The 57,671-nt window shown below is 49.7% G+C and carries 46 protein-coding genes and 2 pseudogenes (2 of these 48 cut by a window edge); 35 read left to right on the top strand and 13 right to left on the bottom strand.

Annotated features, from left to right (window positions below):
• The 6 genes from C6Y40_RS18940 to C6Y40_RS18965 form a co-directional block, all read left to right on the top strand.
• A protein-coding gene (locus C6Y40_RS18940; RefSeq protein ID WP_240622016.1) for a protein tyrosine phosphatase family protein crosses the window boundary here: on the top strand, positions 1-100 show its 3' end. It extends 386 nt beyond the left edge of the window; only the last 100 of its 486 coding nucleotides appear in the window; its start codon lies beyond the left edge, outside the window; the stop codon is at positions 98-100.
• A 24-nt stretch (positions 101-124) separates the two neighbouring features.
• The gene (locus C6Y40_RS18945) at positions 125-934 is read left to right on the top strand and encodes a glucose 1-dehydrogenase (RefSeq protein ID WP_105935970.1); all 810 of its coding nucleotides are present in this window, start codon (positions 125-127) and stop codon (positions 932-934) included.
• A gap of 212 nt (positions 935-1,146) precedes the next feature.
• Positions 1,147-1,398, top strand: coding sequence for a hypothetical protein (locus C6Y40_RS18950; RefSeq protein ID WP_105935971.1), 252 nt, complete (start codon positions 1,147-1,149; stop codon positions 1,396-1,398).
• A gap of 268 nt (positions 1,399-1,666) precedes the next feature.
• Positions 1,667-3,346 (top strand): methyl-accepting chemotaxis protein, encoded by a 1,680-nt coding sequence (locus C6Y40_RS18955; RefSeq protein ID WP_170308537.1) that lies wholly within the window; start codon positions 1,667-1,669, stop codon positions 3,344-3,346.
• Between the two features lie 136 nt (positions 3,347-3,482).
• Positions 3,483-5,372 carry a M1 family metallopeptidase gene (locus C6Y40_RS18960; protein ID WP_105935973.1) on the top strand — a complete coding sequence of 630 codons (1,890 nt, stop codon included), beginning with the start codon at positions 3,483-3,485 and terminating at the stop codon, positions 5,370-5,372.
• A gap of 124 nt (positions 5,373-5,496) precedes the next feature.
• The gene (locus C6Y40_RS18965) at positions 5,497-6,399 is read left to right on the top strand and encodes an alpha/beta hydrolase (RefSeq protein ID WP_105935974.1); all 903 of its coding nucleotides are present in this window, start codon (positions 5,497-5,499) and stop codon (positions 6,397-6,399) included.
• Between the two features lie 64 nt (positions 6,400-6,463).
• Here C6Y40_RS18965 and C6Y40_RS18970 read toward each other — a convergent pair whose 3' ends face one another.
• Positions 6,464-8,740 carry a CHRD domain-containing protein gene (locus C6Y40_RS18970; RefSeq protein ID WP_240622017.1) on the bottom strand — a complete coding sequence of 759 codons (2,277 nt, stop codon included), beginning with the start codon at positions 8,738-8,740 and terminating at the stop codon, positions 6,464-6,466.
• Positions 8,741-9,154: 414 nt separating this feature from the next.
• On the opposite strand from C6Y40_RS18970, the gene C6Y40_RS18975 reads away from it, so the two are divergent.
• Entirely contained in the window at positions 9,155-11,725 is a 2,571-nt protein-coding gene (locus tag C6Y40_RS18975; RefSeq protein ID WP_105935976.1) for a M1 family metallopeptidase, read from the top strand.
• A 97-nt stretch (positions 11,726-11,822) separates the two neighbouring features.
• Here C6Y40_RS18975 and C6Y40_RS18980 read toward each other — a convergent pair whose 3' ends face one another.
• Complete coding sequence (locus C6Y40_RS18980; RefSeq protein ID WP_105935977.1) at positions 11,823-12,065, bottom strand: DUF2798 domain-containing protein; 243 nt, start codon at positions 12,063-12,065, stop codon at positions 11,823-11,825.
• Between the two features lie 108 nt (positions 12,066-12,173).
• On the opposite strand from C6Y40_RS18980, the gene C6Y40_RS18985 reads away from it, so the two are divergent.
• The gene (locus C6Y40_RS18985; RefSeq protein ID WP_105935978.1) at positions 12,174-13,064 is read left to right on the top strand and encodes a LysR family transcriptional regulator; all 891 of its coding nucleotides are present in this window, start codon (positions 12,174-12,176) and stop codon (positions 13,062-13,064) included.
• 15 nt (positions 13,065-13,079) lie between these two features.
• On the opposite strand, the gene nhaA is transcribed toward C6Y40_RS18985, so the two are convergent.
• On the bottom strand, positions 13,080-14,321 hold the full coding sequence (gene nhaA / locus C6Y40_RS18990; RefSeq protein ID WP_240622018.1) for a Na+/H+ antiporter NhaA: 1,242 nt from the start codon (positions 14,319-14,321) through the stop codon (positions 13,080-13,082).
• 131 nt (positions 14,322-14,452) lie between these two features.
• Between nhaA and C6Y40_RS18995 the strand changes: the two genes are divergently transcribed.
• Positions 14,453-16,705: a sensor domain-containing protein gene (locus C6Y40_RS18995; RefSeq protein ID WP_105935979.1), complete on the top strand. Its 2,253-nt coding sequence runs from the start codon at positions 14,453-14,455 to the stop codon at positions 16,703-16,705.
• Between the two features lie 52 nt (positions 16,706-16,757).
• On the opposite strand, the gene C6Y40_RS19000 is transcribed toward C6Y40_RS18995, so the two are convergent.
• On the bottom strand, positions 16,758-19,085 hold the full coding sequence (locus C6Y40_RS19000; RefSeq protein WP_105935980.1) for an acyl-CoA dehydrogenase: 2,328 nt from the start codon (positions 19,083-19,085) through the stop codon (positions 16,758-16,760).
• Positions 19,086-19,344: 259 nt separating this feature from the next.
• Complete coding sequence (locus C6Y40_RS19005; protein ID WP_105935981.1) at positions 19,345-20,271, bottom strand: LysR family transcriptional regulator; 927 nt, start codon at positions 20,269-20,271, stop codon at positions 19,345-19,347.
• 227 nt (positions 20,272-20,498) lie between these two features.
• On the opposite strand from C6Y40_RS19005, the gene C6Y40_RS19010 reads away from it, so the two are divergent.
• From C6Y40_RS19010 to C6Y40_RS19125, 25 genes and pseudogenes are all read left to right on the top strand, one after another.
• Positions 20,499-22,178: a DUF1302 domain-containing protein gene (locus C6Y40_RS19010; RefSeq protein ID WP_105935982.1), complete on the top strand. Its 1,680-nt coding sequence runs from the start codon at positions 20,499-20,501 to the stop codon at positions 22,176-22,178.
• Positions 22,179-22,201: 23 nt separating this feature from the next.
• Entirely contained in the window at positions 22,202-23,548 is a 1,347-nt protein-coding gene (locus tag C6Y40_RS19015; protein WP_105935983.1) for a DUF1329 domain-containing protein, read from the top strand.
• 67 nt (positions 23,549-23,615) lie between these two features.
• Positions 23,616-24,746: a YCF48-related protein gene (locus C6Y40_RS19020; RefSeq protein WP_105935984.1), complete on the top strand. Its 1,131-nt coding sequence runs from the start codon at positions 23,616-23,618 to the stop codon at positions 24,744-24,746.
• A 578-nt stretch (positions 24,747-25,324) separates the two neighbouring features.
• A pseudogene (locus C6Y40_RS25660) lies at positions 25,325-25,942 on the top strand (MMPL family transporter); the annotation flags it as partial.
• Between the two features lie 546 nt (positions 25,943-26,488).
• Positions 26,489-27,139, top strand: a pseudogene (locus C6Y40_RS25665) (MMPL family transporter); the annotation flags it as partial.
• Positions 27,140-27,271: 132 nt separating this feature from the next.
• Positions 27,272-28,981, top strand: coding sequence for a sigma-54-dependent Fis family transcriptional regulator (locus C6Y40_RS19030; RefSeq protein WP_105936027.1), 1,710 nt, complete (start codon positions 27,272-27,274; stop codon positions 28,979-28,981).
• 568 nt (positions 28,982-29,549) lie between these two features.
• Positions 29,550-30,479, top strand: a complete 930-nt coding sequence (locus C6Y40_RS19035) for a catechol 2,3-dioxygenase (protein ID WP_105935986.1) — start codon at positions 29,550-29,552, stop codon at positions 30,477-30,479.
• A gap of 23 nt (positions 30,480-30,502) precedes the next feature.
• Positions 30,503-30,784: a phenol hydroxylase subunit gene (locus C6Y40_RS19040; protein ID WP_105935987.1), complete on the top strand. Its 282-nt coding sequence runs from the start codon at positions 30,503-30,505 to the stop codon at positions 30,782-30,784.
• A 25-nt stretch (positions 30,785-30,809) separates the two neighbouring features.
• Entirely contained in the window at positions 30,810-31,808 is a 999-nt protein-coding gene (locus C6Y40_RS19045; RefSeq protein ID WP_105935988.1) for a ferritin family protein, read from the top strand.
• An 8-nt stretch (positions 31,809-31,816) separates the two neighbouring features.
• Positions 31,817-32,086, top strand: coding sequence for an MmoB/DmpM family protein (locus C6Y40_RS19050; protein WP_105935989.1), 270 nt, complete (start codon positions 31,817-31,819; stop codon positions 32,084-32,086).
• 9 nt (positions 32,087-32,095) lie between these two features.
• Positions 32,096-33,610, top strand: coding sequence for a YHS domain-containing protein (locus C6Y40_RS19055; protein ID WP_105935990.1), 1,515 nt, complete (start codon positions 32,096-32,098; stop codon positions 33,608-33,610).
• A gap of 74 nt (positions 33,611-33,684) precedes the next feature.
• A complete protein-coding gene (locus C6Y40_RS19060; RefSeq protein WP_105935991.1) occupies positions 33,685-34,047 on the top strand; it encodes a phenol hydroxylase subunit P4 in 363 nt (120 codons plus the stop codon).
• Positions 34,048-34,049: 2 nt separating this feature from the next.
• Entirely contained in the window at positions 34,050-35,111 is a 1,062-nt protein-coding gene (locus C6Y40_RS19065) for an NADH:ubiquinone reductase (Na(+)-transporting) subunit F (RefSeq protein ID WP_105935992.1), read from the top strand.
• A gap of 338 nt (positions 35,112-35,449) precedes the next feature.
• Positions 35,450-36,910, top strand: a complete 1,461-nt coding sequence (locus C6Y40_RS19070; RefSeq protein ID WP_105935993.1) for a 2-hydroxymuconic semialdehyde dehydrogenase — start codon at positions 35,450-35,452, stop codon at positions 36,908-36,910.
• Positions 36,911-36,922: 12 nt separating this feature from the next.
• Positions 36,923-37,720, top strand: coding sequence for a 2-oxopent-4-enoate hydratase (gene dmpE, locus C6Y40_RS19075; protein WP_105935994.1), 798 nt, complete (start codon positions 36,923-36,925; stop codon positions 37,718-37,720).
• A complete protein-coding gene (dmpH, locus tag C6Y40_RS19080; protein WP_105935995.1) occupies positions 37,717-38,511 on the top strand; it encodes a 2-oxo-3-hexenedioate decarboxylase in 795 nt (264 codons plus the stop codon). The genes dmpE and dmpH overlap by 4 nt, the downstream gene beginning before the upstream one ends.
• A 26-nt stretch (positions 38,512-38,537) precedes the next feature.
• Entirely contained in the window at positions 38,538-38,771 is a 234-nt protein-coding gene (locus C6Y40_RS19085) for a tautomerase family protein (protein WP_105935996.1), read from the top strand.
• Between the two features lie 2 nt (positions 38,772-38,773).
• On the top strand, positions 38,774-39,688 hold the full coding sequence (locus tag C6Y40_RS19090; RefSeq protein WP_105935997.1) for an acetaldehyde dehydrogenase (acetylating): 915 nt from the start codon (positions 38,774-38,776) through the stop codon (positions 39,686-39,688).
• Positions 39,688-40,719, top strand: a complete 1,032-nt coding sequence (gene dmpG, locus C6Y40_RS19095; protein ID WP_105935998.1) for a 4-hydroxy-2-oxovalerate aldolase — start codon at positions 39,688-39,690, stop codon at positions 40,717-40,719. Before C6Y40_RS19090 ends, dmpG begins: the two co-directional genes overlap by 1 nt.
• An 11-nt stretch (positions 40,720-40,730) precedes the next feature.
• Positions 40,731-41,483 carry an SDR family NAD(P)-dependent oxidoreductase gene (locus C6Y40_RS19100; RefSeq protein WP_105935999.1) on the top strand — a complete coding sequence of 251 codons (753 nt, stop codon included), beginning with the start codon at positions 40,731-40,733 and terminating at the stop codon, positions 41,481-41,483.
• Positions 41,484-41,596: 113 nt separating this feature from the next.
• Positions 41,597-42,016, top strand: a complete 420-nt coding sequence (locus C6Y40_RS19105; RefSeq protein ID WP_105936000.1) for a tautomerase family protein — start codon at positions 41,597-41,599, stop codon at positions 42,014-42,016.
• A 36-nt stretch (positions 42,017-42,052) separates the two neighbouring features.
• The gene (locus C6Y40_RS19110) at positions 42,053-42,406 is read left to right on the top strand and encodes a 2Fe-2S iron-sulfur cluster-binding protein (RefSeq protein ID WP_105936001.1); all 354 of its coding nucleotides are present in this window, start codon (positions 42,053-42,055) and stop codon (positions 42,404-42,406) included.
• A 239-nt stretch (positions 42,407-42,645) separates the two neighbouring features.
• Entirely contained in the window at positions 42,646-43,194 is a 549-nt protein-coding gene (locus C6Y40_RS19115) for a hypothetical protein (RefSeq protein ID WP_240622019.1), read from the top strand.
• 102 nt (positions 43,195-43,296) lie between these two features.
• On the top strand, positions 43,297-43,926 hold the full coding sequence (gene upp, locus C6Y40_RS19120) for a uracil phosphoribosyltransferase (protein WP_105936003.1): 630 nt from the start codon (positions 43,297-43,299) through the stop codon (positions 43,924-43,926).
• Positions 43,927-44,115: 189 nt separating this feature from the next.
• Positions 44,116-45,135, top strand: coding sequence for a LacI family DNA-binding transcriptional regulator (locus C6Y40_RS19125; protein ID WP_105936004.1), 1,020 nt, complete (start codon positions 44,116-44,118; stop codon positions 45,133-45,135).
• Positions 45,136-45,162: 27 nt separating this feature from the next.
• Here C6Y40_RS19125 and C6Y40_RS19130 read toward each other — a convergent pair whose 3' ends face one another.
• From C6Y40_RS19130 to C6Y40_RS19145, 4 genes are all read right to left on the bottom strand, one after another.
• Positions 45,163-46,008, bottom strand: coding sequence for a formate/nitrite transporter family protein (locus C6Y40_RS19130; RefSeq protein ID WP_105936005.1), 846 nt, complete (start codon positions 46,006-46,008; stop codon positions 45,163-45,165).
• Positions 46,009-46,133: 125 nt separating this feature from the next.
• Positions 46,134-47,606 (bottom strand): tryptophan halogenase family protein, encoded by a 1,473-nt coding sequence (locus C6Y40_RS19135; protein WP_105936006.1) that lies wholly within the window; start codon positions 47,604-47,606, stop codon positions 46,134-46,136.
• Complete coding sequence (locus C6Y40_RS19140; protein WP_105936007.1) at positions 47,603-49,093, bottom strand: tryptophan halogenase family protein; 1,491 nt, start codon at positions 49,091-49,093, stop codon at positions 47,603-47,605. Before C6Y40_RS19140 ends, C6Y40_RS19135 begins: the two co-directional genes overlap by 4 nt.
• Positions 49,094-49,212: 119 nt before the next feature.
• The gene (locus tag C6Y40_RS19145; RefSeq protein WP_105936008.1) at positions 49,213-52,140 is read right to left on the bottom strand and encodes a TonB-dependent receptor; all 2,928 of its coding nucleotides are present in this window, start codon (positions 52,138-52,140) and stop codon (positions 49,213-49,215) included.
• Between the two features lie 490 nt (positions 52,141-52,630).
• Between C6Y40_RS19145 and C6Y40_RS19150 the strand changes: the two genes are divergently transcribed.
• Positions 52,631-53,914: an NHL repeat-containing protein gene (locus C6Y40_RS19150; protein WP_105936009.1), complete on the top strand. Its 1,284-nt coding sequence runs from the start codon at positions 52,631-52,633 to the stop codon at positions 53,912-53,914.
• A 51-nt stretch (positions 53,915-53,965) separates the two neighbouring features.
• On the opposite strand, the gene C6Y40_RS25440 is transcribed toward C6Y40_RS19150, so the two are convergent.
• From C6Y40_RS25440 to C6Y40_RS19165, 4 genes are all read right to left on the bottom strand, one after another.
• Positions 53,966-54,094: a hypothetical protein gene (locus C6Y40_RS25440; RefSeq protein ID WP_276309525.1), complete on the bottom strand. Its 129-nt coding sequence runs from the start codon at positions 54,092-54,094 to the stop codon at positions 53,966-53,968.
• 70 nt (positions 54,095-54,164) lie between these two features.
• Entirely contained in the window at positions 54,165-55,757 is a 1,593-nt protein-coding gene (locus C6Y40_RS19155) for a serine hydrolase (RefSeq protein WP_105936010.1), read from the bottom strand.
• A gap of 77 nt (positions 55,758-55,834) precedes the next feature.
• Positions 55,835-56,434: a thymidine kinase gene (locus C6Y40_RS19160; RefSeq protein WP_105936011.1), complete on the bottom strand. Its 600-nt coding sequence runs from the start codon at positions 56,432-56,434 to the stop codon at positions 55,835-55,837.
• 8 nt (positions 56,435-56,442) lie between these two features.
• Positions 56,443-57,671, bottom strand: partial view of a putative bifunctional diguanylate cyclase/phosphodiesterase gene (locus tag C6Y40_RS19165; RefSeq protein ID WP_105936012.1) — the 3' portion only. The gene runs 790 nt beyond the window's last position; the window shows 1,229 of its 2,019 coding nt (coding positions 791-2,019); the start codon falls outside the window, past its right edge; the stop codon is at positions 56,443-56,445.

The raw sequence follows: 57,671 nt of genomic DNA on the forward strand, positions 1-57,671 counted from the left end.
GCGGCAAGATATGCTGGCTATCTGGCAGCCCAATGACACCTGGCAGCACTTTATCGAAAAGGTAAAGCAGCATTACCAGGCGGAGTCGTTTGCGGGTTAATCGTTAATTTTTTAGGAGGCAAGGATGCGTTTAGCTAACAAAATAGCACTGGTGACCGGCGCAGCCAGAGGGATTGGTCAGGCAATCGCTGAAGAGTTTGCCCGACAGGGGGCAACGGTCATTGTTACCGATGTAGACGAACAGGCCGGCCAGCAGGTTGCCAGTGATATTGGTGATTCTGCGCAATTTTTGCCGCTGGATGTGGGCTCTGAGGCTGCGTGGGCGGCGATTTCTGAGCGCGTGCGCGACGATTTCGGCAGGCTCGATATACTGGTGAATAATGCGGGGATTACCGGCTTTATGAGCCATCCCGGCCCGTTTGATCCTGAGCATTTTAACTTAGACAGTTGGCATGCCGTGCACCGGGTTAATCTGGATGGCGTTGCGCTGGGCTGTAAATACGCTATAGGCTTAATGAAGCAAAGTCCGGCAGCCAGTATCGTTAATATTTCCTCCCGCTCCGGCATGGTGGGGATCCCCGCGGCAGCGGCTTACGCATCGAGTAAGGCGGCAGTACGAAATCATACCAAATCAGTGGCTTTGTACTGCGCAGAGAAAGGCTACCCAATTCGGTGTAACTCCATTCATCCCGGTGCGATCCTCACGCCCATCTGGGAGGCAATGCTTGGCAAGGGGGAAGCTCGAGAACAAGCTATTGCGGCCATTGCCGCAGACATTCCTCTGCAACATATGGGAGCGCCACAAGATGTGGCCTTTGCTGCGCTTTATCTTGCCTGCGAAGAGTCAAAATATGTTACCGGCACGGAGCTAACCATAGACGGTGGTATTCTGGCCGGTTCGTCAGCCCGACCACCCACCAGTGACGAAGAATAATCTTAAGCTTTTCGCGGTCATAAACCAAAGGGCCAAAAAATTAGATGTGGATCAAATTTTAATCAGTTGGCCCTGCTATACTTTAGTTTAGATAAAGCAAGTCGCTGTGCTTTGCCGGTTTACGGAGGCTGGCCTGTTTTATTTTTAACCTCATACCCTACATTTATTCTTTCGGTTGTCGTATTGCGAAAGACATAGCAACGGAGTTACCTATGACAGTGCATGCAATAAAATCGAAGTTAGCCTCGAAGGCCGATGAGGCTCTGATGGTAGAAAAAGGGCATCTTTGGCTTCACTGCTTCAGAACCTGTAAAAGTTGTAAGTCTTTATCGAAGAATTTAACTCAGTATGAGTTCGGTGATGGCAGTTCACTGATCCTTGACTCCAGCGCTGATTTTCCTGCGCCGGTGGCTCCTGAGTTAGTGATCCCCAAACTGCGCTATAGCGGCGTGATCAGCCACTAAATCAACCACTAACGCGCTTAGTTTAAATTTATTTTCATAATTTCAAGGCATTACGCAGAGTGTAATGCCTTGTTTGTTTGCCTAACCGAAAGTATCTTCCGATGCAGTTTGCATTTTAGCTTTTCAAATCCATCCTTCCAGCAACATCAATATTGCATAAAATTTACACTATAATTACTTCGAATGGTGAATATAGTTGCTATTGGGCACGGATAGCTCATACTTTAGTTGAGTATATGCCAATAAGTTTATGTATCTGGAGTCGCCCGTGAATCTGTCTATTAAGCAAAAGTTGTTGCTCATTTCCATTGTGCCTGTGCTGATCCTGGGCGGGGTGATGACTTTCTTTTCTATTTTTCAGGTTAATCAGCAGGCTGAAGAACGTTTATCAAGCAGTCGTGAGGTAATGATTAACGATCGCGAAAAAGAAGTAAAAGCGTTGCTCGAAATGGCAGTCAGTCTGGTAAAGCCCATTTACGAAAATGGCGGCAGTATGGAGGAGGCCGCCGCTCTGCTCAGACAGTTTCAGTTTGGTGAGTCGGGGTACATATTCGGCTATACCGATAAAGGTGTGCGGGTATTGAATGGTCAGAGCCCGGACCGGATTGGCGACAGCTTCTGGGATTTGCAGGACAGTAACGGCGTATATCTCGTGCGAGAGCTGGTGGCGGCAGGCAAAAAGAACGGCCTGGCTAAGGGCAATCACTATGTCACTTATCACTTCCCTAAACCTGGCGAGCGCGAACCTCATCCTAAGTTATCTTATTCCGCCTACTTTTCTGACTGGCAATTAATGATTGGCACCGGTTTTTATATTGATGAAGTGGACCGTGAACTGGCGGTAATTGAAGACGCCGTTTATCGCAGTCGTAATCATCTGGTAACGCTACTTATTGTCAGTTGTATTGTGCTCGGCGCAGTCTCCTTTGTGATCGGCTTACTGGTTCGTCGTAGTATTACCCGGCCGCTGGATGAAGTAAATTCGTCAATCAAAAAGCTGGCCCAGGGGAATGGTGACCTCACCCGTAAAGTCGAGGTTGATGATCAGTTTGAAATGGGCACGCTGGCTAATAACGTTAATCAGTTGCTGGCCAATTTGCATCAGATGATGTGCATGATAAGAGACGTCACCAAAGACATCGAGCAGGAAACCACGCATCTGGACGGGCGTGCGTCTGACCTCAATGTTATTGCTGAAGAGCAGCAGAGCAATACCGATCAGATTGCCACAGCGGTTACCGAACTCTCTCATTCCTCGCAAAATGTAACCCAGCATGCCTCGGCTGCGGCAGAGGCGGCGCAGCAGGCTGAACAGCAAAGTGAGCTGGCCGATAAAACGGTAGATGAAACCGTTAGCAGTATGAATCAGCTGGCCGAAGAAATCAGCCGTGCCAGTAACGTAGTGCAGCGCGTTGGGGGGGATGTAGATGGAATCGTTAACTTGCTGCATGTGATTGAAAACATTGCGGCGCAAACCAATCTGCTGGCCCTTAACGCCGCCATAGAGGCGGCTCGTGCCGGCGAGCAGGGACGCGGATTTGCGGTGGTTGCCGATGAAGTGCGTAGCCTGGCCAGCAAGACTCAGGACAGTACCGAGCAAATTCAGGATATGATCCAGCGGCTACAAAGTGGCTCGCAGTCGGCGCTGGAAACCATGCAAAGCAGCCTGGACAAAAGTCAGGAGACTCAGCTAAGAGTAGAGGCTACCCGTGAAGCCCTGCTGGCGATAATTACCGCTACCCAGACGATTAATCAGATGAATGCCGAAATTGCCGCTGCCGCCCATGAGCAAAGTGAAGTGTCGGCCGATATCAGCGTGCGGGTGAACGAAGTGAATGAGCATACCGGGCAACTGGCTAAGGCTTCGTCCGACAATAAGCAGGGCTGTAAAATTCTGAATGATAAAACCGACCGGTTGGAAAAGCTGGTGGGTCAGTTCAGGCTCTGACAGACTTCACTAATTCTGGCTCGGGCAATGACATTCGGCGCTGGCGCCTGTGTTTGGCCAGTTTGCTGATGCAAGCTGGCCGTGATTTCGCTACTATGACGCAGACGCAAATCATCATAATAACAACAGGACGACAATGAAGAATCTCGCATGGTTACTTACCACCATTCCTTTATTCACCGCTTGTTCACCGGCGCCTGAAACCGATAGTTCAGTGCCGGCGGCCGAAGCAACTGCTGCTGATAACAGCGGTATTCAGGCCGGGGTGGATTATCACTCCTTTTCTAATCCTGCTGAAGTCACCGTAACTCACCTGGATTTGGATCTCACTGCTGACTTTGCTGCCAGCGTATTAAGCGGCAGTGCCACACTAACGTATCAGAAACAGACTGCACAGGCCGATACGCTGATTGTGGATACCCGTGATCTTAGCATTCAGAGTGTCACCGCCAACGGGGAAACGCTGGATTATCAGTTACAACCTGCCGATCCGGAACTGGGCGCGGCGCTGGAAATTGACCTGCCGGAGCAGGGCAATAAGGTAACTATCGAATACGCTACCTCGCCACAGGCCTCCGGGGTACAGTGGCTTACGCCGTCACAGACGGCAGGCAAACAGCACCCGTTTTTGTTTACCCAGGCCCAGGCGGTTCATGCCCGTAGCTTTATTCCCTTACAGGACTCGCCACAGGTACGGGTAACTTACAATGCCACCATTCACACGCCTGAGGCGCTGCTGGCCGTAATGAGCGCGGCCAACGATCCCGATACCGAGCGTGACGGCGAGTACGATTTCACCATGCCGCAACCGGTCCCGTCTTATCTGATTGCACTGGCCATTGGTGATTTGCAGTTTAAACCTATGGGCGAGCGTACCGGGGTTTACGCTGAACCGGCATTACTGGACGCTGCGGCAGAAGAATTTGCCGATACCGAAAGCATGCTGGAAGCCACCGAAGAGACCTACGGCCCTTATGGCTGGGACCGCTACGATCTGCTGATCCTGCCGCCCTCATTTCCTTTTGGCGGGATGGAAAATCCTCGTTTGTCGTTTATCACGCCAACCGTGATTGCCGGTGATAAAAGTCTGGTATCCCTGATTGCCCACGAACTGGCGCACAGCTGGTCGGGGAATACTGTTACCAATGCCACCTGGCGCGACCTGTGGTTGAACGAAGGTTTCACCACCTATCTTACCTACCGCATAATGGAAATGATTTATGGTCACGACCGTTACCGCATGGAAGCAGTGCTGGGCTATCAGGATTTGCAGGAAGATATTGCTGCGTTGCCAGCGAATGATCAGATCCTGGCGATTGATTTACGCGGTCGTAATCCGGACGACGTGTTCTCAGATATTCCCTATGAAAAAGGTGCGCTGTTTCTACGCGAACTGGAACAAAAAGTCGGGCGTGAAAACTTCGACCAGTTTCTGTTGAATTACTTTCAGCACTTTGCCTTTAAGAGCATCACTACCGATGAGTTTATCGCTTATCTGAGCGATACACTGTTAGCCGAGTACCCGGATAAACTCGACAGCGAGCGAATTGAACAGTGGATCTTCAAACCGGGCATTCCGGCCGATGCGCCAATGCCAACCTCAGATGCTTTCTCGATTGTTGATCAGGCGCGTCAGGACTGGTTGTCGGGCGAGAAAACCGCCACCAGCATTGATACTGCGAAGTGGACCGTTCACCAGTGGCTGTATTTCTTAAATAACATGCCAGAGAAATTGTCTGATGAGCAACTCGCAGAACTCGATGATGCCTTTGGCCTGACAGCCAGTAGCAACAACGAGATAGCTCACAGCTGGCTGATGATTGCCGTGCACAATGAATACCAGCCAGCCTATGACAGACTGTATGACTATCTGGTCTCTATCGGTCGCAACAAGCTGGTTAAACCCTTGTACCGTGAATTGTCGAAAACCCCGCAGGGTAAAGCTTTTGCTCAGAAAGCCTTTGCCGAGGCTAAGCCGGGCTATCATCCGCTTACCATTAAAGCCAACGAAGGCTTTGTAAATTAACCTTTGTAGCTGCTAGCGCGAGGCCTCCGCTGCCTCGCGCAATTTTGCCTTCAACCGGTCGCCGGCACTTTTTTATTGTTTATTTTATGTTAATTTGTCATACAAAATAACAGGGGAATAAACCGTGAAACTATCTACACTGGTTACCAGCTTGTTGCTGGTAGTGAGTTTTTCTGCGCAATCAGCTATTCGCAAACTGGACCTTGAACTCTACCCACAAGGTATACCTGGCGCTATCGACACCAGCAATCAGGGGAAGCTTTTTGATGAGCGCTTTAATGACCGTTTTATCACCGCAATAAGTAAGCCTTCACTTACTCTTTACCTTCCTGAAAGTAAGGCTGTTGAAAAAACGGTTATTATCTGTCCCGGCGGCGGCTATTTTGGCGTGTCATCCATTAAGGAAGGCCAGGAAGTGGCTGAGCGGTTTGCTGAAAACGGCGTTGCCGCGGCGGTTTTATGGTATCGCATGCCCAATCCTGCCACCATGGAAATTCCTCATGAAGGGCCACTGCAGGATTTGCAACAGGCCTTTTACCGGCTTCAACAGGGTGGCGAACAGTGGCAGCTTAGCCAGAGCAAGTTTGGCGTGATGGGCTTTTCTGCCGGCGGTCATCTGGCAGCAACCGGCGCGACGCATTTTGCGCAACCGGTGATCGACAGTTATGACGCTAAAGTGCTCAGACCTGCTTTTCAAATCCTGATCTATCCGGTGATCAGTATGCAGGCAAACAATACCCATGAGGGCTCACGTAATCTGTTGTTGGGTGAACAGCCCGAAGCGGCATTGGTAACCGCTTATTCCAACGAATTACAGGCTACTGAGCAAACGCCGCCAGCCTACATCGTTCACGCAAACGACGACAGTGTAGTGGTAGTTGATAATGCTCTGGAGTATTACGCAGCCTTGCGGGAGAAAAACGTGGCCGTGCGTATGTTGTTGCTGGAAGAGGGGGGACATGGCTTTGGCATGCGGCATAAGGTGGATTGGTTTACCGGTGTGCTTGATTGGGTTAAAGCCCAATAAAGGCGTTTATAAAAAAGGGGCGCTAGTAGCGCCCCTTTGAGATTATATATGCTGGCAGGTAAGATTACTGAATCTGCCCCCGTAGCTCACCGTTAGGGTAAGCTGGCGTGTGCACATTCACATAATGTCCGCCTGCCGCCAGCACGCTAAAAATAGCAGCATCAAGCATCGCGTTAGCGGGTGCCATCCAGCGATTTACATCATCAGTGTCCTGCTCAAGTCCTAACAGCACCGGGCCATCAATGCCAGCTGCACCGGTATGAATGTGCGCGGCGGTTGCGTCGGCTACGCCACTGGTAACCACCTGCAATTCCAGGCTGAAATCATCGGTATTGACCAGCGCATAACCGCTGCCTGTAGCCGCGGTGGTAACCGCGTGGGTTTCCTGGTCACCGCTTAATCCAAAAGCGACCATCACAAAGTTGTCGGTAAGGATTTGACCACGAAGTTCACCACTTGGGTTAGCAGGTGTATGTACATTTACATAGTGACCGCCGGAAGCCAGCACCTCGAAGATCGCCGGCGTCAGCATGGCGTCATCGGCTGTCATCCACATGCCGGCATCATCAGCAGACTGCTCAAGGGCCACCAGGACGTCGCCATTCATGCCAACCCGACCTGTATGAATATGCGCTGCGGTGGCATCATCCACACCATTGGTGTGAACCACTAAATCAAGGTCATAGGTGAGCGAATTGACCAACGCATAACCGTTACCTGAGGCCATTGTAGTGACCGCCGGGACTTCCTGAGCACCACTTAAGCCGAAGGTCGCAATAACGTACTGAGGCGTAACAATCTGACCACGAATTTCCCCGTCAGGGAAGGCCGGGGTATGAACATTAACGTAATGGCCACCGCCTGCAAGTACGGCGAGAATGTCAGCATTAATGGCGGTATCGGCGGGAGTCATCCACATACCCGGGTCGCTCATGGACTGTTCCAGTGCAACTAACACGTCGCCATTTGTACCAATTCCACCGGTATGGATATGAGCGGCCGTGGCATTGTCAACGCCGGTCGTGTCGATGACCAGTTCAAGATCGTAGGTTGAAGTGTTAACCAATGCATAGCCATTGCCCATAGCACTGGTAGACGCCACTGGCACCTGTTGATCGCCACTCAGGCCGAATGTTGCCAGGGCGAAGTTGCTGGTTAATATCTGGCCTCTTAACTCGCCACTGCCGTTAACCGGAGTATGCACGTTAACGTAGTGTCCACCTGACGCCAACACGTCAAACGTGGCAGCATCAATAGCCAGGTCGTCTGGTGTGACCCATTTACCCATGTCGTCTGCGGATTGCTCAAGCGTTACCAGTACATCCCCGTTCATGCCTACCCGACCGGTGTGAATGTGCGCAGCGGTGGCATTGTCCACACCTTCGGTGATAACGGTTAGCTCCAGGGCGTAAGAAGATGTATCAATCAACGCATAGCCACTGCCATAGGCAGTGGTATCGACTACCGGTACTTCCTGTTCACCACTCAGGTCAAACGTGGCGAGGGCAAAGTTATCGGTCAGTATCTGGCCGCGGATTTCACCATTCGGGAAAGCATCGGAATGGACATTAACGTAGTGACCACCTGATGCCAGAACAGCAAAAATATCCTCGTTGATCATTGTGTCTTCCGGCGTCATCCACATGCTGGTATCTTCCATCGACTGCTCGAGGGCCACCAGCACATCACCGTTATTGCCAACCCGACCGGTGTGGATGTGCGCTGCGGTTGCCTCGACGTCTTCTGTGTAAATTACCAGATCTAAATCGTAGGTAGCCGTTGATACCAGCGCATAACCATACCCATCGGCCAGGGTGGTCACCGCAGGAACTTCCTGCTTACCGTCGAGCATAAAAGTAACCACTGCCATATCGTCGGTCACAATCTGGCCGCGCAGTTCACCGTCTTCAAAAGTGTTGGTATGTACGTTGATGTACCATTCACCTTCCAGTAAATCAGCGATCAACTCACTGCTGACACTGGTTTCATCCAGGGTATAGGTACCGGCCGTTGACCCTTCAGAAAATTCGAAGGCCACTTCCCCGTTACGCCCGATGTCACCATCGTGAATATGAATGGCCTGCACACCTTCCACATTACTCACGTCCACCGAAGCGCGCATTAAGCCAAGCGTTTCGTCAAGCTCAATGGTGGCAGAAGCCATTTGTTCAGACATGTTCGCCGGTACCTGTTGTTTACCGGTTAAGTCAATTTCAATGGTAGTGCTGGCGCTGAAGGTGGGTGGGGGAGGCGGTGTTTCTTCTGTTTTATCGTCATCGTCCATACACGCGGTTAGCAGTGCGGTACAAGCAATGATTGCGAGCCCTCTGTACTTCATCATGTTCTCCGTTGCTACAGATAAATTTACAAACCTTTAACGTTTTGTACACATCAGAGGATCATAGAAAGTAATAAAATTTTATTTTAGATGGATAATGCTTTGTTTATGATGTTGGCGCTAATAAGCTTATAAAAGCTGTACAGGCAGGGCGGATAGCGGGCCTGGGAGGCATTAACAGAGCATCTCAGTACTGCCAAAGTGGCTTCACAGGCAGTGCATTCGGCAGTGCAGGCGGTGTGGTTAAAAATTCCGCAAAACGGTGAACTAACCAGTTATAAGGTTCAGTTTACAGCTCACAACAGTTGGTTACAATTTATCGACTAAATTTTAGTAACAATAAGTGTTACCATTTCCGGGCTATTTCATCACCAAATCATAAAAATACCAATCCCAAACGACAGTGAGGACACGTTCATGAAAAGACTCTTATCCTGGGTCTCCTGTATGTTAATGCTAGTGGCAAATGTTGCCACCGCAGAAGATGTGGACTATCGGCTACCTGGCGCCATCAAGCCAACTTTTCAACAAATTCATTTAAATATTGACCCGGATCAGCCTGACTATTCCGGCGAAACGATTATCGAGCTCAATATTACTGAGCCGGTGACTAAAGTCGGCTTTTATCAAATGGATATTCAGGTTACCAATGCCGAACTTCGCCAGGGCAACCGTATTTATCCGCTGCGTATTACCGAAGACGATTACAACATCAACTGGGGCCACAGTTCTGCGACCGTCCCGGTAGGTACTTATGAGCTGGCAATCAGTTTTGAAGGCAAGGTAAATACCTCTTCAGATGGTATGTACCTGTCGAGCTTCGAAGGCCGTAATTACATCTTCACGCAGTTTGAAGATATGCATGCACGTAAGGCGTTCCCCAGCTTCGACGAACCTGCGTTTAAAATTCCTTATCAAATGACCATTACAACGCCGGAAAAACAGGTTGTAGCGTCCAATACACCGGTTGAGAAGCGCACCGTTGAAGACGGTATGCAAACCGTTACCTTTATGAAAACCAAACCCATGCCAACTTACCTTATCGCTTATACAGTAGGTCCATTCGACAGCGTTGAAATGGAAGGCCTGTCAGTGCCTGGTAAGCTATATGTGCCTAACGGTTACGCCGATAAAACCAAGTTTATTGTGAAGCACACGCCTGAAATTCTCGAATCACTGGAGAACTTCTTTGGTATAGATTACCCGTACCGTAAGCTGGATTTTGTGGCGGTACCTAACTTTACCCACGGCGCCATGGAAAATGCCGGTCTGATCACGTATCGAGACAGTCTGCTACTGCTGGAAGACGAGCCGGGTCTGGCAGAACGATCCGCACCGTTAGAAGTGGTCGCCCACGAACTCGCGCACCAATGGTACGGCAATCTGGTCACCATGGCCTGGTGGGATGACTTATGGCTAAACGAAGCGTTTGCCTCGTGGATGGCCAGCTATGTGATGATGGAGCTTTATCCTGAACTCAATTTCAAAGATCGTATTATTCAGGAAGGCGCGTTTGGTGCTGATGCCAGCCCTACCGTTAAGCCGGTGAAAAAAGTTGTTCGCAGCCAGCCTGACGTCATGGACGGACTGGGCCTTAACTATTCGAAGGGCGAATCCATTCTGCAAATGATTGAGTCACTGATTGGCACGGAAAACTTCCGAAAAGGTGTTCAGGCATACATGAAAAAACACGCCTGGGGCAATACACAGGCCGATGATTTATGGGCAGCACTGGATGAAGTATCAGACTTCAACCTGAGCAAAATGATGAAAGGCTACCTTGAACAGCCGGGCTACCCGCTGCTGGACATCGATGGTGACGGCACCATCGCACAGAAACGTTTCCACCTGGCCGGTGCCGACGTGAAAGAGCAAACCTGGGCGGTACCGCTGAACATCAGTTACAAAAAAAACGGTAAAATCCACCGTGAGATTGTGTTTGTGGATAAGAAGTCTACCCGTTTACCACAGTTGGCAGAAGCGGAATGGGTTTTCCCTAACGATAATGCCACCGGCTATTTCCGCTGGTCTATTCCGGCTGCGCAGATGGATAACCTGCTGGCTGATTTGGATGTGCTGAACAACCGTGAAAAGAAAAACGTACTGTATAACATGCAGGCACTGTTAAACGGTGGTGAAGCAGGCATCGACAGCGTAATGAAAGTACTGAATGCCATGGCTGCAGATGATGATCCGGTGGTTATTCGTGCCTCAGTGGGCACGCTGGCTGGTTTCCTGTATCTGGTTAATGACGACAACGAAGCGCAATTTGCCGAACTGCTCAATGAAAAATACATGCCGCTGCTGGAGAAGCTCACGCTGACACAGTCGGATGATGATGATGAAAGTGTTATCAGACTGCGTACCCAGCTGTATAGCTTACTGGGTCGTCATAGTGACAATGAAGAGCTGATTAAGAAAAGCAAGGCGTTGGCTGAGCAGTACCTGGCCGATACCGGCAGTATGCCAAATGGTATAGCCAGAACCGCTCTGAACGTCACAACCATGGGGCCGGATGCCGACCCTGCCTGGTTTGATCGCATTATGAAGGTCTTTGCCGACAGCAAATTACCGAACGTGAAAAACACGCTGCTTTATTCGATGGGTTATGAAGATCCGGCAATGATCGACAAGCTGCTCGATCTGGCACTGACCGACAATGTAACGCCGGCTAATACGATTTTAATGCTGGCTAGCGTGACACGTAATCTGGATGATCAAACGCCTTATTATGCCTGGTTAACCAAAAATGCCGATGCCGTGGTAGAAAAAATGCCTGATTATCATGTATCACGCATGCCTGAGTTTATAGCGACTACCTGTGATGCTGATAACCTGGCGCTGGCCATTGAATTCTATGGCCCGATTAAAGACCAACACGAAGGTATGGCTCGCAGTTATGACATTATGATGGACGAGTCTAATCAGTGTCTACGCCTTAAAGAAACCTATCAGAGCAAGTTTGATGCGTTTCTGAACGGCCTGTAAACACGCCACCAGTTACTAAAAAGCCTCCGTTCGGAGGCTTTTTTTTGCCTTTAAAAAACACCGCGACTGGCGATGGTTTTTATTAAGGTCAAAGGTTTTATTCTTCCGCGGATAGTTCCTGCATAATTAAACGGCCTACAATGCGTTTGACCATAGGCGCGACAACCATGATGGTAGGGAAGGCGATGGCAAAGGTCATTGGCCATGAAACAAGCCAGCGCAACAATAAGTCATCGACCAGGCCAATATTGATGGTAGTAACCACCAGCGACATGATCCCCGACATAAAGAACGCCATAAACAGGGCAAACACGATAGGTGCAAAGCGAGGATGGAACATAATATGAGAATTCCTGTTAATAGGGGACAAACAAATTAACTACGTTAAAAGTGTAATGCGTTACAATTATGGTATAAATGCTTAATTTATTAATCTTAAATTACATAAATGAAATCATCTTTAGACGATATCGCTCTGTTTGTTCAGGTGGTAAAGCACGGCAATCTGGCCAGTGCTGCACGCCATGCCGGGTTACCTGCGGCTACGGTCACACGCAGACTACAAAAACTTGAGCATGCCCTGGGCGTAAAGTTACTTCACCGGTCTGCACGAAAATGTGTTCTTACACAGGATGGAGACGCCTACTTTGATGCCTATGCGGAACTTGTCGAACGTTTTGAGGCTGCTCGTCAGCAATTTAGTGAGGAGTCACAAAAGCTTGAAGGCAAGTTAAAGGTGTTGGCGCCGGTGAATATTTCCCATGGCATATTGGGGCCGATGTGGATCGCCTTTACCCGTGAGTATCCCAAAATAGAATTGGAATTGCACTTAAGCAATCATCCCATGGACATGATAGAAACCCAGGCGGACCTGGCCATCCGCATCGGCAGACAGGATGATTCATCTTTGTATCAGCGTCGTCTGGGTCAGATTGAAAACGTGCTGGTGGCCAGTGAGGGATACATTGCCCATCACGGGATGCCCCAAACTCCCGCCGACTTATCTGAACATGACTTAATTGGCCTGAGTATGCGCCCAAAGTGGCATTTGCATCATGAAACTAACGGCCAGACCTTTACCTTGTATCCTCGCTGTCGGGCGCAGGTAAACGATCCTCTGATGGTTAAATATTTTGTTCGCGATTCCCAGGGGATTGCCCTGGCGCCGATTACTGAGGTAAAAGAAGAACTGGCCGGTGGTCAACTCATCAGAATACTCCCTGAATGGGGCGGAGAGGTCAGAGATATGTTTTTACTCTGGCCAGGTGGCAAGCTGCTGAGTCAACGGGTAAAATGTTTAAGAGACTATATTTACCAGTATGTACAGCAGCACTTCTAAGTCGGTTCGGTACAGTTATTTAGCCTGATCCGGGCTTTGCTCTACCGTGGGTAATTCCTCTTCGGTGCGGTGCACAGGCTTGCCAACGATGTAAAGCACTATAAATCCCAGCACGGCAGATACCGCCGAACCGGCGAGTATGCCGACCCGCTCATCAAAGATCTGATTGATGCCAGTTTCCTGAAACGCCAGTCCGCCTATAAACAAACTCATGGTAAAGCCAACGCCACACAGCAGTGAGCAACCATAGATATGTTTAAAGTTAAGATCAGACGGCAGTGATGCCAGCCTCAGTTTGACAATCAGCCAGCAAAAGGCAAATACGCCTACTTGTTTACCAATCACCAGACCTAAGAATATCCCCCAGGTCACCGGGTGGAAAATACCTTCAGGCGCGATGTTGCTGAAATTAATGCCGGCGTTAGCGAAGGCAAATATAGGAATAATCGCAAAACTCACTGCAGAATTAAGCTCGTGCTCCAACCGCACCACCGGTGAATTATCCGGGTTGCTTTTCTCCCGCATAGGGATAAAGGCGGCCAGTAACACGCCTGCCAGCGTGGCATGCACACCGGATTTTAACAGCGCCACCCATAACACCATGCCAACGATAATATAACCGGGTAAGTCCACTACGTTACGTTTGTTCATGATCCATAAAATCAGAAAACATACTGCGGCAATCATTAACGCCACTTCCGTAATATTCTCGGTGTAAAACAAAGCGATGATCACGATAGCGCCGATATCATCAATAATCGCGAGAGTCACCAGAAATACCTTGAGGCTGGCAGGCACCCGTTTGCCCAACAAGGCCATGACTCCCAGGGCGAAAGCAATATCGGTAGCTGCGGGAATAGCCCAGCCAGATATCGCCGCAGGATTACCCCAGTTGATACCAACATAAATCAGCGCCGGAATGATCATGCCTCCTATCGCACCGCTGGCAGGTAGAATAATATTTTTCGGATTGGCCAGTTCGCCCTCACACACTTCACGCTTGAGTTCCAGCCCGACATGGAAGAAAAACACGGCCATCAGACCATCGTTAATCCACAGCAACAAAGGTTTATCGATTCTGAAATCACCGGCGGCAATGATTACTGGCATGGAAACCAGCTTGTCGTAATAGATGTTGAGCGGGGTATTGGCTACCACTAACGCCAACGCAGTAGCGATCATCAGCAGAATGCCGGCTGAGGACTCACGCTTAAGAAAATTTTCTACTACTTCGGTAATTTCATTTATCTTTTCCACACATGCTCCTGCCTTGATAAATCAATTAGTTATTACGCTCCTCTGCTAAGGATAGTTTACTCCACCGGCGATGAAAGATTAAACATTAATCAAAGGTCTATAAAGCAAAGGACTGAAAGGGAACTGCTGCTATGCACAATAACAAACTCGTTTCGCGAACACGACAGGTTTACCTGGCGATTGTGTTGCTCGGTGTACTGCTGGCTGTTGGCGTATATGGACTAGCTGCCAGCGTGCAGAGTAAAGCGCGACAATACATGGAAACCGACCTGGCTATTTTTAGCCAGGTTCAGCAAATAGGCATGTTACTGAGTGAACAGGAACGTATATTGTATGAGTATTATGCCACTGAGGAATCCTCTCTGTACGAAGTGGGGTACTTACAAAACTTTAATCAGCTCAATAATATTCTCAATGAAATGGCCGGTGCAGAACGCTTTACCGACACGGTCACCGATGTTTCTGCTCACCTGTTGGCGGCTTCAGAGGTAGCCGGGGCACTGCATGAAAACCTGATGTCATCGCAAACCCAATGGAATTTGTCACGTACTCAGCTAGAGCAAATCAGCCAGCATCGCCGGGCCGTGTTACCCTTGCTTAAGAAAATAGAGATGGCCACCAACCGGTCGGTGAGCAATGGCTATCTGTCTATCATTAAACTGCTGGAAATTACCGTTTGGGTGGTGGCGTTATTTTCGTTAGGTATTGCGGCTATTAGCTTTTATCTGGGCCGCTATGCAGCCCGGTATATCCGCCTTAGTACCGAAAACGAAACGCTGGCACTGTTTCCGAAAAGAAACCCCAACCCGGTGATCAGAATTGATGCGAAAGGCAAACTTTTGTATGCCAACCCGGCTGCGGATGACCTGATAGCACAATTGTATCCGACAAATCAGCTTTCTATGGCCAGTTTTCCAGCCCCCTTGTCTGAAGCGCTGTCACTGGCCAGCAGTGGTGGTGAGCTCTGCGCCCAGACGGTGCTCAAACTTTCAGAGCGCTTTTATGCCATTCAGAGCCATTGGATAGCAGAACATCAAACCTATGATTTGCATGTGCGGGATATTACTCAGCGTCACCGTGCTGAGCAGGCTTTGGAGCATCAGGCGTATCATCATCCGGTCACCGGTATAGGTAATCGCAGTTATCTTGAAAAAACCGCCAATCAGTGGATAGCGCAACAGCAAACCTTTAATGCGGTGATGATTGATGTCACGGACTTTAAGTTACTCAGTGAAAATTTCGGGCTGGCCGATGCGCTGGCGTGCATCTATTCGGTAGGTTACTTTTTACAAAGCAGTGTGCAGCAGTATGCCAGCGTAAACAGCGAGCCGGATGACGTGTGTTTATTTCATGTAGCCGATGCCTGTTTTATGGTACTGGTAAAAACGCAGGGGCCGGCTCACCGCCTGGCCTCTTTACTCAGTATGTTACGCACCAAGCTTGTCAACACTATCGATACCCCTATGGGAGCAATGCGCTTTCATGTGACTTTTGGTGTCAGTGATTATCCGGTGCACAGTGTGGACTACAACACGCTGCTGCTACATACCAATATCGCAGTGGAAATCGCACTGAAAAATAATCAGGGAGTGCACTACTTTAATGCCGATGACGGTGCTTACCATCAGCGCAGGCTCACCATTACCCGCCGCCTTGAGCAGGCGTTAAAGCATAATGAACTGACCCTTTACTATCAACCCAAGCAACAACTGAGCGATGGCAGAGTGCAAAGTTGCGAATGTCTGTTGCGCTGGATTGATAACGGTGAATTTATCTCGCCCGGCGAGTTTATCCCCATAGCTGAACGCAGTGGCTTAATTCTGGTGCTGGGGGAATGGGTTCTCGACAGTGCGTTTAATCAGGCCAGAGCGTGGTATGAAGAGGGGCGTAAGATACAAATTGCGATCAATATTTCTGCCCGCCAGTTTTTACAACCGGGTTTTGCTGAGTCGATAGAGCGTCGTTTGCGTGAATACGCTATTCCTGCTTCGTTAATTGAACTGGAGCTGACCGAAACATCCATAATGGACAATCACCAACTGGCCAGTGCGGTGCTGATGGAGTTGCGAGCACTGGGGGTGAGTCTGTCGATAGATGATTTTGGTACCGGTTACTCGTCGCTCGCTTACCTGAGTGCTTTTCCAGTGGACAAAGTGAAAATTGACCGCTCTTTCGTCAGTCAGATGGTGGATGCTCCCAAACAGCAGGCGATAGTGTTAACTATTTGTCAGCTGGCACATAACCTCGGCCTTAAAGTCATTGCCGAGGGCGTGGAAACCGATGTGCAACGTGAGCTCCTGCATCAGTATGGCTGTGATTTCCTGCAGGGCTATTTATTTGCCCGGCCGGTGCCGGCCAGTGAAGCGGTTACGCTGTTTAACTAAAAACGGCGCCTGCCGGCGCCGTTTGACTTTAATCATTCAATATTTCAATGCCTCAGGCAGCATCGCTCACTTTCACGTTATCCTCTTTAGCCTGGGCAAGGCCAAGGTCAAAGTCGAATTCGTCAACGTTAACGACCTGTTTACGCAACGCGTCTGCTGCCGCGATTTGTTCGGCCTCGGCCTGGGTAATTACCTGCTCAGCCAGCGCTTTCTCGCGTAACTGGAAGATACTGCCTTTGCGCGGCAGGGTTTTAGCCTGCTGCGCTGCTTTCACTTTTGCTGCCACCGGCGCGAGTGCGTCAATGGCATCCATAGCCTGGTTCAGCACGGCAACGGCATCATCTTCATTTTTACCCACATAACACATGGGAGTAATAGCATCGCGCAGTGATTTATCCTGACACAGGTTAAGCGCCAATTGCGTTTTCAGCTTATCCTTAGGTGGATTGTAAGCACTGCCCCACGGGAAAATCAGGCGCTGTATCAACGCACCAACTACGGGGTTGGAGATATGGCGGCAGTAACCTTTGAGCGCAATCTCACAGTTACACAGAGACTGCTGAATAAGGTAATCAACAATCGGTTGCTCTTTAGGGTTCGCACCACGGCTGTAAAAGTGTTTGAGTACCGCTGAAGACAGATACAGTTCACTTAATACATCACCTAACCGGGCTGATAACATCTCACGGCGTTTAAGTTCACCACCTAGCATCAGCATGGCAATATCAGAACAGATCGCAAGGGCTTTACTCATGCGCTGAATTTGCTGGGTGTGGCGTTTGTTGGCATCGTCTTTGGGGGCCGAGGCAAAGCGTGCGCCGGTTAAACCATGGCCAAAAGCTGCGAAAGCATTACCCAGTGCAAACTTGATATGTTTGTACAGTAACGGCTCAAACTGCGCCAGTCCGGTTTTAAAGTCAGGCTCGGCGGCAGCCACCATCTCGTCGAATACATAGGGATGACAGCGAGTCGCACCCTGGCCAAATATCATCAGGTTTCGGGTCAGGATATTGGCCCCTTCGACCGTGATAGAAACCGGCATGGCCATGTATAAAGAAGCCAGGTAGTTATTGGGACCCATCTGAATACCTTTACCACCACTAATGTCCATGGCGATGTTAATACTCTGACGAGCTGCTTCTGTCATATGGTATTTAGCGATAGCGGTCACCACCGCCGGCTTTTGGCCAAGATCAATAGCACCAGCGGTTAAATGACGCACCGCTTCGGCTTGATAAGCATTGGCAGCTAGTTGGGCGAGCCCTTCCTGTACACCTTCAAATTCATACAGTGAACAGCCAAATTGCTGGCGAATGCTGGCATAAATTGCGGTGGTTTGCGCACTGAGCTGGGCGTTACCGGTAGACAGAGCAGGCAGTGAAATACCACGACCCGCCGACAGGCATTCCATCAGCATGCGCCAGCCCTTGCCAGCATAATCTGCGCCGCCAATTATCCAGTCGATAGGAATAAACACATCCTTACCGCGCGTAGTACCGTTCATAAAGGCCTGCTCAAGCGGTAAATGACGGTTGCCCACTTCTACACCCGGATGGCTGGTGGGAATAAGCGCACAGGTAATACCAATGCTTTCCTTTTCACCTAACAGTTTATCCGGATCGTAGAGTTTAAACGCCAGTCCTAAAACGGTGGCTACCGGGGCAAGGGTAATATAGCGCTTATCCCAATTAAGGCGGATCCCGAGGGTTTCTTTACCGTCGTACTCGCCCATAGTGACTACGCCTGTATCTGGAATGCCGCCCGCATCAGAGCCGGCTTCGGGCCCGGTTAATGCAAAGCAGGGAATATCCGTACCGTCGGCCAGGCGCGGCAACCAGTAATCTTTTTGTTGCTGCGTGCCATAGTGGCTTAGCAATTCACCGGGGCCCAGAGAGTTAGGCACCATAACGGTAACGCCGGCACTTACCGAGCGGCTGGCAATTTTCGATACGATGGTTGAATTAGCCAGCGCAGAGAAGGCCTTACCGCCATACTCTTTAGGTATGATCATAGCGAAAAAGCCTTTTTCCCGCATATAGCGCCAGGCGTCCTCAGTGAAGTCTTTGTCTTTGTGGATCACGTCGAAATCATCAATCATGCCCATCAGTTCATTGACTTCGTTATCTAAAAACGACTGCTCTTCGTCGGTTAACTGGGGCAATGCCATGGAGTACAGGCGCTCCCAGTCGGGCTTTCCGGAAAATAAATCGCCTTCTACCCATACCGAGCCGGCTTCCATAGCTTCCCGCTCGGTTTGACTTAACGGTGGTAATACCTTTTTGAAAAGCTTAAATGCAGGGCCGGTGACCCACTGTTGGCGCAATGATTTAACCTGAAACAGGACGAAAATCAGTGCCGCGACAATAATCCAAAAGAGCATAATGTATCCCCTGAGTTTATTTATGAGGCAAATCCCGATTTAAATATTTGAATTAAACGGGCGTTTGAATTTTGCAAATTTAAACACTTGTTTTAATTGTCGTCAATCAACAAATTTGTCGGATCACACAAAAACGCAACGGGGTCAGATTGTCTTAACTACGCCACAACTTACTAATACATAATATAAAATGACTTAAACCGGTGGCTGGCAACAGGAAGGCGTAAGGACTTTTACAGCTCATCCGATGAGCTGAGTGTCATTCTCTGGCGGCAGAGAATGACGTGTGATGGTTCAACTGACTTTTGTATTCGTGAACCACTGCTAAAAAGGCGCTGAGTAGCGGTGAGTGATCGTCTTTGAGGTAAATACAGCTTAAATCTACGGTGGCGTTATCCGGTAAACCGCCAAGGGGAATGTATTTAACCCCGGGCAATTGTAAAACACTGGCCGAACTAGGGATTAAACAAAAGCCAAACCCTCCGGAAACCAACGCGATACCGGTGACGGCATCAATGACCGTTTGGGTGATATCCATGGTCACACCGGCCTCCTGAAAGACCCTTGAAACCAGGTCGACAAAGTTGGGCCGTGCACCTTTGGGGAATACCACAATGGGCTCATTATCCAGCTCTTTAAGGTTGATGAGGGGTTTAGTGGCCAGCGGGTGATCATCGCGCACAGCCACCATCAGCTTATCCTGCAAAATCATGGTGGAATCGATATCCGGCAGGGGCGCAAGCAGGCGATTAAAGCCCACCGAAATGCGTTTTTGCCGCAGCGCTTCGATTTGTTCCGCCTTACTCATTTGATGCAGAACAATATTTACGCCTGGGTAGGCGGTTTTAAAACGCTTGAGAATATCCGGGATAGTGTTGAGGATCCCGGAGCCAAAAATGGCCACATCGAGCCGGCCTAACTGACCTTTTCCTGCCCGCTGGGTTCGCTCCTGCGCCTGCTCAATAAGACTTAAGATATTGCGTGACTCATTGAGGAATAACTGGCCGGCCGAAGTCAGCTCTACGCCTTTGGCAGTGCGCTCAAACAGTTTAACCTGGAGTTCATCCTCGAGCTGTTGGATCTGCCTGCTAAGCGGTGGCTGAGAGATAAATAATCGTTTCGCAGCGCGACCAATATTTCGCTCTTCAGCAACGGCAACAAAGTAACGGATTTGACGAATATCCATGGCAGACATTCCGGGTGAGTAAACTTGATAATACCTTAAAGGTATAAATCAGGGCCGTCAATAGTATTGGAAGGTAATTAACAGCAAATATACATTTCGTTCACAACGCGTGATTTATCAATATCCAACCTATTTGGTGCGACAGAGGTTCGCTGTTACACCAGGCTGTGAGGTGAGGTATGTGGGTCGCGCAACTCAGCATAGTGAAACATTCGAGGAGGAACGCTATGAATGAAGTGTGGGTGAAACAAAACAACAATAAGTTGCCTCGCAACGCACTCGCCGCAGCCGTTGCCCTGGGCCTTTTAGCCTCAGCGCAATCCCAGGCTGCAACCATCGATACGGGCAATCGCGACCTGCGTGTTCGTTGGGATAATACCGTTAAGTACAGTGCCATGTTCCGCGTAGCACCTGCTGAAAACGACGTGGCAAATGGCTCTTTGGGGCCACAGGCTAACACCAACGATGGTGATCTCAACTTCGATAAAGGGTTGGTCTCCAGTCGTCTGGATTTGTTTTCAGAATTCGATCTGCGCTACAAGCGCCGTTACGGTATACGTATCAGTGCTGCCACCTGGTATGACTCGGTTTATCACGAAAGTAATGATAACCCGGGTTATCTGGACGGCGCGCTGGTTAACACGCAATCGGTCCCGGCTGGTGAGTTTGCCGAAGACACTCAGGATTTGCATGGTCAGTATGGCGAAATCCTGGATGCTTTTGTGTACGGTGGATTTAACGTCGGCAAAAAGTCGATTAACCTTAAAGCCGGCCGTTTTGCTCAGCTTTACGGTGAGAGCCTGTTCTTTGGTTCTAACGCAGTGGCCGGTGCCATGACCAGTCTCGACCTGGCACGTGCATTGTCTGTACCGCAGTCTGAATTTAAAGAAGTCGCGCGTCCTACCGGTCAGTTTGCTGCCCAGTTGCAGGTTAACTCTAAGTTGACCCTTGCTGCGTACTATCAGTTTGAATGGCGCAAGTCGCGATTACCTGCAGCGGGCAGCTATTTTTCATTTACCGATTTTGTTGATAAAGGTGGTGAAACGATCATCCTTGACCCTGGCCAGATTGTCCATCGCAGTGAAGACATTGTTGCCGACGACTCAGGTCAGTTTGGTTTCCAGGCCCGTTATAAAATTAACGATTACGAAGTGGGTTTCTACGCCGCCCAGTTCCACGACAAAATGCCGCAGTTTTACCTGCGTCCGGGGATTAACGTGCAGGAGGGCGGTATTGGCGATTACGCCCAGGTGTTCGCCGAAGACATCAAAGTGTATGGCCTGAGTGTGAGTACCCTGGTCGGCGAAACCAACGTGGCGGCGGAAATGTCAGTACGTCAGGATATGTCACTGGTGGCCACCGGTAATACAGTAATTCTGCCGGGTGATACGGTGTCTGATGGCGGTGATAACTCGGCTTTCCCTCGTGGCGATACGTTCCACTTCAACGCCTCCATGATCAGCATTTTAAATGAAAACAGCTTATGGGACGCCGCGACCTTTATCGGTGAGTTTGCTTTCAACCGCCGCTTAGATATCTCGGAAAATGCCGATCAGCTTGATCCCCTGGCGACTAAGGATGCCAGTGCGATTCAGTTCACCTTTACACCGGATTATTTCCAGGTTTTACCTGGCCTTGATATGCAGGTGCCCATTGGATTCGGTTTTGGCATTGAGGGGCGCTCGTCGGTGAACGGTGTGCTGTTCCCATCAGAACACGGTGGCAATGTCAGTGTTGGCCTGAAAGGCGACTACAACCGTATGTGGCGCTTCTCACTCAACTACAACAAGTATCTTGGCGATGCCGGCTCGATAATCCAGTACAACACCCCGGTACCTACACTTTCTTATGAGAACTTCCATGGCGATCGTGACTTCATCTCGTTGTCTGTACAACGCACCTTCTAACGATCGAGGACAGGAGAATAAATATGTTTAACCAAATTCGTAACGCAATCACACTGGCCGTCACTCTGGCCGTGGTACCTGCCACTTTTGCGGCAGGCACTGACGTCAGTAAGCTCGGCACTGAACTTAACCCACTCGGTGGCACCATGGCAGGCAATGCCGATGGTTCCATTCCGGCCTGGACCGGCGGTCTGACGGAAAAAGTAGCTGGCGAACACGCTGGTGACATTCCACTGGAACTGTTCAAAGATGAAAAACCATTGTACCGGGTAGATGCCAGCAATTATCAGCAGTATGCCGATCAACTGACCGACGGTACCGTTGAACTGCTGAAAAAATACCCTGAGACGTTTTATCTTGACGTGTATCCTACCCACCGTACAGCGGCAGCACCGGAGCATGTCTACGATGCCATCAAAGCCAACGTAAAAAATTGTACGCTGACAGAACAAGGCTACAGTCTTGAAGGATGTATCGGTGGTATTCCGTTCCCTATGCCTGAAAATGGTAATGAGGTGATGTGGAACTTCCTGCTGCGTGTTGAAGCACCTTCAATAGAATATACCTTTAAAAACATTGTGGGTAATGCCGATGGTTCGCACACGCTGGCAACCCGCAACGAAATTTCATTCCAGTACCCGCCTTACTACGAAGATGCTGAAGCCGATGACTGGAACGGGGAATACTCCATGTTTCGTTTCAACACCATGGAACCACCTTTTAAAGCCGGTGAGTCACTGGTTATCCGCGATAGCATTGATGCCGACAGTCCGCGTAAAGCGTGGCAGTACCTGTTAGGTCAGCGTCGTGTGCGTCGAGCCCCCACCGTAGCCTATGATACACCGGACTTTGTTGCCTCCGGTGCTAACTACTTCGACGAAGTACAGGGCTTGTTGGGTCACATTGACCGCTACAGCTGGACGCTGAAAGGCAAAAAGGAAATGCTGGTGCCTTACAACAATAATGGCTTTATTGCGTCTGATGCGGATGAGGCTATTGCTGAGTTTCATTTAAACCCTGAACACGTTCGCTGGGAAAAACACCGCGTTTGGGAAGTGGAAGCGCAGATAGGCGAAGGTAAACGTCATGCGGTGCCAACCCGTACCTATTACATCGATGAAGACTCTTGGGTGATCCTACTGATGGACGGCTATGATGCTGAAGGCAACCTGTGGAGAACCACGCAGGTTACACCGTTTGTACTGCCGTCTGTTCCCGCAGTACTGGTCAAAACGGCCACGGTTTTCAACCTGCAGGCAAAAACCATGAGTGTGATTCAGTCTCTCAATGGTGAGCGCTTCTTTGTGGTGGATACTAAGCCAGAGACGTTCTTTACCGGTGATGCTGTAGCGGCTGACGCCGTACGCTAACCACCTTGCTTTAAAGCACAGGCCCGCGTCAGCGGGCCATTCCTGTGATGTAACAGAGATAGTTATCATGAAACGAATGAACGTAGATGGCTTGTTCGGCTTTGCATTGCCCTCAATCTTCTTCACTTTTCTACTGCTGTGCGCACCGCTTCACGCCTCAGCTGAGAACGAAGCCGAATCTACACTTGTGGATGTGCTGGATGCCCCTGCTAAACAAAACAAAACCAGTGTTAATACCTTACAGTTAGGCCTTGCACGGGCTGGTAGTAAGCTGGTTTCTGTGGGTGAGCGCGGGGTTATTCTATTGTCCGAAGATGAGGGGAATAGCTGGACTCAGGCCAAATCTGTGCCGGTGTCGGTAACCCTGACTGCAGTATCCTTCAGCGACCCGTTAAATGGCTGGGCAGCCGGTCATAGCGGCGTGATTTTAGCGACAACCGATGGTGGTAATACCTGGCAGGTACAACTGGATGGTTATCAGGCCGCACAACTTGCCATGGCTGAAGCCGAATCGCTGGTAGCAGCCGGTGATGAACGCGGCGAGCGCGCTAAACGTAATGCAGGGTATCTGATTAAGGAAGGAGCGGATAAGCCTATTCTGGATATCTTCTTTGCTAATCAGTTTGATGGCTGGGCAATCGGTGCTTATGGCCTGGCTTATGCCACCAATGACGGTGGTGATAATTGGTATTCGATAATTGCCCGGCTACCAAACCCTGCCGGCAAACACCTGTACAAGGTGGTTCGCTCCAATGACGAACTGATTATCTTAGGTGAACAGGCGGCGGTATTTACCTCTGCAGATGATGACGACACTTTCACGAAGCTCGACACGCCTTACTACGGCAGCTTTTTTGATGGTCTGCTGCTTGATGACGGCACCCGCCTGTTGTATGGCCTGCGCGGTAACGTATGGCGTCAGAGTAAAGGTAAAGGTCGCTGGAAACGGGTGAAACTGGGGTCCGAAGTCACGCTGACCAGTGGTTTGGTTGGCTCTGACGGTCAGATTATGCTGGCGGACCAAAGCGGACAACTGTTTATCAGTGCCGACTCGGCAAAAAATTTCAGCCTGATGGGCCAGGCACCCTTTGGTGGTATCACCGATATTATTCAATCGCAAAGCGGCTATGCCGTTGCAACCGCGCGCGGTTCGCATCCGGTTAGTGACGACAATCTGGTGAGTAGGGGAGCGCGATAATGACTAAACATACACAGGGCGAAACCCTAATTCGTCATCTCGAAGACTTCGATACCAGTTCCGGACGCGTTCTGGAACGGGCCATTTTTAATTTCAGGCCAATCATTATTTTGTTATGCCTGGTAGTGACCGGGATTTTGGGCTATCAGTCAACGCAACTTACCTTAAGTGCTGCGTTTCAAAAAATGATCCCCAGCAATCATCCGTATATTCTTAACTTTCTGGATAACCGCAAACAACTATCGGATACCAGTAATGCTTTACGGATAGCCGTGCACAATACTGAAGGCAGCATTTTTGATGCCCAGTACCTGGAAACACTGCGCGAATTAAATGACGAATTGTTCCTGATGCCTGGGGTGGAGCGGCCGTTTATGAAGTCGTTGTGGACGCCCTCGGTACGCTGGACCGGCGTAACCGAAGAAGGACTCGATGGTGGGCCGGTTATTCCGGATGACTATGACGGTTCCCAGGCATCCCTGGATCAGGTACGGTTAAATGTCGAGCGTTCTGGTGAGGTGGGGCAACTGGTTTCTGGCAACTATGCTTCCAGTATTATTCTGGTGCCTTTGCGGGAAATGGATCACGAAGGCAACCAACTGGATTACCATGCGTTCTCGGCAAAGCTTGAAGAGCTCAGAGCGAAATATCAGAAAGACGGTATTGAGATACATATCACCGGCTTTGCCAAGGTGGTGGGCGATTTAATCGACGGGCTAAAACAGGTACTGGTGTTTTTTGCGATCACTATTGGTATTGCCACCGTGGTGTTGTTTATTTACACCCGTTGTATTCGCAGTACGTTGCTGGTGGTGAGTTGTTCGCTGATTGCCGTGGTCTGGTTATTGGGTTTATTACCGACTCTTGGCTATGAGCTGGATCCGTATTCGATACTGGTACCTTTTCTGGTGTTCGCCATTGGCATGAGTCATGGCGCGCAAAAGATGAACGGTATTATGCAGGATATCGGTCGCGGAATTCATAAGTTACTGGCGGCTCGTTATACCTTCCGTCGCCTGTTCCTGGCTGGCATTACTGCGCTTATTTCTGATGCCGTTGGTTTTGCCGTACTGATGGTCATTGATATTCCGGTCATCCAGGACCTGGCTGTCACTGCCAGTATCGGTGTCGCCGTACTCATTTTCAGCAACCTGATTTTGCTACCGGTGCTACTGTCTTACACCGGGGTTGCCCAGTCTGCCGCAAAACGCAGCATCCATGCAGAGTTAAGGGATGAAGCGGACGTTTCACACAGCAAGCATCCGCTGTGGGCATTCCTGGATCTGTTTACCCGGAAGAAGTACGCCACTGTAACTGTTATCGGGGCGATAATTCTAGGCGTCGGTGGCAGTATGATCAGCGCCAATGTAAAAATCGGTGATACCGATCAGGGTGCGCCGGAGTTGCGTCCGGACTCTCGCTATAACCTTGATAATGCCTTTATGACTGCAAACTATACTACCAGTTCGGACGTGTATGTGGTGATGGTTAAGACAGAGCAGTACGCCTGTGCCCATTATGATACGCTGATGGCGGTGGATGCTTTGGAGCAGGAATTACGGCAACTTTCGGGAGTGGTGACTACGTCTTCACTTGCCGGTCTGGCCAAGGTGGCTAATGCCGGAATGAACGAAGGTAATCTCAAGTGGTACGGCATTCCCCGTTCTCAGGGCATGCTCAATGCCATTATTACCCGGGCACCACGAGAGATGTTTAATCAGAACTGTGACCTGCTGACCATTTTCGCTTATCTGGAGGATCACAAGTCTGACACTCTCAATGAAGTGGTGCAGACCGTGGAAGCCTTTGCCAAACAATACAATACTGAAAAATTCCAGTTCTTAAATGCTGCAGGTAATTCAGGGATTGAGGCGGCTACCAATATCGTGGTGGAAAAGGCTAATACACAAATGCTGCTGTATGTTTACAGTGCCGTGATCATTCTTGCCTTTATTACCTTCCGCTCCTGGCGCGCGGTGTTGTGTGCCATTCTGCCACTGATGCTGACTTCTATTTTATGTCAGGCTTTAATGGTGTGGTTAAACATCGGCGTGAAAGTGGCAACGTTGCCGGTTATCGCCCTGGGTGTAGGGATTGGTGTGGATTACGCGTTGTATATTCTCACTGTAATGAAGTCCCGTTTGCAGGATGGTAAGTCGCTTTCAGACGCTTACTACGACGCACTATTGTTTACCGGCAAAGTGGTGGTTCTGACCGGTATTACCCTGGGCATTGCCGTAGCGACCTGGGTGTTCTCACCGATTAAATTTCAGGCTGACATGGGGATCCTGCTAGCCTTTATGTTTATCTGGAACATGTTAGGGGCACTGATACTGTTGCCAGCGCTGGCAAGGTTTTTAATGCCAGGAGCAGCCAGGCAGAGAAGTGCTTAAACATAAATTGCGGTAATGGTAAGTATTTTGCTTAATTGAAATTACGTTGTAATTAAAGTGTTAACACTTTTGGAATTAAAGGGGTATGATGGGCCAGAGATGGCCCCATACCCCCTGTTGTTGGACAGTAGTATGATTGCAGATCAACAAATAGCGCAGGAAGAAAAAGAAGTAGTCGATCGTTTCGACCTTCGCTCTAAACTCCGTTTTAACCAGGAAACAGGGAAGATCTGGCTGGGCGAAAGCCGTTTGTTGTTATTTCATGCCAAAGCGCTGATGGAAATGCGCACCAAGTTATTTGATTACCTTGACGCAGAGTCCGCCAAGCGGATGCTCATCCGTATTGGTTTTGTTGCTGGCGAGCAGGATGCCGACCTGGCCCACAAGCTGGCAGATAACAAAAATAACTACGATGTGTTTCGCATTGGGCCTGAGCTGCATGCCTTTGAAGGGCACGTGCGCTCGCACATCACCGAAGCTGAAATCGACTGGGAAACCGGGCGGTTTTTTGGCGAAGTCATCGTTGAGAACTCCTGGGAAGCCGAAGCGCATTTGCAGTCGCTGGGCTTATCTGAAGAAGCTGCCTGCTGGACTATAGTGGGATATGCGTCAGGCTATACCAGCCGCTTTTTCCGCCGTTTTATTGTGTTTAAAGAAATTGAATGCATGTGTAAGGGCGATCATCACTGCAAGATTGTAGGCAAACCCGCAGACTGCTGGGATGATGAGAACTATATTGAATTATTTCGTGACGATCCGCTCAGCCCGTCATTACGGGAAATCGAAAAAGAACTTAGCCAGCTGCGTGGTAAGCGTCAGGTAAAATATGATACCGATGGCCTGGTGGGCGCCTCGCCCGAATTTACCAGTGCCCTGAACTTGCTGAAGCGAGCGGCGGATTCGCCAATTAACGTGCTGTTGCTTGGCGAGACTGGCGTGGGTAAAGAGGTCTTTGCCCGTTGGTTACATGAGCACAGCAGTCGCAGCGAAAAGCCTTTTATTGCCGTCAACTGCGGGGCAATTCCCCATGAATTGATTGAAGCGGAACTCTTTGGGGTGAAAAAAGGGGCCTATACTGGCGCTCAGGAATCCCGCCCAGGGCGCTTTGAGCGCGCCGATGGCGGTACCTTGTTTTTGGATGAGTTAGGTGATTTGCCTTTATCGGCGCAGGTTAAACTCCTGCGGGTATTACAAACCGGTGAAGTAGAACGACTCGGCGATGATGAGGTGCGTAGGGTGAATGTGCGTTTGGTTGCCGCGACCAATGTTGACCTTCAACAAGCCATTAAAGACAGTCAGTTCCGGGCCGATCTGTATTACCGTATTGCCACCTACCCGGTCAACATTCCGCCTTTAAGAGAACGACGGGGAGACATTCTTATCCTTTGCAACGCCATGATAGAGCGCTTTTCTGCCAGCTACCAAAAGCGCCTGACAGGATTGTCAGGCCAGTCAATGCAGGTGCTGACACGCTATGAATGGCCGGGCAATGTGCGCGAGCTGGAAAACGTGATTGAACGCGGTGTACTGCTGGCAACGGATGGCGGCTTAATTGAGTTGGAGCATTTGTTTGTCAGCCCGCCGGATTTAGAGGATACCCAGGAACGTATTAGTGAAGTTGATGAGCAAGGGCTGGTTAAGCCGCTCAGTGCAATACCGGAAATGGATACCCAGTTTTACGATAAGCTGCTTGAGCAAGGCGAGTTTGATTTAGCCAGCCACGAACAGCAACTGTTCGAGGCCGCCGTAAGAAAAGCGAAAGGTAACCTGACTCATGCGGCGCAATATCTTGGCGTTACCCGCCGGCAGTTGGCTTACCGGGTCAACGAAAAACCGCGCTGAAGCCAGATTAAAACAGTCCCAACCCCACCGGGCGGGTTTGATCATTTGATCATTTGATCAGCTCGTTTCGGTGTTCCCTTCCTGATTTAATTAAATGGTTAACTGCCGGCAACGGTTTTTATTCACTCATTTTATTTTTAATCCTAACCACCTGCTTCAGTAGGTAGTGATCATTTAAGATAGGTTTTTGCCTGTATTGCTAGCGGTTAACAAAGGAAATTGTTTATACCGTTTTGTTGGAGTCGCCGACGACATAGTTGGGAATATAGCAACAAACCTCTCCGTGATTCATTTCAGTCTCGCTATCCGTAGCATTCCTCATACTGAGACATGCCAATGGCATTCTGGTTATTCGTCACCCCGCATTACCAACCTTACAAAATTGTAAGGGCACAACATCAAACTAACAAATGCGTTATGCAAACGTTAATTAAAATCGCTAAAAATTTACATGAAATATATAAATATCAATTAAAACAATAAGATAAAATGTTGGCATGATACCTGTATTAAGTTAATGGATTGTTGCGCTCAAGGGCGCTTAGAAGCTCATAGTGGAGAACAGATTATGGCGATGACAGGTGTATTACGTCCAGGACATGTAGCTGTACGGGTATTAGATTTGGATGAAGCGGTTAAGTTTTACAGTGATGTAATGGGACTCGTTGAAACCGGTCGTGATGACATGGGACGGGTTTATTTCAAGTGCTGGGATGAGCAGGACCACAACAGTTATATCATTCGTGAGGCCGAGCAGGCAGGTGTTGATTTCGTAGGCTTCAAAGTACTCGATACTGCCACCCTCGATAAGCTTGAGAAAGATTTGAACGCTTACGGTGTAGAAACCCGCCGTCTTGAAGCCGGTGATTTACTTGAAACCGGTGAGCGGGTCCGCTTCACGCTGCCATCCGGCCACGAATTTGAGCTTTACGCAGAGAAAACCAAAGTGGGCAACGGTATGGGCCTGATTAACCCGGCCCCCTGGTACACCCAGAGTGAGCACGGTATTGCGCCGGTACGCCTGGACCACATGCTGTTGTACGGGCCAGACATCGCTAAAGTGAAGGCCATTTTTGAAGATGTTTTGGGTTTCTTCCTGGTTGAGCGTGTACTGGCTGAAGATAACGAGTCAGAAGCGGCTATCTGGCTGTCCTGCTCGCACAAAGTTCACGATATAGCCTTTGTTGAATATCCGGAGCCTGGCAAGCTGCATCACACTTCATTCCTGATGGAAAGCTGGGAACGTGTGCTGCGTGCTGGTGACATTATGTCGATGAACAAAGTGGCCGTGGACATTGGCCCCACGCGTCACGGCATCACTCGTGGTTGTACCATTTATGCCTGGGATCCTTCCGGTAACCGTTTTGAAACGTTTATGGGCGGTTATCACCCTTACCCTGATTACGAAACCATTACCTGGACCTGGGATAACTTCGCGCAGGGGCTCGATTACCCGCAGCGTAAGCTGCACGAGAGCTTCCTGACGATAGTGAGCTAACGGCAAACCTGGAAGGACAAATCATGAACGACAGTATTGCGGCCCCGAAAGAGCAGTTCGACACCTCGTTACATTACGTGCGTGTGACAGGCAAACGAGACGACGGATTTGTGGAGTTTGAGTTTAGTGTAGGCCAGCCGGAGGTGGCACTGGAAATGGTGCTTAAACAGCAGGACTTTGAAAAGTTTTGTGAAGAACAAAAGGTGACATTCCTCGATGAGGAAGCGGCTCCCTCCGACGATGAAGAAAAGAATGCATTCCAGTGGAGTCTCCACGACGCTACCCACCACTTTCGTGACGAGTAGATAGGCAAGTTTAGAGGAAAGAATTATGCAAATCGATGTACAAACGGTCAATATTGAACAGAAAAATCAGACCTTTAGCCATTTAAAGAAGCGCTTTGGCGATAAGAAAATCCCATCGCGGTATCAGGAAGCCAGCTATGACCTGCAGGCCGAAGAGAATCTGCATTATCGCCCGACCTGGGCGCCAGAGCAGGAGCTTTACGATCCGAATTTAAGCAAAATTCGCATGAACGACTGGTATGACTTAAAAGATCCCCGTCAGTTCTATTACAGCACCTACACGCTGAATCGTGCCAAGCAACAGGAGACCATGGAGTCTAATTTCAAGACGGTTGAGTCGCTGAACCTGATTGAAGGCATGCCGGACCCGGTTCTGGCTGTGGCGCAGGACCTACTCATTCCGTTGCGCCATGCCAATTACGCGGCCAACATGAATAACACCCTGGTTTGCGGCTACGGTTATGGCACGGTGTTTACCCAGCCCTGTGTTTATCACGCGATGGATAATTTAGGCATTGCCCAGTACCTGTCTCGTCTTGGCCTGATGATTGGAGATGTGGAATCCCTCGAAGCAGCAAAGCAGGACTGGATGGACAGCGATGCCTGGCAACCGCTGCGCCGCTCACTGGAAGATCTGATGTGTGTGCGCGATCCGGTGGAAGTATTCATTAAACAAAACTTTGTGCTGGATGGCCTGCTTTATCCGCTGGTGTATCAGCGCATTGTCGACCAGAACCTGGTTGAGCAGGGTGGTTCAGGCATTTCAATCCTTACCCAGTTCATGACTAACTGGTATCTGGAGTCCAAACGGTGGGTGGACTCGGTGATCAAAACTATGGCGTCTGAATCTGCAGAGAACAAAGCGGTTCTGGAAGAGTGGATCGACAGCGCCGCTAATCACTTTACCTCGGTATTGCTGCCAGTGGCAGGGTTAGCGGTTGCAGGTAATCAGGCCGACGAACTGGTTAGTGAAGCTCACGACGAATTATTACAGCGCGCTAAAAAAGCCGGTTTGTTTAAGTAGGAATCAAGATGTCTAAAGTATTTATCATTTTACAGGCCAATGAAGAGACCCGCTCGATTGTGGAAGCCATTGAGCAGGATAACCCGGATGCCGAAGTGGTACACGAGCCAGCTATGGTGAAGGTACAGGCCGAAGGCCACCTGGTGGTGCGTCGCGAAACCATTGAAGAAGAAATTGGCCGTGAGTTCGATATGCAGGAACTCAACATTAACTTAATCACGCTCAGCGGCAACGTCGATGAAGACGAAGACGCTCTGACACTCACCTGGAACAGCTAGGAGACTATCGTGGATATTAAAAAGACCCCGAAGAAACTTAACGTAAAAGAGAAGTATCGCTTAATGACCCGCGATCTGGCCTGGGAGCCAAGCTATCGCGACGAAAAAGAAATCTACCCTTATGTGGATTACGAAGGCATTAAGGTTCACGACTGGTCCAAGTGGGAAGATCCGTTCCGCCTGACCATGGATGCGTACTGGAAGTATCAGGCCGAAAAAGAGCGTAAATATTATGCAATCATCGATGCCCACGCGCAAAACAACGGCCATCTGAATGTGACGGATGCGCGGTACTTAACCGCAATCAAGTTGTTCCTGCAGAGCATTAGTCCGGGTGAATATGCGTCTCACCGTGGTTTTGCCCGGGTTGGACGTGAGTTTGCCGGCGTCGGTCCACAGGTGGCTTGTCAGATGCAGTCGATTGACGAAATCCGCCATGCACAAACCCAGGTTCACGCTATGTCGAACTACAACAAGTTCTACAACGGCTTTAAAGATTTTGCCAATCAGCGTGACCGGATCTGGTACACCTCAGTAGCCCGTTCATTCTTTGACGATGCCATGTCGGCAGGGCCATTTGAGTTCCTGATCGCCATTGGTTTCTCATTCGAGTACGTACTGACCAACCTGCTGTTCGTGCCGTTTATGTCAGGCGCTGCCTACAACGGTGATATGGCCACCTGTACTTTTGGTTTCTCGGCACAGTCAGACGAAGCCCGTCATATGACACTGGGTCTGGAATGTATCAAGTTTATGCTCGAGCAGGATCCGGACAATATTCCAATTGTGCAGAAATGGATCGACAAATGGTTCTGGCGTGGTTGCCGCCTGTTAACCCTGGTTGCGGCCATGATGGATTACATGCTGCCTAAACGCGTGATGTCATGGCGCGAAGCGTGGAATATCTATGGCGTGGAAAATGGTAACGCACTGTTCCGCGATCTGGCTCGCTACGGCATTAAACCACCGATGCACTGGGACGACGTTGAAAAGTCAATCGATCACACTTCGCACCAGATTATGCTGGGCCTGTATCAGTGGAAATTTGGTACGGCGTTCCATTCCTGGACACCGACTGCCAGCGACATTGAGTGGCTGAAAGAAAAATACCCGACTACGTTTGAAAAATACTACCTGCCGCGCTGGGAATACGCCATTGCGCAGAAAGAAAACGGTGGTGAGTACAATAACTTTGGTTTACCCAAGCTGTGTCAGACCTGTCAGTTACCTTGTCTGTTTACTGAGCCGGATGATCCAACGCAACTGGCGCACCGCGAAACAGAATACGAAGGCGAGAAATATCACTTCTGTTCGGATGGCTGTCAGCATGTGTTTGAGCAGGAACCTGAGAAATATGTTCAGGCCTGGTTACCTATGCCGTCTATGATGCAGGAACCGTTAAAAGGCGACCTGGCCGCGTGGATGGAGTGGGCAAGCCTGGAGCCAACGGCTTCTGGTGAATATGCCAACTCTGAAGACAAAGCGAACTTCGAGAAATGGCGTAAGCAGGTTTCAACCGACTAATCAAAATTAAAGCATCGCCCGGGAATGCCGGGCGATATAAGCCTGCATAGTCAGGTGTAAACAGGAGAATTATTATGGCAGTTGTAGCAAATGGCGAGTACAAGTTCCCGTCGCGAGACCGGGTAGAAAATTACTATGGTCATCAGTTGTTATTTGCATGCTGGGATCATCACATGCTGATGGCGGCGCCTTTTATGTTGTTTGGTGCGCCGGATCAGAAACTGGGTGACATTATTGAACAGCAGTTAAAGCCACTTATGCAGCCGGATCCCGATTTCGACAAGATTGACTGGGACGCTATTGAGTGGACCAAAAGTGGTGAACCATGGACGCCCGACTTTAATAAAACAATTAAGCAAAATGGCCTGGTGCATAAAGAGCAATTCTGCTTTAAAACCCCTGGCTTGTCGACACTGGTTCCGCCTCAGGGAGAATAACCATGAGCTTTGAAGTAACCATTGAGCCATTGGGACAAACCATTGAGGTAGAGGAAGAGCAGACCATTCTGGATGCCGCGCTGCGGGCGGGGATTTACCTGCCCCATGCCTGCTGCCACGGGTTGTGTGCAACCTGCAAGATTGATGTGCTGGACGGCGAAGTCGATCACGGTGAAGCCTCCAGTTTTGCCTTAATGGATTTTGAGCGCGATGAAAATAAATGTCTGGCGTGCTGTGCGATCCCGGAAAGTGATTTGGTGATCGAAGCGGAGATTGAGGAAGATCCTGACTCCCGTAACCTGCCGGTGCAGGACTATCAGTGCACGGTAAGCCGCATCGAAGAGTTAACCCCCACCATTAAAGGTATCTGGCTGAAGATAGCAGATGCCGATGGTATTGAGTTTCAGGCGGGTCAGTACATCAACCTTAATCTGCCGGACGATATTGGCAGCCGGGCTTTCTCGATTGCCAGCACACCAGCGGAGCCTGGCGAAATTGAGCTGAATATCCGTAAGGTTCCCGGCGGCGTGGGAACGGCCTATATTCACGATGAGCTCAAAGAGGGCGATGACATAACCTTTAGCGGACCCTACGGACGCTTCTTTGTGAAAAAATCAGCCGACATGCCCATGATATTTATGGCGGGTGGTTCGGGGCTATCCAGTCCCCGTTCGATGATAATGGAACTGCTTGAAGAAGGTTGCGAGCATCCGATCACACTGGTCTACGGTCAGCGCACCCGGGAAGAACTTTATTATCACGACGAGTTTCTAGCCCTGGCTAAAAAGTACGCCAACTTTACTTATATTCCGGCGCTGTCTGATGCCGGTGACGATGGCGTCTGGCAGGGAGAGGTGGGTTTTGTTCACGAAGCCGCTCAGCGTGCGTTTAATGGCGACTTCAGTGGCAATAAGGCTTATCTCTGTGGGCCACCGCTGATGATTGATGCCTGTATCAATACCTTAATGCAGGGGCGCCTGTTTGAACGGGATATTTATACGGAGAAGTTTATTTCCGCCGCGGATGCACAGCAGGTGCGCAGTCCGCTGTTTAAAAATATCTGATTTGTGTCTCAGGGAAGTGATACGCATTTGCGTAGACTTTATCACCATCAATGGTTGTTTAGTTGTTATGAGTGGTTGTTTTAGACGGTTGTTATAAATAGTGCCGCAATGTGTGCTGCGCCCGCCCGGGCAGGCGCCTTGCGGCATTTTGTTTTCAGTGGCCAGAAGGCGGTTAGCAGGGCTATTTGGAAGAGAAATATAGTTATACCTTTAAAGTATTAAGTTGTCTTTCAAATGGTATTAGACGGTATGGTGTTGGGAATTTACACTGACTTTAAGTGTTATTGAGTTGTAAATATTAATTTAAGGGCTTGCGTAGCCTAAAGTGAGAGTCCGATATGCGCCAAGTAGAAAATTTTATCCGCGGAGAGTTTGTCGCAGCCAGAGATGGCAAGCGCTTTGACAAAGTATCTCCGGTGACCGGCGAAGTTATCGCCAGCATTGCCGAAGCAGGACGTAGTGACGTTAATGAAGCCGTACTGGCGGCCAAAGAAGCGCTGCAAGGCGAATGGTCTACCTTTACCACTAATCAGCGGGTGGAAATGCTGTATGAAGTGGCTGATGAAATCACCCGCCGCTTTGAAGATTTTGTGGAAGCCGAAATGGCCGATACCGGTCAGCCTTCTAATGTTATGCGCCATGTCTTTATTCCTCGCGGCGCGGCCAACTTCAAAATCTTCGCTGATACTATCAAAAATGTCCCCACCGAGAGTTTTATGCTCGACACGCCGGATGGCGCAGGCGCACTGAACTACGGTGTTCGCACACCTAAAGGCGTAATTGGCGTTATCAGCCCGTGGAACGCGCCGTTCATGCTGATGACCTGGAAAGTCGGCCCGGCACTGGCCTGCGGAAATACCGTGGTAGTCAAGCCATCAGAAGAAACCCCACTGACCTCCGTACTACTGGGTGAAGTAATGAATAAAGTGGGCGTACCCAAAGGCGTTTATAACGTGGTAAACGGTTTCGGCCCGGATTCAGCTGGTGCATTCCTTACCGAACACAAAGACGTTGATGCCATTACCTTTACCGGTGAAACCCGCACCGGTACCGCCATCATGAAGGCCGCTGCCGAAGGCACCCGCGATGTGTCTTTTGAAATGGGGGGTAAAAATGCCGGTATCGTATTTGCCGACTGCGACTTTGATAAAGCCATTGAAGGCATCTCCCGCTCGTCTTTCTTAAACTCCGGGCAGGTGTGTTTAGGTACCGAGCGGGTGTATGTGGAGCGCCCGATTTTCGACAAGTTCGTGGCCGCACTGAAAGAAAAGGCCGAAGCGGTTAATTACGGTAAGCCCACCGACGAAGGCGTTAACTACGGCCCTTTAATCAGTAAAGAGCATCAGGATAAAGTCCTGTCTTACTATAAAAAAGCGGTAGAGGAAGGCGCCACGGTGATCACCGGTGGTGGTGTACCCGAGGTACCAGAAGCGCTCAAAAACGGTCACTGGATCCAGCCGACTATCTGGACTGATTTAGCCGATGACGCCGCTGTAGTAAAAGAAGAGATTTTTGGCCCTTGTTGTCACATTCGCCCCTTCGACAGCGAAGAAGAAGTGATAGGCCTGGCAAACAGTACTGATTACGGCCTGGCAACCACCATCTGGACCAAAGACCTGCCGCGGGCACACCGTATGGCGGCCAAAATCGATGTGGGCATTTGCTGGGTAAACAGCTGGTTCCTGCGCGATCTACGCACCGCATTTGGTGGCACCAAGCAGTCCGGTATAGGCCGTGAAGGCGGCGTGCATTCCCTGGAGTTCTACACCGAGCTGCGTAACGTTTGCGTGAAGCTATAGGAGCGGTCAGACATGGATAATTCACAAATTAAAAAACTAGGTAATGCGTTGTATGAGGCCATGGTGTCACGCAACACGCTGGTGCCGTTTACCGAGCAACACCCGGATATTACTTTAGAGCAGGCTTACGAGATTCAGTTGCAATATATCCAGCGTCGCCTGGACGCCGGTGAGAAAATTGTAGGCAAAAAAATTGGCGTCACCAGCAAAGCGGTACAGGATTTTCTCGGCGTCTTTCAGCCAGACTTTGGTCAGCTCACCGACAAAATGGTGTACCAGGAAGGCGAAACTATCGACCTTAACGAGCTTATTCAGCCTAAAGCAGAAGCGGAGCTGGCCATTGTGCTCAAAGAAGACCTGATTGGCCCGGGCATTACTGCGGTAGACGTGATCCGTGCCACCGATTATGTGAGCCCGTGTTTCGAGATTGTCGACTCACGGATCACCGACTGGAAAATCAAAATTCAGGACACCGTGGCCGACAATGCCTCTTGCGGTGTGTATGTGGTCAGTAACATCAAAGCCGATCCCCGCAAGGTGGATATCACCATGGCAGGTATGACCCTGTACAAAAATGGTGAGCTGTTCTCTACCGGTGTGGGCGCAGCAGTACAAGGCTCGCCTTTTAACGCGGTGGCCTGGCTGGCCAATACTCTGGGTGAACTTGGTATTCCGTTTAAAGCAGGCGAGGTGATCCTGTCCGGCTCACAGTCTGCCCTGGTACCCGTTACCGATGGTGACGAACTGGAGTGTTACATCGCCGGCGTGGGTGGTTGTAAAGTGAATTTTGCCGGGAGCACAAAAGTATGAAAACCAGCTTAACCCAAGAACAAATTATCCGTTTCTGTGAGCGAGTGGAAGGTGCTCAGCGCCGTGCGAATGATATCGCAAAACTCACCAACGAATACCCAGAAATGACCATTGAAGACGGCTATGCTGTGCAGAATGCCCTGCGTGCCCGGTTCATAGAGCAAGGCGAGAAGCTGATTGGCTGGAAAGCAGGCTTAACCTCAAAAGCCAAAATGGTTCAGATGGGCGTGGATAAACCGTCAATTGGTTTTTTAACCGATGCCATGTCACGGCCGGAAAATACCGCCATCAGTACCCACGATATGGTGCATCCCCGGGTGGAATGCGAAGTGGCGTTTGTCACCAAGGCCGACCTGAGCGGCCCGGCCTGCACGCGCGCCGATGTACTGGCGGCAACCGATTTTGTGATGCCAGCCGTTGAGGTCATCGATTCGCGCTATGAAAACTTTAAGTTCGATTTACCCAGTGTGATTGCAGATAACAGTTCATCAGCCCGTTTTGTGGCGGGCGGTCGTCCACGTTACGTTGATGATATCGAAGTCGATGGTATTGGTGTCGCCATGGAGCTTAACGGCGAAATTGTTGAAATGGGCTCTTCTGCTGCGGTAATGGGTCATCCGGCCGATGCGGTGGCCATGGTCGTCAATATTCTGCATGACATGGGTGAAACCCTGCCAGCCGGAAGCTTTGTGATGAGTGGCGGAATTACCGCTGCCGTGGCGGTGAAACCTGGTGACAACGTGATTGCACGCTATCAGGATTTGGGCAGCGTTAGTCTGCGTTTCGAATAAACCCGCTAATTGAACGGAGAACAACCATGCCAATAATCGAAATGCACCTCATGACAGGGCGAACGGAAGAACAAAAATGCAATGCCGCCAAAGCCGTTACCGACGCGCTGGTATCGTCGCTGGGCGTTAAACGTGAGTCAGTGCGGATCCTTATAACTGAACACGGTGAACACGACTTTTTCGTGTCCGGAATGACCATGAAAGAGCGCAGTCAGGCTCAGCAGGCAGCCCAACAACCACTGAATGCAGAGGGGAAATAGCAATGAAAAAGATTAAATGTGCGTTAATTGGTTCGGGCAATATCGGTACCGACCTGATGTATAAAGTGATGCGCAGCGAGTGGCTGGAGCCGGTCTGGATGGTGGGTATTGACCCTGAATCCGAAGGCCTGGCCCGGGCTAAAAAAATGGGGCTGAAAACCACTGCCGAAGGCGTGGACGGACTGCTTCCTCATGTGGAAGAAGACGGTATTCAAATTGCTTTTGATGCCACCAGTGCTTATGTACACGCGGAAAACAGCCGTAAGTTAAATGCCAAAGGGGTGATGATGATTGACCTCACCCCGGCGGCGATCGGTCCGCTGTGTGTACCGCCGGTCAACCTGAAAGAGCATGCCGACAAGCAGGAAATGAATGTGAATATGATTTCCTGTGCCGGTCAGGCAACCATTCCTATTGTTAACGCGGTAGCACAGGTACAGGGCGTGGAATACGCCGAAATTATTGCCAGCCTGTCGAGTAAATCCATTGGTGCGGGTACCCGCGCCAACCTGGACGAATTTACCTATACCACCTCCAATGCCATTGAAAAAGTGGGTGGTGCGAAAAAAGGCAAGGCGCTGGCCATAATCAATCCCGCTGATCCTCCGATCATTATGCGTAACACCATTTACTGCCTGACCGAAGGCGAACCCGACGAAGTGGCGATCCGCGACTCAGTACTGAAGATGATTGAACAGGTTCAGAAATACGTGCCCGGTTACAAGCTGGTGAATGGCCCGACTTTCGAAGGCAACAAAGTGGCGGTGTTTATGGAAGTCGCTGGTCTGGGTGATTACCTGCCGAAATATGCCGGTAACCTCGACATTATGACGGCGGCGGCTACCCGCACCGCAGAAATGTTTGCCGAAGAAATTGCCAACGGCACTATCACGTTAACCCCGGTGGAGGCAGCGTAATGAGCAAAAACATTATCTTACATGACATGTGTCTGCGCGATGGTATGCACGCTAAAAAGGAGCAAATCAGTGTAGAACAAATGGTTAAAGTCGCAAAAGCGATGGACGACGCTGGTGTACCCTACATTCAGGTTACTCATGGCGCCGGGTTAGGCGGAAATTCGCTGCAGCATGGCTTTGCCCTTGCCAGCAACGAAGAGTACATCAGTGCGGTAGCAGAGGCAGTAAAACAAACCATTATCTCGGTACTGCTTATTCCTGGCCTTGGCACTATGAAAGAACTGAAGTCGGCCCACGACAATGGCGCGCGCAGCGTTCACGTTGCTACCCACTGTACCGAAGCTGACACCTCACCTCAGCACATCGCTTTTGCGCGTGAACTAGGCATGGATACCTCCGGCTTTTTAATGATGTCGCACCTGAATACGCCAAAGGGGCTTACTGAGCAGGCATTGCTAATGGAGTCTTATGGTGCCAATACCGTATACATCACTGACTCAGCCGGATTTATGCTGCCGGAAGATGTCACTGAAGTGATTAGCCGTCTGCGCGGTGAACTTAAGCCAGAGACCGAAATTGGTTTCCATGGCCATCACAACATGGCGCTGGGCGTATCGAATTCGGTAGCGGCAATTAAAGCCGGTGCTACTCGCATTGACGCGTCTGTTGCCGGACTTGGTGCTGGCGCAGGTAATACGCCATTAGAAGTACTCGCTGCTGTGCTTGAGCGAATGGGTATTCCTACCGGCCTGGATCTGTTCAAGCTGATGGATATCGCCGAAGACATCATTACCCCCATGATGGACCATATGGTTCGCATCGACCGTGACTCGCTGACGTTAGGTTATGCCGGGGTTTACTCAACCTTCCTGTTGCATGCCAAAAAGGCGGCCGAGAAGTACGGTTTATCAGCCCGGGATATTCTGGTTGAGCTGGGGCGTAAGAAGATGATCGGTGGTCAGGAAGACATGATCCAGGATACCGCTATGACGCTGGCCAAAGAGAAAGGCCTGTTAAAAGAAGCTGTTTAAAAAGGTACATTATGCCTGATAAAAATCTTGCCATCGTTGTGGGTGCAACCGGTACCTTCGGCGTGGAAATCGTCCGACAACTTATCGACAACGGCCTGCATGTTCTGGCCGTTGGCCGCAGCGCCGACTCGCTGGCTAGTTTAACTGAACAATTTAGTGACGTTAGTGTGGTGCAGGCTGATATCAGCCAGGATAGCGCCATTGAGGCGATTAAATCTGCCATTACCGGTCCGGTAAAAATGGTGGTGCATGGCCCTGGTGTGGCCGTTGCCGGGGGCATTCTGAAAGCGCCCACAGCAGCCATGGTGGATGCGGTCAATATTAAAGTAGGCGGCATCTTACGTCTGAGTCGTGCTGCCGATGAACACTTTAGTGACAACGCGCGCATAGTCGCCATCGGCGGGCATTATGGCCTTGAGCCGACTGAATATGCCGCGTCTGCCGGCGTGGCGAATGCCGCACTGGTCAATGTTATGCGCCAGCTTTCGCTGGCCTATGGCCGCCACGGCATCAGTGCCCACACTATTGCGCCTGGCCCTGCCGACAGTGACCGTTTGCGCAATGTGGCGGCGGCTCGAGCCGAGCAACGCGGTATAAGCGTGGATGATGTACTGGAAGAGTTATTGGAAGAGTCCTCGGTGCATCTGTTTACCACCGCCGAACAGGTGGGCTGGGCAGTGTGTAACTTGTTGGATGATCGCGCAATCGGCATGACCGGCTCAACGATTATGCTCGACTCTGGTCGTCGTAAAGGGTTGCCGTAGGCGTGGACAAACTGCTGCGCTTGCTATAGCTACGCTTGCGACGTTTATCAGTAAGCATTTAATAATTAATGATTTTTTCAGGTTCATAAAACCTGTTTATCGGGAGTAGTGTTATGCCAATTGTTAAATTTCACCTTGCTGACAAAGATATCAGCGAAGGCCAGATTGAGTCGGTGATTGAACAGGCCACGCAGATTTATGCCGAGGTACTGGACAGTCCGGTTGATCGCATTCGCGTGTTTGTCGATCTGCACGCACCAAACTTAATTGGTGTGGGCGGCAAACTGGTAAGCAAAGGCGGGAAAAATGCCCCGTTCTTTGAGTTCATTGTGATGAAAGGGCGTTCCCTTGAGCAGCGCCAGGCCATTGCTGAACAGTTTACTGATATGCTGGCAGTTACGTTAAAGGTTGATAAGGCCGATATCCGCGGCAACTGCTATACCGTTGAGCCCGAGAATTGGAGCATCGCCGGTAGTCTGGCATCTGAAATCCGCAAAGCCGAAATCGAGGCCAGAGCGCAAGCTAGCGCATAACCAACATTAAAGCGCGTCGGGGCAGGGGAGAGCATAATGACCTATACAATCGACATTCTTAACACCCAGGAAAGCTACTCCTGTCGTGCAAATGAGTCGTTGCTGGATGGCATGGCGCGCCTCGGACGTAAAGGGATCCCGGTTGGCTGCCGGGGCGGCGGCTGCGGGATCTGCAAAATTCGGATTGAGAGTGGTGAGTATACGGCAAAAAAAATGAGCCGCTGTCATGTGAGTGAAGAAGAACAGGCTGCCGGCGTGGTGCTGGCCTGCAAAGTGTTTCCGCTATCTGACATTACCCTGCGAGTAATTGGTAAATGCCAGCGTCAGTTTGAGCGCAAATGTGTTAAAGCGGAAACCTTCCTGCTGGCGACCAGTGAGAGCGGAGAGTAGCTATTTTTTAGTGATGAGCACGAGGTGCGGATAATTTGGACATTATCAACACTTTTTTGACAGGGCGCTTTCGCCCTGTTTTTTTGCTGAAAATATTTCAGGGTACCTGCCATAATTGCACGCTCTCTATACGGTTTTATGTGGTGCACTTAGTTTATGTAAGCAAAAACAGCAGCTTATAACCTGGCGCAAAGATTGTATCCTGTTTAATGAATGTAAGAAAAAAGACGGGGTACAGTATGTCTGAGTCTGACCAAAACTATCGTACAAAATTGGTGAATGCGGAGCAGGTGCAGATTGCATCGGTCTTCGATTCAAAGCTCAATGCTAATACAGCTATCGAACAAGTGGTGCGTGGCACCGACGTAGAATCTCAGCAGGTTACGCTGATAGAACCTGATGACAGCGACTTTAATCGTAAGCTGGAAGGCGACAGCAAGGCGCTGGGTAAAATGATGTGGTATTCGCACTTGCTGCTCGGCGCTGCAGGGCTTGTGGTAGGGCTGATTACCGCTTATTTGCTGGTTAATATCGGACCTGCGCTCACGCAGCAGAATCCGCTGGCAACCTATATAGCGGTTATTTCGCCGGGTATTTTTATCGGCCTGTTTGTGGCAGGTCTGCTGAGCCTGCGACCTGACCGCACGCAGATAATCGAAGTGGTCCGCAAAGCGGTTAAGGCTAAGCACTATGCTGTAGTCGTAAACCTGAAAAGTGGCCAGTCGGTGTCAAAAGTGCGTGATATGTTTAGCCGCCACAGCAATCAGGTGGTGGAATCCATTCAGTAAACCACCGGTAAACCCTTTATATAGCGCCCAAAACACTCACAATTTGTGAGTGTTTTGTCGTACCATAGCCATAACTATTGTTTTCACACAGGCATGTTCATTATGGCTATTCATGAAATCACCCACCCACTTATTCAACATAAAATTGGCCTGATGCGAGAAGCTGCCATCAGCAGTAAGGATTTTCGGGAGCTGGCAGGCGAAGTAGGCAACCTGTTAACCTACGAAGCCACTCGCCATTTGCCGGTTGAGCTGGTAGACATTAAAGGTTGGACCGGTGAAAGCCTTAAAGTTAAAAGCATCAAAGGCAAAAAAATTACCGTAGTGCCTATACTCCGGGCCGGCCTGGGTATGCTCGACGGAGTGCTGAACCTTATTCCCAACGCCAAGATCAGCGTGGTGGGGTTATATCGTGATGAAGAGACCCTGCAACCGGTTGCTTATTTTGACAAAGTGGTAAAAAACATCGATAAGCGGACCGCGCTAATCGTTGACCCGATGCTGGCCACCGGCGGTACGCTGATTGCCACTATCGACCTGCTGAAACAAAAAGGCTGTAAAAAAATAATGGGGCTGTTTCTGGTCGCAGCGCCAGAAGGTATCGCGGCTGTAGAAGCTGCGCATCCCGACGTTGATATTTACACCGCATCCATAGACGATCGACTCAATGAAAAAGGCTATATCCTGCCTGGTCTGGGCGATGCCGGCGACAAAATATTCGGTACCCGCTAAGTTAGTATCCCACCCGAGCCACACTGGCTTGCCCTTAAACAAAAGGTTAAACGATTTAGAACGCTTAACCTTTTGTTTTATGCTAGAATTATTTTTAACATTTTTTTAAACTTAATGAAATTAAGTGCGTCTTAAGATACATTTAGAAGATTGCAGCAATGTGCTCGGTTGGGAATAGTTGATAACGTTATGAAAAAGCTTACTTTAAAAGATGTTGCTAAGCAGCTCGGTGTTTCTACAGCGACTATTTCTAATGCGTTTAATCGCCCGGATCAGTTATCAGCGAATAAACGCACCGAGATCCTCGAGGCCTGTAAAGAGATTGGTTATACCGGCCCAAATCGCGCAGCCCAGATCCTGCGTAAGGGACAGTCAAACATCGTTGCTCTGGTACTGGCTGACAGTCTCGACTACATGGTAACCGATCCGGTTGCTAACACCTTTATTCAGGGCGTATCGCGAGTACTGCGTGAGAATCAGAAACACCTCCTTTTATATGCCGGTGACTCCGACACTATTACTGATGTGGTGGATTTTGTTGATGGGTTTATCTGTTACGGCGCGCCGCGAAATGGCGCCTTATCCACTCAGTTAAATCAGCAAAGTAAACCAGTCGTCACGGTCGATTTTAACCTCGAAGGCCGCCCGGCAATTAATATCGATAACGAAAAGGCCAGCTACGAAATTGCGAAAGCGGCCCTCAGACCGGGCGATAGAGCGGCGATTCTCGGACTGCGTCTGATTGATTCGCCCAGCACCTGCCGCATTTATGACAGCCCGTTGCTTGACGCTGAGTCATCCATTACCTATCGTCGTCTGGACGGGTACTGCCGAGCATTAAAAGAAATGGGTATCGAAGTGGCAACCGACTGGATCTGGAACTTGCCGGAAAACGCCGGTATGTATGCTGTTCAGGCCGCCAGGGAAGTGTTACAAAGTTGGCCGCGACCCGATGTTATTCTGTGTATGAGTGACATAATTGCTCTTGAGTTATTGCAGTGCGCGCTCACCATGGGGATTGATATTCCCGGTGAACTGCGGATCACCGGCTTCGACGGCATTGAAGAGGCCGCCCGGACCCGCCCTTACATGGCAACCGTCTGTCAGTCTAGTGTGGAGAAAGGAATGGAAGCCGCCAAACTTCTGTTGTCTGGTGACAATACCTCGATGTCGCTGCCATACGAAATTAAATTAGGCGAAACCATCTGATTTAGCCCCTGGATTGGACCGGGCTTATCAATCCGGTTCAATCTCGTGAGCAACCTGCCCATGGGCCAGCAAAGCGAACAGGCAGGTACCGCCAGCAATATTGCCTAATAACGTGGCAAATATGATGTTAGCGGCATGACCAACAGTAATTTCTCCCTGCATAGCCAGCAGAAAAAGCTCCGTAGACCCGGCAATCACGTGGGTAAAATTGCCTATGGCAATCAGGTAAGTAAACATCACAATCACGAAAAATGCAGCGTCCTGCACTGATGGCTTCATCCACACAATGGCAGCAATCAGAAAGCCTGAAATGATGCCGTAAGAAAATGCCTCAGAAAATGCTAACTCGGCATAATGCCGGGATATCGCATTCATACCTTCGATATACTCAGTTGGCACCGCATGCAGGCCGTACATCAGGTAGGCGGCCAGCAGCGTACCCACCATATTGGCCACAAATACGATTCCCCATAACCGGCCCAGACAACCGAGCATTTGCCACGAACGATGGGTCAGTAAGGGCAAAATGACAGTTAGCGTATTTTCAGTAAACAGTTGTAACCGGCCCATGATAACCAATACAAAGCCCACCGTATAACCAAGGTTTTCCAGTGCAAACTGGCTGTCTGAGCCAGCAAATACGGTGTGTAGAATCCCTTCGGCAAGTACCGAAGTCGATATGCCGATGCCTGCTGCGACACCCGACCACCAAAGTGACATAAAGGGCCGCTTAAGTTCTTCCAGACCCTCGCGGTGGGTTACCGCATACAGTGAGACCGAATTTAAGCTCTGATGCTCACGAATATCCTGCTCTTCTTCTTCGGTTAAGGGCGAGTCGGTATGTTGATTCGCCTGGTGTGTGTCTCCCGACATCAGTTATCCTTACTAAACGTACAAAAAGATTTGAATTGTCAGCTTAGTACGTTTAGACAGGCGAATTCGATTGGTTTACCCATTAACCACAACTCGAATGAGACGGGCAGAACTGCAATAAGGGGCTATTGCGCTTTAAAATTCAGTAAACAGCCTTCGAAGAACGCAGCCAGTTCATTTTGTTTATACAAATCTGTGGCGGTAGCGCCTTTTTCCAGCGGCGGGAATGCGCCGTAACCTGCCAGTAAGCAGTGCCATGATGTATTACCAAAATGAGAATCGAGCTGTTGACGTTGAATTTCCTGGCCCAGGTCGCCGCGGCGATACCAGACATTGAGCAAATGCAGTAAGGAATCAGACAGGTTCTCGTTATTTTGATTGGCCAGCCAGTATTCGCTGTCAGAGCGGGTATTCAGGCGATAGTGCGCCACAATATAGTCTCGCACCCGTTCGAATCGTTCGCTGATGAGCTGGTTATACGCACGGCGCTGCGTCTCAGAAAAGCCGCCCTCATCAACGTGATCGAGAAAAATCTCTACGCTGGTTTGCACCAGATGCAGCGCTGTGGCTTCAAGTGGCTCAATAAAACCCTGTGATAAGCCAACGGCGAGGCAGTTCTTAGCCCAGTGGCGTTCTACCTGCCCAACGTTCATGGTGATTTTACGTAACGCTGCAGACTCTTCTTCCACGCCTAAATGGCGACACAATTCACTGGCGGCCTGTTCGTCACTGATAAAGTCGCTGCTGTACACATAGCCATTACCCGTGCGGTTAGTCAGCGGGATCTGCCATGCCCAGCCGGCAGAAAGTGCCGTAGCGCGGGTTTCAACCGGGAGCTCGGTTTGCGCCGGAGTAGGGCAGACCACTGCTGAGTCGTTAAACAGGTTATCTTTAAACGACTTAAAATTAACCCCTAAGGTTTTTTGTAATAGCAATGATTGAAAACCGGTGCAATCAATAAAAAAGTCGCCTTCAACGCGCTCGCCTTCTTTGCTGTGCAGCGCGGCAATATCGCCGTTGGGATGACATTCTACGTCGGTAATATTGAGCGCTTTATGTATCACGCCCAGCCCCTGAGCATGTTTTTTTAAAAACTCGCCCACAAGGCCCGAGTCGAAATGGTAGCCGTACTCAATACGAAAAGGAAAGTTTGGCGGTGTCACCGGACTGCGCTGATGTTTGGCAAGCCAGCCGTTAAACAAAAACTCATCAGGGCGGGTAGTAACATCCTGCCCCATACGCCGGTGAAAGCAGTTCACGTAAAAGGAGCGTTCGCTAAAGGTGTCGAGCTGGCTGATAAACGGGTGTGAGTAAGCGGGGATGTTCGCCCCCGGACTCCAGCCTTCAAAACGAATACTGACTTTATAGGTAGCATTACACTCGGGCATCCAGTCCTGCTCAGCAATCCCCATGTCGCTGAAGAAGCGTTTTAAGGTGGGCGTAGAGCCTTCACCAACGCCAATAATGCCAATATCCGGTGATTCTACCAGAGTGATGGTTACCGGCTGATTTAACCAGCGTTTAGCCAGCAGGTTGGCGGTCATCCAGCCAGCCGTGCCACCGCCGGCAATAACAACATGTAATGGCTTGTTACTCATGCGCTGGTGTACCGCTCTATAAATTCGTCATGGCCTAGCAGCTTGGCTACCGGCTGCATTTTGGCCTGTTGAATTTGCTGCATGGCGCTGAGCAGGGTTTGCTTATCCATGGCGTTTACGGCGGCGTGATAATCCCGGGGCGACAGACCTTGTCCCATCATCACCTGAACCCAGGAGGCATCACGGAAAATGTCGTTCTGTTCATTGAATATTGCGGCGGTTTCCTTAAATGCCTCAATCTTTTGCGCCAGCCTGTCCGGGATAGTCATTTCGCGCATGGCCCGCCAGAACTCGCTATCATCACGCTCATTGACATGATAATGCAAAATAATGAAGTCGCGGATGGTTTCAAACTCATCCTTTGACTCGGCGTTATACATATCAACCATGGCGGGTGAAATGCCCTGATTAGGAAACATTTTCATCAGCCGGATAATGCCCGACTGGATCAGGTGAATGCTGGTGGATTCCAGCGGTTCAAGGAAGCCGCTGGATAAGCCGATGGCCACTACGTTTTTGCACCATTGCTGGTCGGTGCGACCGGTATTAAAGCGGATAGTGCGAGGTTCGCCCAGTGCTTCAGTGTCGAGGTTACCGAGTAGGGTCTCGTTGGCCTGTTCATCTGTGGTAAATTGCGAGCTGTAAACAATGCCATTGCCGTTTCGGTGCGTCAGTGGAATTCGCCATTGCCAGCCACAGCTGTGCGCAATACTGCGTGTATAGGGCAGAGTTTTGTCAAAGCGCTCACTGGGCACGGCCTGCGCCGAGTCGGCGGGTAACCAATGACTCCAGTCTTCATAATTGACGCCCAGGGTTTTACGAATCAATAAGCCGTTTAAGCCGGTGCAGTCGATAAACAAATCACCTTCGATTTGCCGTCCATCAGTTAGCTGCAAGCCGGTGATAAAACCGCTTTGGGGATGTTGCTGAACATGCTCAATGATACCCTCTGTGCGCTTTACGCCGCCTTGCTCTGCAAAGCGGCGCAGAAACTGCCCGTATAGTGCTGAGTCGAAGTGATAGGCGTAAGGCATATCATAAAGCGGATTCTGAGTATTAATTTTATTAAACTTACCCTGCTGGCAGGCAAGATAATTCAGGTCGAAATCCCAGAATGATTTATCTAATCCGGCCTCTTTAGCTTTCAGCCAGTAGTGATGGAAACTACAAAAGCCCATGGTAGTGCCGGGTGCACCAAAAGTGTGGTAATAGCTTTCGCCAGGTTTACGCCAGTTTTCAAACTTAATGGCCAGTTTAATGGTGCCCTGGGTTTCCCTCAGAAAGGCCTTTTCGTCGATCCCTAAAAAACGATTAAAGGTTTGAATCGGCGGGATCGTCGCTTCGCCAACGCCCACAATACCAATTTGCTCTGACTCGACAAGTTCGATTGTAACGCTGTTACCCAGTACTTTGTTGAGCAGCGCTGCGGTCATCCAGCCGGCGGTGCCGCCACCGGCAATGACTACTTTTTTAATTGCATCAGGCATCAATCATCCTCAGGCATGTTTTCATCGGTTTGCTTTTGACTCTAGTGAATTTAAAGGGAAAAGCAAACCGGCTGGAACAAAAAAGCCCCACAAATGCGGGGCTTTTTAACAACTTAAGCTTAGTAGAACGAGTAGTTGAAGTTCAGCATGTAAGAAGGACCAAACTCACGACGCAGGGTCACGATGCCGTCGCCGCCGATGGTTTCTTCTTTTTCATCTGTCAGGTTAGTGCCCTGCAGTGAAATACGCAGGCCTTCCAGATACTCAATACCGCTGCCTTCGAAGTCGTAACTGATTTGCGCATCAACCTGAGTGATCTTGTCACGGGTTGCTGTTTCAATCTTGTTAGAACCGCCACGCTGGTAGGTGGCAAATTCAGAGCGGTCGGTAGCGGCCACACGAACTTCAAAACCATCCATTTCGTAATAAGCAGTCAGTGACAGAACCTGGTCAGACTGGCCCGGAATAGGTGAGCCATTTTCCAGTTCTGCATCGATAATGGTTGCAGAGCCGGCAAAACCAAAGCCTTCCAGCGCACTGATAAAGTTACCCAGTGGAATATTGGCGGTCAGCTCGGTACCTTTTACTTCACCTTCCAGACCATCCTGGAAGTACTCAAAGTAACCAAAGTCCGGCGGCGTCGCTAAATCACCAGCATCGTAAGCCACGTTGGCCGGACCATACAGACCAGTGGTCTGGATAATACGGTCATGGAAGCCAGGGATAAAGTAGTTGGCGCCATTGTTGGTTGAATCGTTGGTAAAGTCGATTATCTCACGGGCGTCGTCTGTCCAGTTAACCAGGTCTTTGTAGAAGAATGTTAATGCTACGTAACCTTCGTCGTCGAAGTACTTCTCGAAAGACAAGTCGAAGTTATTAGCTTCCAGTGGACGTAACGTTGGGTTGCCTCGGAATTTGCTCCATGGTGAACCGTATTCATCTACATCTGCCTGGCTGTTTGGAATGGTAATTAAGTCAACGTTCTGGTCGAACTTAACAAAACCTGATGCCTTCATCTGATCGATACGGGCACGGCTGATGGTTTTGTTGGCCGCGACACGAATGAACTGGTTGTCGTCAACTTCAATGCTTACGTTCAGGCTTGGCAGGAAATGGCTGTACTCATCGCCTTCACTTAAGATGCAGTCTGCATCCACCTGGCCGTCATCATTGTCATCACAGACGGCGAAGTTTGAGCCGACAATGCCTAAGTAACCTGTAGAAGACTGCGTCGTATCCACATACTGCGCACCAAAGTTACCGATAACCGGGAAGCCATTGATTTCGGTTTCAAAATCAAACTTGGCGTAAATCGTAACGACTTCTTCATCGACAGTGTAGGTATCACCTAAACGATCCGGTTCAAGTAAACCTGCATCATTCAGCGTATATTCGCCGTCGTTGTAGGGAGCGAAACCGTCATAAGCGACTACCTGACCAAGACCAGCCCAGCTCAGATCGGCCAGTCCGTTATACAGATACTCTGAAGGAATGGCTTCTGAATAAGGATAGGATGAAGCGGTCGCAAAGAAACCTTTATTGTCTTTCATCTTGTAGCGATCGCTGTAGTTAACTCCATACTTGATTTTGTTAACAATGCCCCACTCTACATAGCCTTCTGCTTCAACACGTACGGTAGTCAGTTCTTCTTCAAAGTCTGCGTAGTTTAAGAAACCATCCTGAGCATTTAAATAACTGAATGGAATGGGGTTGCCATCCTTGTCGGTAAATACTGTGTTTACGTCAGTGGCAAACTGATCGGCAATGTTCGCCATACCGCCACCCCATTGTTGGGGGCCGGTAAGTTGTAACAGAGCAGGATCAGAGAAGGCTTCAAGGCCCGTGCTGCCAGTGAAGAATACCCCGTCAGCGCTCATTTGGAACTGGCGGGTGCCGAAGGTATCGATGGCACCGTTACGGGCTAAACCGGCGTATGATTCACCGCGCAGGTCGCGCTTTTCTGACTGGCTGTTTGCCGCGTCAACCATTATCGACCAGTTATCGTCAATGTTGTATTTAACATTCAGGCCAAGGGTTTGCAGTTCGCCGTCTTTTTGTGCCGGGTCAGTACGCAGAACCGGGTTTACGCTAGCCTGAGTACCAGAAACATTAATACCTGAGCCTGACAGTGATCCTTCTGCAGCATTGAAAGGTTCGATGAAACCACGAATAACGCCTGAATCTGAGTAATCGATACTCAGCGCATCCACGACGATGTCGAGGTTATCGGTAGGGCGCCATTGGAGGACGGCTGAAATAGTGTCACGGTCCAGCTCACGGCTGATGGCCTGTGTATCCAGACCTGACGGTGTAATTTGGCCATCGTCATTGGCACTGTATCCCCAAACACCGTATTTACGTTCGTTACGTGGTGATTCGGTAGTGGCAAGTGCTACAGCGATACCCACGGTATCGTCAGCAAATTTCTCAACAAATGATAACGCCAGACGCTTACCGGTGTTGTCGAATTCCGGGTTATCGGAATCGTTGCCGCCCATTTCGTATACGCCGGTTAATGTCAGGGTTTCCTGAGCAGCAAGCGGACGCACAGTTTGCAGGTCAACGGTACCACCAATACCCTGAACCATCAGGTCGGCTTCAGTGGTTTTGTAAATGGTTGCACCGGTCATGATTTCAGAAGGGTACAGGTCGTATTCAACGCCGCGGTTGTCACCAATACCGATTAGTTCACGGCCATTTAAGGATGTACCGGTGAAATCTTCTTTAAAACCACGAACAGAGATACCCGAAGTCCGGCCGCCAACGCGCTCACCGGCAAGGCCTGGCAGACGTGCCAGCGATTCTGCGATAGATGAATCCGGCAGTTTACCGATGTCTTCAGCAGAAATGGCTTCAACAATCGACGTGTTGTCCATCTTGATGGCCTGAGCACGCATCAGTGAGCCGCGAATACCTTTTACTGCAATTACTTCTACATCAGGCTCACTGGCGCCGTTATTTTCTTGTGATAACGCGTGGCCTGAATACATTGCTGAGGTCACAGCCAGTGACAACAACGCTGGTTTAAAAATGTGTTTAGTCTTCATGTTTAGTGCCCTAACTAAAGTTTGAACGGTGCGAACTTGTTATATCGATGTTAACAATAGTTAATGTGTCGTCAGACGTCAAGCAATTTTCTTAATCAATTAAGTAAATTAATTTAACTTTATTTACTGAGGCTTAGTGGTATTTCGTGTAGGTGGTTTATCCGGTTAGATTTTTTCGATTAAGTATGATTATTAAAAATAAGTAAATAGCGAATATTTTTTACATTTATGAATATGCATAAATAACACTGATGCCTAACTAATGGTACTTAGTAAATGTAGAACAAAAGTCACAAAAGTATAAATTTACGCGCCGAATTTTTTCTGGCCCCTGTAAACTGAAGTGACGGTGTTGCAAGGCGCTGCAAAATAGCCACAAACCAGCATTGAAAGCGTTGAATTAACTGGGCAATCCGAACGGGGTTTGGTAGCTTAATAATTTGTTGCAGGCGACAACCAGTCAGGCATCAACGGCCAGGGAGTTTGAACAGTGAAATTATTTGGTGGGTTATTTTTCGTTATCGTTATCGTTATCGTTATCGCGATTGTTGTATTTGGTTGGCTAAGTAGTGGACCGGGCTTAGATACCTCGGTGGGTGAAAAGCCACAACCCCCCTTTAATGCTGAACTTGTTAAGCCCGTTAAGCGGCATTACGAGCCTGTGTCAGAGCGTCATTTTAAGAAACCACAAGTCGAGCCTGTATTGTTGCCGGACGTAGGCCGTACCGATGTGTCCTGGGGTTCGGTGGGTAACGATCCTGCGGGTAATATTTATGTGGGTCTGGCGGAGTCTTACGGTGATCCCAGAAGTGCCCATCTGCTAAAGGTCAATGCTGCTGGTCAGCCAGCAGTGATGGGGGATGTGGTCAGTGAGCTCAGGCGCGAGGGAATAGGTTCTGCGAGCCAGAGTCAGGGCAAAATTCACAGTCAGATTGTCGCTGCCAATGATGGCTATCTTTACTTTTCCAGTTTTGATGAAGCAGGTGAAACCGATGTGCGATTACCTGATTATGGTGGTCATCTGTGGCGGGTAAATAACCAATCCGGACAATGGGAGCATCTCTTTGCTACCCCGGAAGCGTTAATTGCGGTTAACACCGATGGCCGCTATATTTATGCGCTGGGTTACTGGGGGCATGTGCTGTATCAGTACGACACGCAATCAGCAAAGGTCAATAAAATCGAAGTGGGTTCTGTACCTGGTCATGTGTCACGCCAGTTTTTGGTTGATGGTAAAGGCCATGTTTACGTACCCAAAGTATCGCAAAGTGGCATTAACGAAGAACCATCGGCGATGCTTGTTGAATTTGATCAAAACCTCAATCCGGTGACTCAATATCCGTTACCCGACTATCAAAGCCAGGATATGACCCGTTACCGGGGCATTATTGGTTACACCAATATGCGCAACGGCGATGTATATTTCACACTGGGACAGGGTTACCTGCTGCAGGTACAGGCTAATGAATCAGGTGCTGAAAAGCTGATAAATCACGGTTTGTTTAATCCGGCCGGTGAGGCAAATATTCCCAGTTTGTTTACGGTTGATGGTGAACAATTTGTAATGGGGGTCAGTCGTCGCTCTGGCACGGATCCTGAGTGGTTAATTTACGAGAAAATATCCGGGGCAACGGTGAATTATGCGATGCCGGAACTGAAAGATTTTTTGTTTTTCGGCACAGAGGCCAAGGATACCGCGGGTAATTTTTATCTGGTAGGGCGGGATAAAAAGACCCGAAAACCTAAGGTGGTTAAATTAACATTTCCGCAATAAAAGAGCGCCCGGGAAGGGCGCTGCATCCAATGTCAGGTCACGGTTTTACTACTAACGCTTGTTGACTGAGCCTTTGCAAAGCTGATCGCCATAATAATTATTGGCATAGTTACAGTTTGTTTCAGCCTCACGTTTTTCAGCCGCGATACGTTGTTTAATTTGATTGATAAGTTTACTCATGTGTCTGTCTCCTGATTGGTTACAGACACTATATGAGTAAAGTTAAGTCTAATATATCTATTAATAGTGATTAATCTGATAGTTTTTCTGAATCATTTTTGTTGAAGTACATGTCTGTGTATTCGTGAGACGCTTTTTCCTTGTCTGTGAAAGGGTACAAGCTGAAACCGGTCACTTCCCGCCTGGTGTTCACATCGAAGTGAATAAACGCATCACTGGCGGCATTCTGGTTATCCCAGCGGATCACAAACGTGTGATCAGCAAACGCTTCCAGGCTGCCGGTTAAGGTAGTCATTTTTTCAGATTGGATCCGCAACTGGTTGTTTATCATGGTAATGGTTAGTTGCCCAAACCACTGGTCAGAGAATTGCCCGGCATAGGCAAGCGGATCCAGAATCACTTCTCCTGTTCCTTCAGGCACAGAATAGTTATCCAGATAAATGGCTTCGCGCTCAGCCTGATAGTCTTTTAAAGTTTGGACCCAGTCGGTTTTTTCCTGTGGCGCAATGTAGGCCTTGAGAATATGCTGCATTACGGCACTGCGGGCACCATAGTTTGAGCCGTTGTTAAGCAGTACGACGCCCAGCTCCGAATCAGGCACCAGGGCTACGTAGGCCTGATAGCCTGACAAAGTACCCGTATGTGATACTACTTTATGACCATACACATTGGATAACCGCCAGCCAAGCCCGTAAGACTTGAGGCTGGTGTTGTCCCACTCTTCATCCGTGCTGGAAACCGACAGCACCCTATGGGCTTTTTGCATAAAGGCAATCTGACCAGGGGTAAGCAGAGTCTCGCCGTCAGCTGTCTGGCCATCATTCAACCACATGGCTACCCATTTGAGCATTTCCTCTGCGTTACACACAATGCCTCCTGCTGCGGCTGACACCAGCTCAGTGCCGTTAATGGCATTACGAGGGATAGCGTACAAACCGCGCTCTTCGCTGTGACCGTAGCTCATGGCGGCATTTTGCAGGGCGGCGTCATTCAGATCGCCGGCAAAACATTGCATATCAAGCGGCGCAAAGATTTTTTCCTCTATCACCGAGGCGTAGGGTTTACCATAAAGCTGCGCAACAATTTCACCCGCGGTGATAAACATCAGGTTGCTGTATGCATATTCGCTGCGAAAGCTACTGACCGGCGTCAGGTAGCGCAGGTTATGAATAATCTCCTCTCGGCTGAAGCCACTGGGCTCCGGCCATAGCATGCTGTCGCCGGCACCGCTGGCAAGCCCTGAACGGTGGGTTAACAGGTCCAGTAAGGTGAACTCCCGGGTTACCCAGGGATCCTGCATTTGAAACTCTGGCAGGATGTCGATGACTTTGGTTTGCCAGCTTAGTGAGAACTCATCAATTGCCATAGCCAGCGCGGCAGCCGTGAAGGCTTTGGACGTTGAAGCTAGACGGAAGTAAGTACTTTGAGTCACCGGTAAATTACCGGCGAGGTTGCGCTGCCCTACACCTTTAAGATAGACGGTTTCGCCCTGATGAATGATTCCAACCCCCATACCCGGGGTGTAAAACTCCGTCAATGCCTGTTTTACTACCGCAGTGGTGTTCTGAGGCGGTGCCGTTGATTTATCAGGCGTAGCAGAGCAGGCGGTAGTGGTAAATAACACCAGGCCGGCGAGAAGTTGGGTAGCGCGAATGGCAGACATATTGATTCCCTGCAAATTGAATAATTTGGAATAATTTATTCAATTTGCAGGCTCGCGCGGCGATTGTCAATGCTATCTTATTGTTCGCTTCTTTTGGCAGGGTCCCACACCAGCGCTTTAAAATGTTTACGGCACATGGATTCGTAGCGGTCATTACCACCGATTTCCACCTGTGCACCACTGGTGACTGCCACACCGTTTTCGTCGATACGCACCACAAAGTTGGCTTTGCGGCCGCAATGACACACGGTTTTGAGTTCGAAAAGCTTGTCGGCCCAGGCCAGCAGGTAGTGACTACCGGTGAAGGTTTCGCCTAAAAAGTCGGTGCGCAGGCCATAGGCGAGAACCGGAATATCCAGCTCATCCACCACCTCAATAAGTTGCGATACCTGGGCTTTGGTTAAGAACTGAGCCTCATCAATAAAAACACAATCCACATAGTGTTCGCTGTGTAGTTTAGCAATGACGCTGAGCAGGTCATCGTCTTCGCTGTACAGCCGGGCGTCGGCTTCCAGACCAATGCGGGAGGCCACTTTGCCGCTGCCGAAACGATTATCCAGCGCAAAGGTAAAAATAAGCGGGTTCATACCCCGTTCGCGATAGTTGTACGCCGATTGCAGCAATGAAGTTGATTTCCCGGCATTCATCGCCGAGTAGTAAAAATAGAGTTGCGCCATAATTTGTTCTACTTATTATCCTGCCAGCTAGTGTACCACTCCTGGAGGGCTTTTTTCTCTAGTGGGCGGGCAAATAAATAACCCTGCAGGCAGTCGACGCCGAGCAGTCTGAGCAGGCTGGCCTGCTCTTCTGTTTCTACGCCTTCAGCAACGGTTTTACAGCCAAGCGCTTTGGCCATTAATACTGTTGCTTTCACGATGGCATCACTGCTGACTGCCATCTGCTGCACAAAAGCCCGGTCTATTTTGAGCAGATCAAAGTCGAGTGACTGGAGTAAATTGAGCGAGGAAAAGCCGGTACCAAAATCATCGATAGCCACTTTTACTCGCCGTGCTTTAAGTGCACTGATATTGGCGGTAAGTACTGCCATATCGTCGGCAAAGATTGACTCTGTGACTTCCAGATGCAGGCGTTGTGGTGCGAGCCCTGAACTGGCAAGTGCCCGGTCTACGCAGGCAACAAAATCTTCACTGACCAGTTGTAGTACAGAGACGTTAACCGAGACGCCGAAGGATTCATCGTCCCATTGGGCGGCATCAATACAAGCCCGGTGTAATACCCAGGCGCCGATGTCGTGGATAGTACCGCTTTTTTCTGCCAACGGGATAAACTCGTCAGGGCTTACCCAGGTATCATTAAACTGCCAGCGTAATAGTGCCTCAATTGCCCATAAGCGATTTGATGATGCGTCGATAATAGGTTGATAGACCACCAGTAGTTGTTTTCTCTCTATGGCCTGGCGTAAGCCTTCACGAAGTTGCTGCTCGTGGTGCATTTTGTCGTACAGTGCTTCTGTGTAAATACCTACCAGACCCGGCGAAGTGCGTTTGTAGTGGTACATAGTCAGGTCGGCTAACTGCACCAGAGTCGAAGCCGAATCGCCATGTAATGGGTACAAGGCAATACCTATGGTGGCGTCAAGGGAGAGCGGACTGTTGGCAATAGGATTCAGTGTGGTCAGGCTGCTTTTGATTGCCAGGGCTATGGCAACGGCGGTATCACCATCGGCATGGGGCAAAATAATGATAAATTCATCGCCGCCCCAGCGGCCGATACAGTTGGCTTCACAGTACTCGCTCAGCTTGGCGGCGACTTTGGATAGCACCACGTCGCCAGCCTGGTGTCCCAGACTATCGTTAATTTGTTTAAAGCCGTCGAGATCGATAAATAACACGGCCATGGAGGACTTACCCTGGGTAGCGCGCTCCAGAATAGCATTGAAATTTTGCATAAAGC

It is taken from the genome of Marisediminitalea alba, assembly GCF_002993365.1.
GTDB lineage: Bacteria > Pseudomonadota > Gammaproteobacteria > Enterobacterales > Alteromonadaceae > Alteromonas > Alteromonas alba.

Bases quoted from the DNA above. Each gene is read 5' to 3' on its own strand.
- C6Y40_RS18945 (WP_105935970.1), top strand. From the start codon at position 125: ATGCGTTTAGCTAACAAAATAGCACTGGTGACCGGCGCAGCCAGAGGG.
- C6Y40_RS18950 (WP_105935971.1), top strand. From the start codon at position 1,147: ATGACAGTGCATGCAATAAAATCGAAGTTAGCCTCGAAGGCCGATGAG.
- C6Y40_RS18960 (WP_105935973.1), top strand. From the start codon at position 3,483: ATGAAGAATCTCGCATGGTTACTTACCACCATTCCTTTATTCACCGCT.
- C6Y40_RS18970 (WP_240622017.1), bottom strand. From the start codon at position 8,740: ATGATGAAGTACAGAGGGCTCGCAATCATTGCTTGTACCGCACTGCTA.
- C6Y40_RS18975 (WP_105935976.1), top strand. From the start codon at position 9,155: ATGAAAAGACTCTTATCCTGGGTCTCCTGTATGTTAATGCTAGTGGCA.
- C6Y40_RS18980 (WP_105935977.1), bottom strand. From the start codon at position 12,065: ATGTTCCATCCTCGCTTTGCACCTATCGTGTTTGCCCTGTTTATGGCG.
- C6Y40_RS18985 (WP_105935978.1), top strand. From the start codon at position 12,174: ATGAAATCATCTTTAGACGATATCGCTCTGTTTGTTCAGGTGGTAAAG.
- C6Y40_RS18995 (WP_105935979.1), top strand. From the start codon at position 14,453: ATGCACAATAACAAACTCGTTTCGCGAACACGACAGGTTTACCTGGCG.
- C6Y40_RS19000 (WP_105935980.1), bottom strand. From the start codon at position 19,085: ATGCTCTTTTGGATTATTGTCGCGGCACTGATTTTCGTCCTGTTTCAG.
- C6Y40_RS19005 (WP_105935981.1), bottom strand. From the start codon at position 20,271: ATGGATATTCGTCAAATCCGTTACTTTGTTGCCGTTGCTGAAGAGCGA.
- C6Y40_RS19010 (WP_105935982.1), top strand. From the start codon at position 20,499: ATGAATGAAGTGTGGGTGAAACAAAACAACAATAAGTTGCCTCGCAAC.
- C6Y40_RS19015 (WP_105935983.1), top strand. From the start codon at position 22,202: ATGTTTAACCAAATTCGTAACGCAATCACACTGGCCGTCACTCTGGCC.
- C6Y40_RS19020 (WP_105935984.1), top strand. From the start codon at position 23,616: ATGAAACGAATGAACGTAGATGGCTTGTTCGGCTTTGCATTGCCCTCA.
- C6Y40_RS19030 (WP_105936027.1), top strand. From the start codon at position 27,272: ATGATTGCAGATCAACAAATAGCGCAGGAAGAAAAAGAAGTAGTCGAT.
- C6Y40_RS19035 (WP_105935986.1), top strand. From the start codon at position 29,550: ATGGCGATGACAGGTGTATTACGTCCAGGACATGTAGCTGTACGGGTA.
- C6Y40_RS19040 (WP_105935987.1), top strand. From the start codon at position 30,503: ATGAACGACAGTATTGCGGCCCCGAAAGAGCAGTTCGACACCTCGTTA.
- C6Y40_RS19045 (WP_105935988.1), top strand. From the start codon at position 30,810: ATGCAAATCGATGTACAAACGGTCAATATTGAACAGAAAAATCAGACC.
- C6Y40_RS19050 (WP_105935989.1), top strand. From the start codon at position 31,817: ATGTCTAAAGTATTTATCATTTTACAGGCCAATGAAGAGACCCGCTCG.
- C6Y40_RS19060 (WP_105935991.1), top strand. From the start codon at position 33,685: ATGGCAGTTGTAGCAAATGGCGAGTACAAGTTCCCGTCGCGAGACCGG.
- C6Y40_RS19065 (WP_105935992.1), top strand. From the start codon at position 34,050: ATGAGCTTTGAAGTAACCATTGAGCCATTGGGACAAACCATTGAGGTA.
- C6Y40_RS19070 (WP_105935993.1), top strand. From the start codon at position 35,450: ATGCGCCAAGTAGAAAATTTTATCCGCGGAGAGTTTGTCGCAGCCAGA.
- dmpE (WP_105935994.1), top strand. From the start codon at position 36,923: ATGGATAATTCACAAATTAAAAAACTAGGTAATGCGTTGTATGAGGCC.
- dmpH (WP_105935995.1), top strand. From the start codon at position 37,717: ATGAAAACCAGCTTAACCCAAGAACAAATTATCCGTTTCTGTGAGCGA.
- C6Y40_RS19085 (WP_105935996.1), top strand. From the start codon at position 38,538: ATGCCAATAATCGAAATGCACCTCATGACAGGGCGAACGGAAGAACAA.
- C6Y40_RS19090 (WP_105935997.1), top strand. From the start codon at position 38,774: ATGAAAAAGATTAAATGTGCGTTAATTGGTTCGGGCAATATCGGTACC.
- dmpG (WP_105935998.1), top strand. From the start codon at position 39,688: ATGAGCAAAAACATTATCTTACATGACATGTGTCTGCGCGATGGTATG.
- C6Y40_RS19100 (WP_105935999.1), top strand. From the start codon at position 40,731: ATGCCTGATAAAAATCTTGCCATCGTTGTGGGTGCAACCGGTACCTTC.
- C6Y40_RS19105 (WP_105936000.1), top strand. From the start codon at position 41,597: ATGCCAATTGTTAAATTTCACCTTGCTGACAAAGATATCAGCGAAGGC.
- C6Y40_RS19110 (WP_105936001.1), top strand. From the start codon at position 42,053: ATGACCTATACAATCGACATTCTTAACACCCAGGAAAGCTACTCCTGT.
- C6Y40_RS19115 (WP_240622019.1), top strand. From the start codon at position 42,646: ATGTCTGAGTCTGACCAAAACTATCGTACAAAATTGGTGAATGCGGAG.
- upp (WP_105936003.1), top strand. From the start codon at position 43,297: ATGGCTATTCATGAAATCACCCACCCACTTATTCAACATAAAATTGGC.
- C6Y40_RS19125 (WP_105936004.1), top strand. From the start codon at position 44,116: ATGAAAAAGCTTACTTTAAAAGATGTTGCTAAGCAGCTCGGTGTTTCT.
- C6Y40_RS19130 (WP_105936005.1), bottom strand. From the start codon at position 46,008: ATGTCGGGAGACACACACCAGGCGAATCAACATACCGACTCGCCCTTA.
- C6Y40_RS19135 (WP_105936006.1), bottom strand. From the start codon at position 47,606: ATGAGTAACAAGCCATTACATGTTGTTATTGCCGGCGGTGGCACGGCT.
- C6Y40_RS19140 (WP_105936007.1), bottom strand. From the start codon at position 49,093: ATGCCTGATGCAATTAAAAAAGTAGTCATTGCCGGTGGCGGCACCGCC.
- C6Y40_RS19145 (WP_105936008.1), bottom strand. From the start codon at position 52,140: ATGAAGACTAAACACATTTTTAAACCAGCGTTGTTGTCACTGGCTGTG.
- C6Y40_RS25440 (WP_276309525.1), bottom strand. From the start codon at position 54,094: ATGAGTAAACTTATCAATCAAATTAAACAACGTATCGCGGCTGAAAAA.
- C6Y40_RS19155 (WP_105936010.1), bottom strand. From the start codon at position 55,757: ATGTCTGCCATTCGCGCTACCCAACTTCTCGCCGGCCTGGTGTTATTT.
- C6Y40_RS19160 (WP_105936011.1), bottom strand. From the start codon at position 56,434: ATGGCGCAACTCTATTTTTACTACTCGGCGATGAATGCCGGGAAATCA.